Annotated in this window: 48 protein-coding genes, 1 tRNA gene and 1 pseudogene (2 of these 50 only partly in view); 16 read left to right on the top strand and 34 right to left on the bottom strand. The window is 64.6% G+C overall.

Annotated elements, in window-relative coordinates; genetic code table 11:
• Nucleotides 1-895, bottom strand: the 5' portion of a protein-coding gene (locus LFL96_RS10310; RefSeq protein WP_280995157.1) for a DUF3999 domain-containing protein. It extends 647 nt beyond the left edge of the window; only the first 895 of its 1,542 coding nucleotides appear in the window; the start codon lies at nucleotides 893-895; its stop codon lies off the left edge, out of view.
• Between the two features lie 255 nt (nucleotides 896-1,150).
• Between LFL96_RS10310 and LFL96_RS10315 the strand changes: the two genes are divergently transcribed.
• Nucleotides 1,151-1,438 (top strand): hypothetical protein, encoded by a 288-nt coding sequence (locus LFL96_RS10315; RefSeq protein ID WP_280995158.1) that lies wholly within the window; start codon nucleotides 1,151-1,153, stop codon nucleotides 1,436-1,438.
• An 86-nt stretch (nucleotides 1,439-1,524) separates the two neighbouring features.
• Here LFL96_RS10315 and LFL96_RS10320 read toward each other — a convergent pair.
• Nucleotides 1,525-1,611: transfer RNA gene (locus LFL96_RS10320), tRNA-Leu, on the bottom strand.
• 236 nt (nucleotides 1,612-1,847) lie between these two features.
• On the opposite strand from LFL96_RS10320, the gene LFL96_RS10325 reads away from it, so the two are divergent.
• Nucleotides 1,848-2,672, top strand: coding sequence for a squalene/phytoene synthase family protein (locus LFL96_RS10325; protein WP_280995159.1), 825 nt, complete (start codon nucleotides 1,848-1,850; stop codon nucleotides 2,670-2,672).
• Nucleotides 2,673-2,714: 42 nt separating this feature from the next.
• Here the strand turns inward: LFL96_RS10325 and LFL96_RS10330 are convergent, their stop codons facing one another.
• From LFL96_RS10330 to LFL96_RS10340, 3 genes are all read right to left on the bottom strand, one after another.
• On the bottom strand, nucleotides 2,715-3,959 hold the full coding sequence (locus LFL96_RS10330) for a DUF1501 domain-containing protein (RefSeq protein WP_280995160.1): 1,245 nt from the start codon (nucleotides 3,957-3,959) through the stop codon (nucleotides 2,715-2,717).
• 74 nt (nucleotides 3,960-4,033) lie between these two features.
• Complete coding sequence (locus LFL96_RS10335; protein WP_280995161.1) at nucleotides 4,034-5,773, bottom strand: DUF1800 domain-containing protein; 1,740 nt, start codon at nucleotides 5,771-5,773, stop codon at nucleotides 4,034-4,036.
• 224 nt (nucleotides 5,774-5,997) lie between these two features.
• The gene (locus tag LFL96_RS10340; protein ID WP_281000682.1) at nucleotides 5,998-6,324 is read right to left on the bottom strand and encodes a hypothetical protein; all 327 of its coding nucleotides are present in this window, start codon (nucleotides 6,322-6,324) and stop codon (nucleotides 5,998-6,000) included.
• A 263-nt stretch (nucleotides 6,325-6,587) separates the two neighbouring features.
• Between LFL96_RS10340 and ompR the strand changes: the two genes are divergently transcribed.
• From ompR to LFL96_RS10360, 4 genes are all read left to right on the top strand, one after another.
• Nucleotides 6,588-7,313: a two-component system response regulator OmpR gene (gene ompR, locus LFL96_RS10345; RefSeq protein WP_033379433.1), complete on the top strand. Its 726-nt coding sequence runs from the start codon at nucleotides 6,588-6,590 to the stop codon at nucleotides 7,311-7,313.
• A 44-nt stretch (nucleotides 7,314-7,357) separates the two neighbouring features.
• A complete protein-coding gene (locus LFL96_RS10350; RefSeq protein WP_280995162.1) occupies nucleotides 7,358-8,707 on the top strand; it encodes an ATP-binding protein in 1,350 nt (449 codons plus the stop codon).
• A gap of 208 nt (nucleotides 8,708-8,915) precedes the next feature.
• Nucleotides 8,916-9,464, top strand: a complete 549-nt coding sequence (locus tag LFL96_RS10355) for a peroxiredoxin (protein ID WP_280995163.1) — start codon at nucleotides 8,916-8,918, stop codon at nucleotides 9,462-9,464.
• Between the two features lie 73 nt (nucleotides 9,465-9,537).
• Nucleotides 9,538-10,062: a carboxymuconolactone decarboxylase family protein gene (locus LFL96_RS10360; protein WP_280995164.1), complete on the top strand. Its 525-nt coding sequence runs from the start codon at nucleotides 9,538-9,540 to the stop codon at nucleotides 10,060-10,062.
• Between the two features lie 130 nt (nucleotides 10,063-10,192).
• On the opposite strand, the gene ispF is transcribed toward LFL96_RS10360, so the two are convergent.
• Nucleotides 10,193-10,672, bottom strand: a complete 480-nt coding sequence (ispF, locus tag LFL96_RS10365) for a 2-C-methyl-D-erythritol 2,4-cyclodiphosphate synthase (protein WP_280995165.1) — start codon at nucleotides 10,670-10,672, stop codon at nucleotides 10,193-10,195.
• Nucleotides 10,673-10,773: 101 nt separating this feature from the next.
• Nucleotides 10,774-11,487, bottom strand: a complete 714-nt coding sequence (ispD, locus tag LFL96_RS10370; RefSeq protein WP_280995166.1) for a 2-C-methyl-D-erythritol 4-phosphate cytidylyltransferase — start codon at nucleotides 11,485-11,487, stop codon at nucleotides 10,774-10,776.
• 121 nt (nucleotides 11,488-11,608) lie between these two features.
• Here ispD and mfd point away from each other — a divergent pair, with 121 nt between their 5' ends.
• The 4 genes from mfd (at nucleotide 11,609) to mscL (ending at nucleotide 18,199) form a co-directional block, all read left to right on the top strand.
• Complete coding sequence (gene mfd / locus LFL96_RS10375; RefSeq protein WP_280995167.1) at nucleotides 11,609-15,100, top strand: transcription-repair coupling factor; 3,492 nt, start codon at nucleotides 11,609-11,611, stop codon at nucleotides 15,098-15,100.
• 199 nt (nucleotides 15,101-15,299) lie between these two features.
• Complete coding sequence (argE, locus tag LFL96_RS10380; RefSeq protein ID WP_280995168.1) at nucleotides 15,300-16,535, top strand: acetylornithine deacetylase; 1,236 nt, start codon at nucleotides 15,300-15,302, stop codon at nucleotides 16,533-16,535.
• An 81-nt stretch (nucleotides 16,536-16,616) separates the two neighbouring features.
• On the top strand, nucleotides 16,617-17,663 hold the full coding sequence (locus LFL96_RS10385; RefSeq protein ID WP_280995169.1) for a threonine/serine dehydratase: 1,047 nt from the start codon (nucleotides 16,617-16,619) through the stop codon (nucleotides 17,661-17,663).
• Between the two features lie 89 nt (nucleotides 17,664-17,752).
• The gene (gene mscL, locus LFL96_RS10390; protein WP_280995170.1) at nucleotides 17,753-18,199 is read left to right on the top strand and encodes a large conductance mechanosensitive channel protein MscL; all 447 of its coding nucleotides are present in this window, start codon (nucleotides 17,753-17,755) and stop codon (nucleotides 18,197-18,199) included.
• A 120-nt stretch (nucleotides 18,200-18,319) separates the two neighbouring features.
• Here mscL and LFL96_RS10395 read toward each other — a convergent pair whose 3' ends face one another.
• From LFL96_RS10395 to LFL96_RS10405, 3 genes are all read right to left on the bottom strand, one after another.
• Entirely contained in the window at nucleotides 18,320-20,293 is a 1,974-nt protein-coding gene (locus tag LFL96_RS10395; protein WP_280995171.1) for a response regulator, read from the bottom strand.
• An 89-nt stretch (nucleotides 20,294-20,382) separates the two neighbouring features.
• Complete coding sequence (locus LFL96_RS10400; protein ID WP_280995172.1) at nucleotides 20,383-20,889, bottom strand: response regulator; 507 nt, start codon at nucleotides 20,887-20,889, stop codon at nucleotides 20,383-20,385.
• Between the two features lie 100 nt (nucleotides 20,890-20,989).
• On the bottom strand, nucleotides 20,990-22,600 hold the full coding sequence (locus tag LFL96_RS10405) for an ATP-binding protein (protein ID WP_280995173.1): 1,611 nt from the start codon (nucleotides 22,598-22,600) through the stop codon (nucleotides 20,990-20,992).
• A gap of 462 nt (nucleotides 22,601-23,062) precedes the next feature.
• On the opposite strand from LFL96_RS10405, the gene LFL96_RS10410 reads away from it, so the two are divergent.
• On the top strand, nucleotides 23,063-23,557 hold the full coding sequence (locus LFL96_RS10410) for a hypothetical protein (RefSeq protein WP_280995174.1): 495 nt from the start codon (nucleotides 23,063-23,065) through the stop codon (nucleotides 23,555-23,557).
• A 143-nt stretch (nucleotides 23,558-23,700) separates the two neighbouring features.
• Here the strand turns inward: LFL96_RS10410 and LFL96_RS10415 are convergent, their stop codons facing one another.
• Nucleotides 23,701-23,946 carry a hypothetical protein gene (locus tag LFL96_RS10415; RefSeq protein ID WP_280995175.1) on the bottom strand — a complete coding sequence of 82 codons (246 nt, stop codon included), beginning with the start codon at nucleotides 23,944-23,946 and terminating at the stop codon, nucleotides 23,701-23,703.
• Nucleotides 23,946-26,492, bottom strand: coding sequence for an AsmA family protein (locus tag LFL96_RS10420; protein WP_280995176.1), 2,547 nt, complete (start codon nucleotides 26,490-26,492; stop codon nucleotides 23,946-23,948). Before LFL96_RS10420 ends, LFL96_RS10415 begins: the two co-directional genes overlap by 1 nt.
• Nucleotides 26,493-26,735: 243 nt before the next feature.
• Between LFL96_RS10420 and LFL96_RS10425 the strand changes: the two genes are divergently transcribed.
• Together LFL96_RS10425 and fetB are read left to right on the top strand one after the other, a co-directional pair.
• Nucleotides 26,736-27,509, top strand: coding sequence for an ATP-binding cassette domain-containing protein (locus tag LFL96_RS10425; RefSeq protein WP_280995177.1), 774 nt, complete (start codon nucleotides 26,736-26,738; stop codon nucleotides 27,507-27,509).
• Nucleotides 27,506-28,312, top strand: a complete 807-nt coding sequence (fetB, locus tag LFL96_RS10430; protein WP_280995178.1) for an iron export ABC transporter permease subunit FetB — start codon at nucleotides 27,506-27,508, stop codon at nucleotides 28,310-28,312. Before LFL96_RS10425 ends, fetB begins: the two co-directional genes overlap by 4 nt.
• An 83-nt stretch (nucleotides 28,313-28,395) precedes the next feature.
• Here fetB and LFL96_RS10435 read toward each other — a convergent pair whose 3' ends face one another.
• Together LFL96_RS10435 and LFL96_RS10440 are read right to left on the bottom strand one after the other, a co-directional pair.
• Complete coding sequence (locus LFL96_RS10435; RefSeq protein WP_280995179.1) at nucleotides 28,396-28,944, bottom strand: DUF6013 family protein; 549 nt, start codon at nucleotides 28,942-28,944, stop codon at nucleotides 28,396-28,398.
• Between the two features lie 249 nt (nucleotides 28,945-29,193).
• Complete coding sequence (locus LFL96_RS10440; protein ID WP_280995180.1) at nucleotides 29,194-30,210, bottom strand: zinc-binding alcohol dehydrogenase family protein; 1,017 nt, start codon at nucleotides 30,208-30,210, stop codon at nucleotides 29,194-29,196.
• Between the two features lie 159 nt (nucleotides 30,211-30,369).
• On the opposite strand from LFL96_RS10440, the gene LFL96_RS10445 reads away from it, so the two are divergent.
• Complete coding sequence (locus tag LFL96_RS10445; protein ID WP_280995181.1) at nucleotides 30,370-31,365, top strand: LysR family transcriptional regulator; 996 nt, start codon at nucleotides 30,370-30,372, stop codon at nucleotides 31,363-31,365.
• A 95-nt stretch (nucleotides 31,366-31,460) separates the two neighbouring features.
• On the opposite strand, the gene LFL96_RS10450 is transcribed toward LFL96_RS10445, so the two are convergent.
• From LFL96_RS10450 to LFL96_RS10465, 4 genes are all read right to left on the bottom strand, one after another.
• Nucleotides 31,461-31,784 carry a hypothetical protein gene (locus tag LFL96_RS10450; protein ID WP_280995182.1) on the bottom strand — a complete coding sequence of 108 codons (324 nt, stop codon included), beginning with the start codon at nucleotides 31,782-31,784 and terminating at the stop codon, nucleotides 31,461-31,463.
• A 51-nt stretch (nucleotides 31,785-31,835) separates the two neighbouring features.
• Nucleotides 31,836-34,907: a DNA ligase D gene (gene ligD, locus LFL96_RS10455; RefSeq protein ID WP_280995183.1), complete on the bottom strand. Its 3,072-nt coding sequence runs from the start codon at nucleotides 34,905-34,907 to the stop codon at nucleotides 31,836-31,838.
• A gap of 83 nt (nucleotides 34,908-34,990) precedes the next feature.
• Entirely contained in the window at nucleotides 34,991-36,082 is a 1,092-nt protein-coding gene (locus LFL96_RS10460; protein WP_280995184.1) for a Ku protein, read from the bottom strand.
• A gap of 297 nt (nucleotides 36,083-36,379) precedes the next feature.
• Nucleotides 36,380-37,642, bottom strand: coding sequence for a cytochrome P450 (locus LFL96_RS10465; RefSeq protein ID WP_280995185.1), 1,263 nt, complete (start codon nucleotides 37,640-37,642; stop codon nucleotides 36,380-36,382).
• Between the two features lie 263 nt (nucleotides 37,643-37,905).
• Here LFL96_RS10465 and serB point away from each other — a divergent pair, with 263 nt between their 5' ends.
• Complete coding sequence (gene serB / locus LFL96_RS10470; protein ID WP_280995186.1) at nucleotides 37,906-38,745, top strand: phosphoserine phosphatase SerB; 840 nt, start codon at nucleotides 37,906-37,908, stop codon at nucleotides 38,743-38,745.
• A gap of 103 nt (nucleotides 38,746-38,848) precedes the next feature.
• Here the strand turns inward: serB and LFL96_RS10475 are convergent, their stop codons facing one another.
• The 15 genes and pseudogenes from LFL96_RS10475 to LFL96_RS10545 all read right to left on the bottom strand — a co-directional run.
• Nucleotides 38,849-38,980 carry a hypothetical protein gene (locus LFL96_RS10475; protein WP_280995187.1) on the bottom strand — a complete coding sequence of 44 codons (132 nt, stop codon included), beginning with the start codon at nucleotides 38,978-38,980 and terminating at the stop codon, nucleotides 38,849-38,851.
• Nucleotides 38,981-39,017: 37 nt separating this feature from the next.
• Nucleotides 39,018-39,407, bottom strand: a complete 390-nt coding sequence (locus LFL96_RS10480) for a hypothetical protein (protein WP_280995188.1) — start codon at nucleotides 39,405-39,407, stop codon at nucleotides 39,018-39,020.
• Nucleotides 39,408-39,639: 232 nt separating this feature from the next.
• Complete coding sequence (locus LFL96_RS10485; RefSeq protein ID WP_280995189.1) at nucleotides 39,640-40,824, bottom strand: cystathionine beta-lyase; 1,185 nt, start codon at nucleotides 40,822-40,824, stop codon at nucleotides 39,640-39,642.
• A gap of 160 nt (nucleotides 40,825-40,984) precedes the next feature.
• A complete protein-coding gene (locus LFL96_RS10490; protein WP_280995190.1) occupies nucleotides 40,985-41,689 on the bottom strand; it encodes a hypothetical protein in 705 nt (234 codons plus the stop codon).
• Between the two features lie 57 nt (nucleotides 41,690-41,746).
• The gene (bktB, locus tag LFL96_RS10495) at nucleotides 41,747-42,931 is read right to left on the bottom strand and encodes a beta-ketothiolase BktB (RefSeq protein WP_280995191.1); all 1,185 of its coding nucleotides are present in this window, start codon (nucleotides 42,929-42,931) and stop codon (nucleotides 41,747-41,749) included.
• Between the two features lie 118 nt (nucleotides 42,932-43,049).
• Entirely contained in the window at nucleotides 43,050-44,006 is a 957-nt protein-coding gene (locus tag LFL96_RS10500) for a sugar kinase (protein WP_280995192.1), read from the bottom strand.
• A gap of 3 nt (nucleotides 44,007-44,009) precedes the next feature.
• A complete protein-coding gene (gene rimO / locus LFL96_RS10505) occupies nucleotides 44,010-45,401 on the bottom strand; it encodes a 30S ribosomal protein S12 methylthiotransferase RimO (RefSeq protein WP_280995193.1) in 1,392 nt (463 codons plus the stop codon).
• Between the two features lie 174 nt (nucleotides 45,402-45,575).
• Nucleotides 45,576-46,529 (bottom strand): DUF3800 domain-containing protein, encoded by a 954-nt coding sequence (locus tag LFL96_RS10510; RefSeq protein ID WP_280995194.1) that lies wholly within the window; start codon nucleotides 46,527-46,529, stop codon nucleotides 45,576-45,578.
• Nucleotides 46,530-46,646: 117 nt separating this feature from the next.
• Nucleotides 46,647-47,669 (bottom strand): tRNA-dihydrouridine synthase, encoded by a 1,023-nt coding sequence (locus LFL96_RS10515; protein ID WP_280995195.1) that lies wholly within the window; start codon nucleotides 47,667-47,669, stop codon nucleotides 46,647-46,649.
• Between the two features lie 378 nt (nucleotides 47,670-48,047).
• On the bottom strand, nucleotides 48,048-48,656 hold the full coding sequence (gene phaR / locus LFL96_RS10520) for a polyhydroxyalkanoate synthesis repressor PhaR (protein WP_280995196.1): 609 nt from the start codon (nucleotides 48,654-48,656) through the stop codon (nucleotides 48,048-48,050).
• A gap of 134 nt (nucleotides 48,657-48,790) precedes the next feature.
• On the bottom strand, nucleotides 48,791-49,531 hold the full coding sequence (locus LFL96_RS10525; RefSeq protein ID WP_280995197.1) for a 3-ketoacyl-ACP reductase: 741 nt from the start codon (nucleotides 49,529-49,531) through the stop codon (nucleotides 48,791-48,793).
• Nucleotides 49,532-49,622: 91 nt separating this feature from the next.
• Nucleotides 49,623-50,804: an acetyl-CoA C-acetyltransferase gene (locus LFL96_RS10530; RefSeq protein ID WP_280995198.1), complete on the bottom strand. Its 1,182-nt coding sequence runs from the start codon at nucleotides 50,802-50,804 to the stop codon at nucleotides 49,623-49,625.
• Nucleotides 50,805-50,954: 150 nt separating this feature from the next.
• The gene (phaC, locus tag LFL96_RS10535) at nucleotides 50,955-52,811 is read right to left on the bottom strand and encodes a class I poly(R)-hydroxyalkanoic acid synthase (RefSeq protein ID WP_281000684.1); all 1,857 of its coding nucleotides are present in this window, start codon (nucleotides 52,809-52,811) and stop codon (nucleotides 50,955-50,957) included.
• Nucleotides 52,812-53,372: 561 nt separating this feature from the next.
• Nucleotides 53,373-54,239: a peptidoglycan editing factor PgeF gene (gene pgeF / locus LFL96_RS10540; protein WP_280995199.1), complete on the bottom strand. Its 867-nt coding sequence runs from the start codon at nucleotides 54,237-54,239 to the stop codon at nucleotides 53,373-53,375.
• Between the two features lie 230 nt (nucleotides 54,240-54,469).
• Nucleotides 54,470-55,744 (bottom strand): annotated as a pseudogene (locus tag LFL96_RS10545) (RluA family pseudouridine synthase); the annotation flags it as partial.
• 38 nt (nucleotides 55,745-55,782) lie between these two features.
• Here LFL96_RS10545 and LFL96_RS10550 point away from each other — a divergent pair.
• Complete coding sequence (locus LFL96_RS10550) at nucleotides 55,783-56,643, top strand: outer membrane protein assembly factor BamD (RefSeq protein ID WP_280995200.1); 861 nt, start codon at nucleotides 55,783-55,785, stop codon at nucleotides 56,641-56,643.
• A 172-nt stretch (nucleotides 56,644-56,815) separates the two neighbouring features.
• On the opposite strand, the gene rlmD is transcribed toward LFL96_RS10550, so the two are convergent.
• Nucleotides 56,816-57,671, bottom strand: partial view of a 23S rRNA (uracil(1939)-C(5))-methyltransferase RlmD gene (rlmD, locus tag LFL96_RS10555; RefSeq protein WP_280995201.1) — the 3' portion only. 563 nt of this gene lie beyond the right edge of the window; only the last 856 of its 1,419 coding nucleotides appear in the window; the start codon falls outside the window, past its right edge — the gene reads right to left on this strand; its stop codon occupies nucleotides 56,816-56,818.

Here is a 57,671-nt window from a genome sequence, read left to right on the forward strand (position 1 = left end):
GCGAATAGACGCGCGCCGGCGCAACCGTATCCGGCTGCGGCAGATTCAGACGCAACCGGTCGACTGGATAAGGACCGCCCGTCGAAAAGAAATACTCGCCGGCCCTCGGCCCGAGATGCGCGACGATCCCCTCCCGCCACATCCGCTGGACGGCTTCGCGTTGCGCGGGCGCGGCGCCGGCGCGCGCCTCCATGTCGATCGATTCGACATAGGGCGAACCATCCAGCCAGTGCAGGCGCAGATAGCGCGCACGCGTGCCGTCGAGTTCGATCCGGTCCTGGCTGAGCGTGCTGCCGTTGTCGTTGACCTTGAGCAGTTGCGCGTCGCCGACGGGCTGCCAGTGACGCAGATCGTCGCTGGCATCGACCGATACGCGGCCCTGGTAATTGTCGTCGCGCAGGTGCACGAGCAGCGCGCTCAGGTGGCTCGTGCGCGATGCGCGCCCGACGTCGACGAGATCGGTGTCGTGCTGATCGCGAGACGGCGGCGCGGCGGTCGCGCGCAGCGAGCCGTCGGCGGAAATCGCCAGACCGATGGGCGCGGAAGGCGCGCTCGACGCGCTCGCCAATCCCGTCGTGGTCAGCGGCAACGGAAACCAGTTCACCGCGCGCAATGTCCGTGTGCCGCGCGCGGCTTCGGGCGGGACGTCGAGCGAGTAAGGCACGGCGTCGCCCGCGCCGTTCAGAACCCGCAGGTCGCCGAGATCGCCGCGCCGGCTCGCGGCGTAGACCGGCGCCAGCAACGGCATGCTGTAGTACGCGGCGCCTTCTTCCATCTGCAGCGCAAAGTGCCGGGCGAAGTCGTCGGTCGCCCATGCGGGAGCGGACGTCAGCGCCCATGCCCAGACGGACACCCATGCACCACGCCAACCGGTCAGTTTCAGGACACGCTTCATTGCTCGGTTTCCACGACTGCGATCCATCCAGGAAGGTGATGTCCCGACGCGGCGAACACACCGCCTCCACGATAACGATACTTCGGCCCGTACCGACCTCGACTCCGAAATTTCGCGGCGTTGGTACGGCAGCGCTCATCCGCGACGCGCGGCGATTTTACGGTTTGGGGTTCGGTCCAACCATGTCAAAATTCGCCACCGGCCACCGGGCCCACCCTCCCTCTTCATCTCCCATTTTCATCCAAGGAAGTTTCAGTGGACATCAACAAACAGCTCGCGGCTCTCACCGCTTCGGAACTCCAGACGGCCGGCGCAAGCCAGGCGACGGCGATTGCCGTCAGCGTGCTGCTGCGTCATCTGCGCTCGCCCGAACTGGTGAAGCTGCTGTCGTCGGCCTTTGAAAATCATCAGGCGGTCATGCTGCAAACGCCGTGGCCCGATCAGATGCTGCAGGCGTTCGAATCGACCCGCCGTTTCCTCGAAGGCGCGGCACAGGCCGAACTGCCGGGCACGCCGGCGCAACCCGACGCCCCGGACGCCTGAGCGGGAGCAACGCGCGCGCGCAACGAAAACCCAACAAAAAACCCCGCCAGTCCAGAGACTTGACGGGGTTCTTCGCGACGAATACATGGTGCGAGGGAGGGGACTCGAACCCCTACACCCTTGCGGGCGTCAGGACCTAAACCTGGTGCGTCTACCAATTTCGCCACCCTCGCAGCCGGCTCAGCGCAAGGCGCCGTGCCGATGTCCTGTACACTCGCGGCCGCGCTCAAAACACGCGCCCGAAAGCGTAAGCGCGAGATTCTAACCGATAGATTCGCGCTTGTCTGCATCTGCCTGGCATCTGTCTGGACGACGCCGATGCTACAATTTTTGGTTCGATGCACGACCATCGTGCCCATGCCTCGCCGCCCGTTCCCCACACGCCCATTCCAGTGAATTTCGACGACCAGTGAATTTCGACGACTATTGCCAGCAGAAAGCGGCGCCGCCCGGATCGAGCAGCTACTACGCGCTACGGCAGGCGCCCGCGAAAAGCCAGCCGCTATTGACCGCGTTGTTCGCGCTGCGCCGCGAGTTCGAGGAAACGGTCAAGGAACTGAGCGATCCGGCCATCGGCCGCACCAAGCTCGCGTGGTGGCAAAAGGAACTGGCCGCGCTGGCGTCGGGCTCGCCTTCGCATCCGGTGAGTCAGGCGCTGGCCGCGTATCTGCCCGATGTGCAGGCTGGGTACCCGGCCTTGCAGGCGCTGCTCGCCGGCTTCGAGATGGATCTCGACCAGGCGCGTTATCTCGACTTCCCGAATCTACGGCGCTATGTGCAGAGCGTCGGCGGCACGTTCGCGTCGCTGGTCGCGCGTGCATCGGCGCGCGATACCGCCCACTCGCCCGAGTGGTCCGCGCCGCTGGGCGACGCGCTGCTGCTCGCGCAACTCGTCGTCGAAACGGGCAACGATGCGCGCCACGGCCGCATCTATATTCCGATCGACGAGATGCAACGCTACAACGTGACGGCCGCGGATCTGATCAACCGGAAATACTCCGACGCGTTCACCGAGCTGATGCGCTTCGAAACCTCGCGCGCGCGCGATGCGTTGATTGCCGCGCGCACGGCGATCCCGGCGGCCGAGCGTCGCGCGCAGCGCACGCTGCTCGCGCTGACGGCGCTCGCACTGGCGCTGCTGGAGGAAATCGAACGCGACGGTTATCACGTGCTGCATCAACGCATCGCGCTGACGCCGGTGCGCAAGCTCTGGATCGCGTGGCGCGCGAAATAAACCGGCCGGATTGAAGCGAAGCAACGCGGATCGCGGCCGCCGTCACGCCCGCAACAGCGGCAGCGGCTCGAAGCGCTGCTGCAGAATCGCGGACGAATCAAGTCCCCACCACGGTCCCAGCACCGTCGCATAGATCTGCCGGAAATCCACACCGACCGGCAGATTGCCGTTGCCGTCGAGTCGCGCGAGCACCGGCGGCACGCCGTACAGGCCGCCGCGCACGCGTCCGCCCATCACGAAATGCGGCGCCACCGTGCCGTGATCGGTACCGTTGCTCTGGTTCTCGCGCGGACGCCGCCCGAACTCCGCGTATGTCATCACCAGCGTGTCGTCCCAACGGCCGAGCTCGACGAGCGCCGACTTCAGCGACGCGAACCCTTCCGCCAATTGTTTGAGCAGCGACGCCTGCTGCCCCGGCTGGTTCTGGTGCGTATCGAAACCGTTCAGCGTCAGACGGATCACCGCGACGCCCTGCCCGCGCTTCGGTTTTTCCCGCGGCGGACCGCCCGCGGGCGAAGGCTGCAACGTGTCGCCGGCGGCCAGCACCTGCATCGCGGTCTTGATCGAGCCGCCGAACGCGCCGCCCGGAAACACGGTCTTCAACTGCGCCTGACCTTGCGTGGGACGCAGCCGGTCGGCCGCTTTCACGATGTCGTTCTCGACGTCGAGAATGTGCGCGAGTTCGGGGTTGCGCTCATGCAGCGAGACCGGCGTCACGAGACGCGATGCCTTGACGAACTGCGCCGGATTCACGAGCGCGATGGCGCGTGCGCCGTTCGCGAGCGGCCCCATCTCGGCGCTGCCGATCACCACGCCGTCGGCGGCGAAACCGGACGGCACCGGCGACTGCGCGAAGGCACGCGTGAGCCAGCCTTCGCGCAGATACTGATCGGAGCGCGACGCGGTATCCCAGATCTCGATCGAACGGAAATGCGACAGGTTCGGCTGCGCATAGCTCACGCCTTGCACGATCGCCAGTTGCTGGCTCTGCCACAGCGGCATCAACGCCTGCAACGAGGGATGCAGCGCGGTGCGCTCATCGAGCTGGATAGCCTGCTCGCGCTTGATACCGATGTTCTTGCGCAGCTGATAGTAAACAGGATCGGCGAACGGGATCACGGTGTTCAACCCGTCGTTGCCACCCTTGAGTTCGACGAGGATCAGCAGGTTGTCGTAGCCGCGAGCCGACGTGCCGCCCAACCCTTCCTGCTGCGCGCCGAACGCGCGCGGCAGCCAGAGCGCGGCGCTCGCGGCGGCGCCCATCGAGAGAAAGCTGCGTCGTTTCATCCTGCACCTCGATCGATTGTTTGCGTTGTTCAGACCGTTGCTTCGCGCGACCCGTCGTGATGCGCGCCGGGCGCTCACTTCAATTGATAAGCCGGGTCCATCAGCAGCGCTTCCAGATAGGCGCTCGCGGTCGAATCGGTTTCGATCGCATCGACCGGCGTCAGCGGCAGGACCGCGTGCTGCAGCTGCAGTTCCGCCGACAGGCCCGGCTTCGCGGTCGGCGCGGTGTTATAGCGGGCGAGCCACGTGTCGATATCGAAGCGTACGCCTCCTTGCCCGCCCTGGCCCGTTCGCGCCATCACATGTTGCAACTGCGGTTGTAACGGCGGATTACCGCGCGTGGCGACAGCCGCCGACGCGTTGATCGTCTGACCACCCGGAGCCGTCGAGCCTCGCGCCGCGAGATCGCCGCTCGCCGGACCGGCCGCTGCGCCCTTCCCGTTCACCGGCTTGCTCATCGCACGCGGCCTGCCCGCCTCGGTCGCGCGAAACAACTGCTCGACGAATTGCTTGCGGGCCAGCAGTGTCGAACTATTGATCCACGTCGTGCCGCCCGGCCAGCCCTTCACGTTCGGCGGATAGAACAGGTTCTCGCCAAGCGTGCGGATCTGCGCGGCAAATGGCGTGGTGTTGTCGTAACCGATGTCGAACGCCCGCAGCGTGCCGACCACGAATTCCGCCGGCGATTTCACCAGCACGCCGCGATCGTCGTCGGCCCAGAACGCGTCGCTCATGAAGAGACCTCGCAGCGCGACCTTGATGTCGTAATGGCTCGCGCGAAAGCGCGCGGCGATCGGCGCGATACGCGCCGGGTCCGGCGTATCGGAGACGAACTCGCGCCACAGCTTGTCCGTGACGAAGGTGGCCGTCTCCGGCCGCGCGAGCAGGATGTCGAGCACCTGATCGCCGTCGAACGGACCGGCTTCGCCGAGCACCGTCTTCTCGCCGTCGTCGTGCTGGTTTGCGCGCCATACGTACGCCTGCGTGTCGGGATCGAGACTCCAGCCGGTGTACGCGCGCGCTGCTTCCGACACGTCGCGCTGCGTGTAATGGCCTTCGCCGAGGGTGAACAGCTCCATCACTTCGCGCGCGAAGTTTTCGTTGGGCTTGCCCTTGCGATTGCTTGCGCCGTCCAGGTACTGCAGCATCGCGGGATCTTTCGCGACGTCGTGCAGCATTTCGCCGAAGTTGCCGAGCGCGTCGCGTCGCAGCAGCATGTTCTGCTGCGCCATCTGCTGCGGATAGCCGACCTTGTCCTGTCCCGACGTGAAGTGGTTCGACCAGAACAAGGTCATGCGTTCGGTCAGCGGCGATGGCGTCGCGAGCATTTCGCGCACCCACCATGCGCGTAGCGCTTCGTAACGCTGGCCGCGCAGACGCTGTTCGTCGCGGCGCTGGTCGTCGGTCCAGGCTTTGCGTTCGTCGCGCGTCGGAACCGGTTCGAGCACCCAGTCGGGCAGCGGCGTCGACGCTTCGGTGCGGGTGCCCGCCAGCACTTTATCGACGGCCTGCTCGCGCGTGAGTCCGACGTATTGCGCAAGCTCGGCGCTGTCCGGCGCGAAGCCGACGCGGGTGAGGAAGAAGCGCGCGTCGTCGGCATCCAGCAACGCGGCCTGCCCGCTCTCCGGGCTAGCGGTCACGTCGGATGCCGCGGTGGCCGCGGCGGCCGCGCGATGCTTGACGTGCGGACCGTGAGGAACACCCGGCTGATCGGCCCAGGCCGGCCAGGCGTACGCCGCGGCAAGCAGGGTGGCCGATGCGGCTAGCGCACAAACGCGATAGCCGCGATTACCACGTGCTGGCAATTTCATCATGGGTCATCCGGGTCGGCCCTACGTTATGAAAGGCGTTCGCGCATCCTGCCGAAAGATCGGCCAACGACAGCCAGCGCTCCGCTCTGACGACTCAACGGCAGACTGGACGGGAAAGTTGACGGGGGAAGTGCAACGAAATTTTTCAGCGCGGAGGGCGCGCAGCGGACAAAACGGACAGGCAAGGGATGAGCAAGACAGCGGCCCACGGCCGGGCACGAAAATGGCTACCGCTTATAGAGTTCGCGGACGGCGTCTTCGATATGCTGACGTAACAGACGCCGTTCGTCGGGCGTCATATGACCATCACGGCGGCGTTGATCGAGATCGGGGGGGACGGCGGTGCGCAACATCACATCGGATGCGGGACGTTCGACAGGCAGGTTGTGGCGATTCGACCTACCGTTGCCTTGCCTGGGCGCGCGCTCGCTCGCGGCTCTGTCGGCGGAAGGCTGGGCATGGGCGAGCGTCGGTCCCAGTGAGCCTGCAAGCGTTCCGGCAACTGCCAGTGCAACAACGCTCAAGCGCACATTCGGCCAAACCCCTCCCATCATCTTGTTCCCTTCGTGGCGCGGCAAACGGCTACCTCAAATGCGTATACAGACCCCAGCAACGAACCGGGTGCAAAGCCCGGGAATAAGCCGGGTGCGAGAGTGTTTAGTCGAGTGAAGTATCCACCGAACAGCCGCATTCAGTAAAGCAGTCTACCTGCCCGTCCTTTACGTCGTGCCACAGTGCGGGTAAATTTTGTAACTGACTGTAACCCGTTAAATGAAGCAAACGCGCACCACTTTCTAATCGCGCTAAGATGCCGACCATGGAAACTAAAAACCCTTCGAAAATCCTCGTCGTCGACGACGATCCACGCCTGCGCGATCTGCTGCGCCGCTACCTCGGTGAACAAGGCTTCAATGTCTATGTCGCCGAAAACGCGCCGTCCATGAACAAGCTGTGGGTACGTGAGCGTTTCGATCTGCTCGTGCTTGATCTGATGCTGCCCGGCGAGGACGGCCTGTCCATCTGCCGCCGTCTGCGCGGCAGCAACGACCGCACGCCGATCATCATGCTGACGGCCAAGGGTGAAGACGTCGACCGCATCGTCGGCCTGGAAATGGGCGCCGACGACTATCTGCCCAAGCCGTTCAACCCGCGCGAACTGGTCGCGCGCATCCACGCGGTGCTGCGTCGCCAGTCGCCGTCGGAACTGCCGGGCGCGCCGTCGGAAACCACCGAGGTGTTCGAGTTCGGCGAGTTCGCGTTGAACCTCGCCACCCGCACGCTCACCAAGGCCGGCCAGGAAATCCCGTTGACCACGGGCGAGTTCTCGGTGCTCAAGGTGTTCGCGCGTCATCCGCGTCAACCGCTGTCGCGTGAAAAGCTGATGGAGCTCGCGCGCGGCCGCGAATACGAAGTGTTCGACCGTAGTCTCGACGTGCAGATCTCGCGTCTGCGCAAGCTGATCGAGCCGGACCCGGGCAGCCCGCGCTTCATTCAAACCGTCTGGGGTCTCGGCTATGTGTTCATCCCCGACGGTGCAGCCTGAGTTTGCTCTCGCCTCCTGTTTTTGATCTCAGATAAGAAGGGCCCATGCGGATCGACCGGCGCCTCCTGACGCTCGCGTTCGGCGGCCTTTTCTGGCGGACCTTTCTGTTGATCGCGCTGTTGATCGCAGTGAGTCTCGCCGCGTGGTTCCAGAGCTTCCGGGTGATCGAACGCGAGCCGCGCGCGCAGCGCGTGGCCCTGCAACTGGTCGCGATCGTGAAGCTCACGCGCACCGCCCTCCTTTATTCCGATCCCGACCTGCGGCGCGCCCTGCTGCAGGATCTGGAGAGCAATGAAGGCGTGCGCGTGTATCCGCGCGAAACCTCCGACAAGTACAAGCTCCAGCCCGACGAGTCGCTGAACCGGCTGATCGAACACGACATTCGCGGCCGGCTCGGCGACGACACCGTGATCGCGCAGAGCGTGAACGACATCCCCGGCGTGTGGATCAGCTTCAAGATCGACGACGACGACTACTGGGTCGCGCTCGACCGCGATCAACTCGATAACGCGACCGGTCTGCAATGGGCTGGCTGGGGCGTGTTCGCGCTGGCGCTGTCGCTGTTCGGCGCGGCCTTCATCACGAGTCTGGTGAACCGGCCGTTCGCACGTCTTGCGATGGCCGCGCGCAAGGTCGGCTCGGGCCAGTCGCCCGAACCGTTGCCCGAGCGCGGCATGGGTGTGGCCGCCGAAACCAATCGCAGTTTCAACCAGATGGTGCAGGATCTCGAACAGCTCGAAGCCGATCGCGCGCTGATGCTCGCGGGCATCTCGCACGATCTGCGCACGCCACTCGCGCGGCTGCGGCTCGAAACCGAAATGAGCCCGTCCGATCAGAGCACGAAGGACGCGATGGTCGACGACATCGAGCAGATGGACATGATCATCGGCCGCTTCCTCGATTACGCGCGGCCGGTGCAGCGCGTGCCGGAACCCGTCGACCTGTCGGTGATCGCCGGCGAACTCGCCGCGCGCATGCAGAGCGAGGACAGCATGCGGCTGATCACGCGGCTGGCGCCGTCGGCGGTGATCGAGGCCGACGAGACCGACATGCGTCGCGTGGTCGGCAATCTGCTGGAGAACGCGCGCAAGTATGGCCTGAGCGACGGCGACGGCATCCCGCACGTGATTCTGGAGACGCGCGTGTCGCACTCGCGCGTCGAGCTTTCGGTGGTCGACGAAGGCCCCGGCATTCCGGAAGATCAACTCGCGCTCGTCACGCGGCCGTTCTATCGTGTGAATTCGGCGCGCACCCAGGCGAACGGCACGGGCCTGGGCATGGCAATTGTGCAGCGGCTCGTCGGCCGTTATCGCGGCGCGCTGCGTCTGCGCAATCGCACGCCAGGCCCGGGACTCGAAGTCACGATCGAGTTCCCGCTCGCCAAGGGCGCTTGAGTTCCAATGCGCGTCTGGAAGCAATCACTGCTTCCAGATAGCCGCCGCGGCCATCGGCCGCGTTGAATAATAACTATCCGGGTGGTTAGTCAAAAACTATTGAACGGATAGGTCAATAGAACTATAGTGATCAACGTGTAACGCGCTCGTTATGACGAGCCAGTAGCCTCAGACATGCTGTTTTTCCAACTCACGAAGGAGCACTCGCATGAAAACCGTTGGCGATAAAGTCGAAGCGTTCACCATCACCGCCGCCAAGCCCGGCTTCAACAATCACGAGGAAAACGGTGTCTCCGCGTTCGAGGAGATCACCGAGCAGTCGTTTCCGGGCAAGTGGAAGATCATCTATTTCTATCCGAAGGACTTCACCTTCGTGTGCCCGACCGAAATCGTCGAGTTCGGCAAGCTGGCCAAGGATTTCGAGGAACGCGACGCGGTGCTGCTCGGCGGCAGCGTCGACAACGAGTTCGTGAAGCTCGCCTGGCGCCGCGAGCACAAGGATCTCGACAAGCTGAACCACTATGCGTTCGGCGACGTGAAGGGCGAACTGATCGATCAACTCGGCGTGCGCGACAAGGAAGCCGGCGTCGCGCTGCGCGCCACCTTCATCGTCGATCCGGACAATACGATCCAGCACGTGTCGGTGAACAATCTGAATGTCGGCCGCAATCCGGAAGAAGTGCTGCGTATTCTCGACGGCCTGCAGACGGACGAACTGTGTCCGTGTAACCGCGCGGTCGGCGGCGCAACGCTTTAAGCCGTGTCACCGAAAGCCCGCTGCGCTTGAAAAAGCCGCGGGCTTTTTTATCGACCACCGATAGGAGAGCTCGATGGAATTCCTGGCTTCGATCAAGGCCCTCGTGCCGGACTACGCGAAAGACATCCGTCTGAATCTGGACGGCACGATCGCGCGCTCGTCGCTCGAGGGAAACGATGCGGTCGGCGTCGCGCTGGCCGCGGCCTTCGCCGCGAAAAGCACGCTGATCGTCACCGCGATTCGGGAAGCGGGCGTGCTGTCGGCGGAGGAAACCAACGGCGCGCTGACCGCCGCCGCGTTGATGGGCATGAACAACGTCTGGTATCCGTACGTCGAGATGACGGGCAGCGCGGATCTGAAGTCGCAACCCGCGCAGTTGCGGATGAATGCTTATGCGTCGCACGGCGGCGTGGATAAGCGGCGCTTCGAGATGTATGCGCTGGCGGCGTCGATCATCGGCAAGTGTCACTTCTGCGTGAAGTCGCACTTCGATACGCTGGTCGCGGAAGGTATGAGTTCGACGCAATTGCGCGATGTCGGTCGCATCGCGGCGGTGATCAATGCCACCGCGCAGTGTATTGCCGCCGAGGGGAAATAGCGGTTGAACACGGTTGAGCGCGCTTGATGCGCTCGATGCGCGACGCGATGTGAAGCGTGAATCATCGCGTCGCGCGGTGCTTTAAAACGATGCTTCCACCGCGCACGCGACGACGCGCACGCCCTTCTCCTCAGTGCTTCACCAGCAACACCGCCGCCTGCGCCTCGATCCCCTCGCCTCGTCCGAGATAGCCGAGCTTCTCGTTGGTCTTCGCCTTCACGTTGACCCGTTCGAGCGGCAGACCGAGATCGGCGGCGATATTCGCGCGCATCCCGTCGATATGCGGCGCGAGCTTCGGCGCCTGCGCGATCACGCTGCTATCCACGTTGCCGATCGAAAAGCCCGCCGCCTTCACGCGCGCGACACATTCGCGCAGCAGCACGCGGCTGTCGGCGCCGGCGAACTTCGCATCCGTATCCGAGAAATGACGGCCGATGTCGCCCAGCGCGGCGGCGCCGAACAGCGCGTCGGTGATCGCGTGCAGCAGCACGTCAGCGTCCGAATGCCCGAGCAAGCCGCGCTCGTACGGAATCGTCACGCCGCCGATGATCAACGGACGCCCCGGCACCAGCGCGTGCACGTCGTAGCCTTGCCCAATTCTGAAATCCATGTGCGTCAAGTCCTCAAGTCCGCGGGTTCATTGAAACTATGATGTCGCCGAGTCCGGCAACCGGCCGCGATGCCACCATGGCATCGCCGCGATCAGGCCGCTCAAGCGGCTGACGCCCGGCTCAGAATCGCCTCGGCCAGATCGAAATCTTCCGGATAAGTGACCTTGAAATTGCGCAGGCTGCCTTGCACGAGTTTCGGCGCCAGCCCGAGCCATTCGATCGCGCTCGCCTCGTCGGTCAGGTCGTGACCGTCGGCCTGGGCACGCAGAATCGCGTCGCGCAGCGTGCCGATGCGGAACATCTGCGGCGTTTGCGCCTGCCACAAACCGTCGCGCGCCTCGGTGCGGGCGATGCGGTTGTCCGTGGAGGCCGGGTCGATCCGCTTCAAGGTATCCGCCACCGGCAAGGCCATGATGCCGCCGACCGCATCGTCCTTCAGCGCGGCGACCAGCGCGCGGATCAGCGCGGGCGTGATGCCGGGACGGGCCGCGTCGTGCACCAGCACCCAGTCGTCGTCGTGCGCGCCGAATTCGGCGAGCGCATGCAGGCCATTGAGCACCGACGCCTGGCGCGACGCCCCGCCGCAACGGCGCACCGCGAAGCGCAAGCCGCCGAAGCGGCGGCCGTCGAAGTGCTGGTCGTCAGGCGCGATCACCAGCAGGGTCTGCGCGAATTCGCTGCAGGCGTCGAACGCGGCGAGCGAGTAATGCAGCATGTCGCGGCCAGCGACGGTGCGGTATTGCTTGGGCATCGCGGCGCCGGAACGGCTGCCGGTACCGGCGGAGGGAATCAGGGCAAAAAGGCGGGAAGTCACGAGGGCGGCAGCCGCGAAGTCAAAGTAAAGGACGGATTTTATAATAGGTCCTTCGCATCCACGCCCCGACACGCGTAAACTTGCCGCTCACGTGTGAGCCCGAGGCCGCCTTTTCTCTTCTATGCCAGACATCGCCGCATCATCGCAGTCCACTTCGCCCGTCGCGCTCGTCAAGGCCGGCCAGCGTTTCGCCTTCGACGGCACGCACGGCTCGGCCGATGCGCTGCTGATCGCCCGCTACCATCTCGCGTATCGCGACCGGGTGCCGCTGCTGGCGGTCGTCTGCGAAAGCGCGGTCGACGCGCAGCGTCTGTCGCAGGAAATCGGCTTCTTCGCGCCCGAAGCGAAGGTACGCCTGCTGCCCGACTGGGAAACGCTGCCTTACGACACCTTTTCGCCGCACCAGGATCTGGTCTCGGAGCGGCTCGCCACCTTGCACGATCTCGGCGAGGCGCGCTGCGACATCCTGCTGGTGCCGGCCACCACCGCGCTGTATCGCATGCCGCCGGCCTCGTTTCTCGCCGCGTATACGTTCTCGTTCTCGCAGGGCGAGCGTCTCGACGAAGCGAAACTCAAGGCGCAGCTGACGCTGGCCGGCTACGAGCACGTGAGCCAGGTGGTGCGTCCCGGCGAATACTGCGTGCGCGGCTCGCTGCTCGACCTGTTTCCGATGGGCTCGCCCTTGCCATACCGGATCGACCTGTTCGACGATCAGGTCGATTCGATCCGCGCGTTCGATCCCGATACGCAGCGCAGCCTGTACCCGGTGAAGGACGTGCGCCTGCTGCCGGGCCGCGAATTCCCGTTCGACGAAGCCGCGCGCACCGCGTTTCGCAGCCGCTGGCGCGAGACCTTCGAGGGCGATCCGAGCCGCGCGTCGATTTATAAGGACATCGGCAACGGCGTGCCGTCGGCGGGCATCGAATACTATCTGCCGCTGTTCTTCGACGACACCGCGACGCTGTTCCACTATCTGCCCGAGGGCGCGCAACTGGCGTTCGTCGGCGATCTGGATGCGGCGATCCGGCGCTTTACCAACGACACGAAGCAGCGCTACAACTTCCTGTCGCACGACCGCGACCGGCCGATCCTCGAACCGCAGCGGCTGTTCCTGTCGGACGAAGATTTCTACGCGTTCGCCAGGCCGTTCGCGCGCCTCGCGCTGCCCGCCAACGCGGGCGGCGGCTGGTCCACGCCGTTGCCCAATCTGGCGATCGACCGCCATGCGGACGACCCGGTCGCCGCACTGCGCGCGTATCTTGCCACCACGCCGAACCGCGTGCTGTTCGCCGCCGAATCGGCGGGCCGCCGCGAAACGCTGCTGCAACTGCTCGCCGACAATCAGCTGCGCCCCGCGTCGAGCGACAGTTTCCAGGCGTGGCTGCAGGGCGACGCGCGGTTTTCGCTAGGCGTCGCGCCGCTCGCCAACGGTTTCGCGGTGCCGATCGACGGTATCGCGGTCATCACCGAAACGGAGCTGTACGGACCGCTCGCGCGCCGCGCGGGACGCCGCCGCCAGGAACAGGCGAGCAACGTCGATTCGATGGTGCGCGATCTGTCCGAGTTGAAGGTCGGCGATCCGGTCGTGCATTCGCAGCACGGCATCGGCCGCTATATGGGACTCGTGACGATGGATCTCGGCGAAGGCGAGACCGAGTTCCTGCACCTCGAATACGCGGGCGACAGCAAGCTCTACGTGCCGGTCGCGCTGTTGCACGTAATTTCCCGCTATAGCGGCGCGGACCCGGAAAGCGCGCCGCTGCATTCGCTCGGCTCCGGCCAGTGGGAAAAAGCCAAGCGCAAGGCCGCCCAGCAGATTCGCGATACCGCCGCCGAACTGCTGAATCTGTACGCGCGCCGCGCCGCGCGCCAGGGCCACGCGTTCCCGCTCGAACCGAAGGATTACGTGAAGTTCGCCGAGAGCTTCGGCTTCGAGGAAACGCCCGACCAGGCCGCCGCGATCGCCGCCGTGATCGGCGACATGACAAGCGGCAAGCCGATGGACCGGCTGGTATGCGGCGACGTCGGCTTCGGCAAGACCGAGGTCGCCTTGCGCGCGGCCTTCATCGCGGTGATGGGCGGCAAGCAGGTCGCGCTGCTCTCGCCCACCACGCTGCTCGCCGAACAGCACACGCAGACCTTCAGCGACCGCTTTTCCGACTGGCCGGTGCGGATCGCGGAACTGTCGCGCTTCAAGTCGACGAAGGAAGTCAACGCGGCGATCCAGCAGATCAACGAGGGCAGCGTCGATATCGTGATCGGCACGCACAAGCTGCTGTCGTCCGATGTGCAGTTCAAGCGCCTCGGGCTCGTGATCATCGACGAGGAACACCGCTTCGGCGTGCGCCAGAAGGAAGCGCTCAAGGCGCTGCGCGCGGAGGTCGACGTGCTTACGCTGACCGCCACGCCGATCCCGCGGACGCTCGGCATGGCGCTCGAAGGTCTGCGCGATTTTTCGGTGATCGCCACCGCGCCGCAGAAACGTCTCGCGATCAAGACCTTCGTGCGCCGCGAGGAAGACGGCGTGATTCGCGAGGCGATGCTGCGCGAACTGAAGCGCGGCGGCCAGGTGTACTTCCTGCACAACGAAGTCGAGACCATCGAGAACCGCCGGCAGATGCTCGAGGCCCTCGTGCCCGAAGCGCGGATCGCGGTCGCGCACGGCCAGATGCACGAGCGCGAACTCGAACGCGTGATGCGGGACTTCGTCGCGCAGCGCGCCAACGTGCTGTTGTGCACGACGATTATCGAAACCGGTATCGACGTGCCGAGCGCCAACACGATCCTGATCCATCGCGCGGACAAGTTCGGTCTCGCGCAATTGCATCAGTTGCGTGGCCGCGTGGGCCGCTCGCATCACCAGGCGTATTCGTATCTGCTGGTGCACGATCCGCAAGGCCTCACCAAGCAGGCGCAGCGTCGCCTCGAAGCGATCCAGCAGATGGAGGAACTCGGTTCGGGCTTCTATCTGGCCATGCACGATCTGGAAATCCGCGGTACCGGCGAGGTGCTCGGCGACAAGCAGTCGGGCGAGATTCACGAGATCGGCTTCCAGCTCTACACGGACATGCTCAACGACGCGGTGAAGGCGCTCAAGGAAGGCAAGGAACCCGACCTCACCGCGCCGCTCGCCGCGACCACCGAGATCAACCTGCACGCACCGGCGATTCTGCCCGCCGACTATTGCGGCGACGTGCAGGAGCGTCTGTCGCTGTACAAGCGCCTCGCCAATTGCGAGCACAACGATTCGATCGACGGCATCCAGGAAGAACTGATCGACCGCTTCGGCAAGTTGCCGCCGCAGGCGCATGCGCTGGTGGAGACGCATCGGCTGAGGCTCGCGGCGAAACCGCTCGGCATTTCGAAGATCGATGCCGGCGAAGCGGTGATCGGTTTGCAGTTCATCCCCAATCCGCCGATCGACGCGATGCGGATCATCGAGATGGTGCAGAAGCACAAGCACATCAAGCTCGCGGGCCAGGACAAGCTGCGCATCGAAACGCGCAGCCCCGACCTCGCGGTGCGGGTGGCGACGGTCAAGGAAACCTTGCGTGCGCTTGGCGCGCCGGCCCGTGGCAATCCAGGCAATGCGGGCGCCGCTGCTACGCGATAGGTTTGTCCGCTATCGCATGGATCGGCATGGATCGGCATGGATCGGCGTGGGTCGGCTTGAATGGAATACGTGCCGTCGCTGGAAAACGCGGCACGTATAGCGTTTTTCCGCTCATGCTGCGCTGCGCAAACACGCGGCGCGGCATACGGGGGGTTATTTTTTGGGTATGATCGAAAGACTCAAATGCCGGAGTCCTGTCATGTCTCACGTCGCTGATACAGCGCAGTCGTCAACGCCCGCTTCCGCTTCTTCCGCTTCCTCTCCCGTTTCGCTCCCCTGGGTCACCCGCCTCGTGTCGATGGACACGGTCAGCCGCAATCCCAATCTCGGCCTGATCGAAACCGTGCGCGACGAACTGCGCGCGGCCGGCGTGCAAGCCACGCTCACGCATGACCCAAGCGGCAAATGGGCGAACCTGTTCGCGACGATCCCCGCGCACGACGGCGAGACCAACGGCGGCGTGGTGCTGTCCGGTCATACGGACGTGGTGCCGGTGGACGGCCAGCAGTGGGACAGCGATCCGTTCAAGCCCGAGATTCGCGACGACAAGCTGTACGGCCGCGGCACCTGCGACATGAAGGGGTTCATCGGCGCGGCGCTCGCGCTCGTGCCCGACATGCAGCGCGTGAAGCTCGCGAAGCCGATTCACTTCGCGCTCTCGTTCGACGAAGAAGTGGGCTGCGCCGGCGCGCCGCTGATGATCGCCGACCTGATGAAGCGCGGCGTGAAGCCGGACGGCTGCATCGTCGGCGAACCGACCAGCATGCGCCCGATCGTCGCGCACAAGGGCATCAACGCGTATCAGTGCTGCGTGCGCGGCCAGGCCGCGCATTCGTCGCTCACGCCGAAGGGCTTGAACGCGATCGAATACGCGGCGCGTCTGATCTGCTATATCCGCGACATGGCCGATCAGTTCCGCGAGCAAGGCCCGTTCGACGAACTGTACGACGTGCCCTTCACCACCGCGCAGACCAGCACGATCACCGGCGGCAACGCGATCAATACCGTGCCGGCCGAATGCAGATTCCAGTTCGAATTCCGCAATCTGCCCACCCTGGACCCGGAGCCGATCTTCGCGCGCATCGATCAATACGCGCGTGAAACGCTGTTGCCGAAAATGTTGCGCGAACATCCATCGGCGGCGATCGAGATCACGAAGATCGCCGCGGCGCCCGGGCTCGATTCGTCTGAACAAGCGGCCATCACGCAACTCGTGCGCGCGCTGACCGCCGATCAGGACAAGCGCAAGGTGGCCTACGGCACCGAAGCGGGGCTGTTCTCGCTGGCCGGCATTCCGAGCATCGTGTGCGGGCCCGGCGATATCCAGCAGGCTCACAAGGCCAATGAATTCGTCGCGCTGGAGCAGTTGGTGGCGTGCGAACGCTTCCTGCAAAAATTCATTCACAGCATGACGGTCGACGCGCACGCGCACTGATGAATCCTGGCGCACGCAAGCGAAACTGAGCGGCACGAAAAAAGTCCTATACATATCGACACACCACGAGCCGCCCACGCCATGTCAACCGCCACGCCGCAACATACGGACCACACGATCGACGGCGAGCCGATCCCCACGCTCGACGACATCGCCACCCAGCACTTCGCGTTGACGCCGTGGGTCACGCGAACGCCGGTATTCGACCGGATGGATTTCGCGTCGCTGGAAGGCACGGTGGTCAACTTCAAGTTCGAGTTGTTGCAGGTGAGCGGCAGTTTCAAGGCGCGCGGCGCGTTCACCAATCTGCTCGCGCTGGACGAAACCCAGCGCAGCGCAGGCGTGACCTGCGTGTCGGGCGGCAATCATGCGGTGGCGGTCGCGTACGCGGCCATGCGGCTTGGCGTCAGCGCGAAGGTGGTGCTGTTTCGCGCGGCCAACCCGGCGCGCGTCGCGCTGTGCCGGCAGTATCGCGCGGACATCGTGTTCGCCGAGAACATCGCCGAGGCGTTCGAACTCGTGCGCCGCATCGAAGCGGAGGAAGGCCGCTATTTCGTGCACCCGTTCAACGGTTATCGCACGGTGCTCGGTTCGGCCACGCTCGGCTACGAATGGGCGACGCAGACGCCCGACCTCGAAGCGGTCGTGCTGCCGATCGGCGGCGGCGGTCTCGCGGCCGGCGTGTCCACCGCGATGCGGCTCGCGAATCCGCGCATCCACGTGTATGGCGTGGAACCCGAGGGCGCGGACGTGATGGGCCGCAGCTTCGCGGCCAATCACACCATCAAGATGGGCTCCATGCACGGCATCGCCGATTCGCTGATGTCCCCGCATACCGAGGAGTACAGCTACGAGTTGTGCCGCCGTCATATCGACGAGCTCGTCACCGTATCCGACGACGACCTGCGCGCCGCCATGCTGACCTTGTTCGGACAACTGAAGCTCGCGGTCGAACCGGCCTGCGCGGCCGCGACGGCCGCCTTGCTCGGACCGCTGCGCGAACGTCTGCAAGGCAAGCGCGTGGGCGTGCTGCTGTGCGGCACCAATACCGACCCGGTCAGTTTTGCCGCGCATATCGAACGCGCGCGCCAGCATGCGTCAGAGTTTCCCGCGCAATCAGCGCAATAAACATTGCGCTTCGGCTTTCCTTGTCAAGGGACTAGCCTATCCTTCTCAGGTTGGTATCATTCGTTAATCGATATCCGGGAGGAACACCTATGAGCATGGTCAAGGAATTCAAGGAATTTGCCCTCAAGGGCAACGTGATGGATCTTGCGGTCGGTGTGATTATCGGCGGCGCCTTCTCCACCATCGTCAATTCGATTGTTAAAGACCTGATCATGCCGGTTGTCGGGCTTGCCACCGGCGGCCTCGATTTCTCCAACAAATTCATCCGCCTCGGCGAGATTCCGCCCACCTTCAAGGGTAGCCCGGAGTCGTACAAGGATTTGCAGACGGCCGGCGTGGCGGTGTTTGGCTACGGCTCGTTCATCACCGTGCTGATCAACTTCATCATCCTGGCGTTCATCATTTTCCTGATGGTCAAATTCATCAACAATCTGCGCAAGCCGGCCGAAGCCGCGCCGGCCGCACCGCCGCCCACGCCGGAAGACGTGCTGCTGCTGCGTGAGATCCGCGATTCGCTGAAGAATTCGCCGCGATAAGACTCGTTAGACCGCCTGGATTCTGGCGGCTGGGTTCTTGAACAAAAAAGCCTGTTGCGATGTAAATCGCAACAGGCTTTTTTAATGGCAATGACGGTAGCGAACGGATAAGCGGATGCCTTAAGCGTCCTTCTTCTCTTTCCGGCTGACCGCGCTGTCGATCATCGCCTCGAGCTGGCCGAAATTGACAGGCTTCGTCAGATGCGAAGTGAAGCCGGCGCTCACGCAGCGGCGCACGTCCTCGTCGGTGCCGAAGCCGGTCAACGCGACCGCCGGCGCATCCGAATGCTCGCGGAACGCCTTGATGAAGTCGAGCCCGGTGCCGTCCGGCAGACCCACGTCGCTGACGATCAGGTCGAAAGTCTGCAACTGCGTGGCGGCGAGCGCATCGTCGACGCGCCCCACCACGGTCACGTCGTGACCGAGACTGCGGATCAGTTGCGCCATGACCTCGGCGGTATCCACGTGGTCCTCGATCAGCAGAATGGTCAGCAATCCGCCCGAGCGCGCTTCGCTCGGCACCACCACCGGTTCCACCGCAGCGGGGGCGGCCGCGGTGGGCAGCGTGATCGTGAAGGTCGCGCCGCAGTGCGCGCCGGGGCTTTGCGCAATGACCGTGCCGCCGTGCACGTCGGTCAAGGCCTTGGTGATCGCGAGGCCGAGACCGAGGCCGCCGAACTGCCGCGTCATGTTCTGGTCGCCCTGCTCGAACGCGTTGAAGAGCTTGCCGATCTGCTCCGGCTCGATCCCGATGCCGGTATCCTCGACCGAGATCTGCACATGCATGCGTTCGTCGCGCGTGCGCAGATAGATGTGGCCGCCGTCCGGCGTGAACTTGGCGGCGTTGCGGATCAGGTTCCACAGCATCTGCTGCAGCCGCGCGCGGTCGGCCAGCACATAGTGATGCCGCGCCAGCTTGTGCACGTGCACGTCCTGCTGCTTCACCTGGATTTCGCTGCGGAACAGTTCGAGCACGCTGTCCATCACTTCGTGCACATCGACGGTCTCCAGCGACAAACGCAGCTTGCCGTTCGCGACCCGCGTGAGGTCGAGCAGATCGTCGATCAACCGCGCTTCCAGTTCCACGTTGCGGCGAATCATCCGCACGCTCGCGCGCGCCTGCTCGGGCAGATCGGGAATCATCTCCAGCACGCTCGCGCCGGCCAGCACCGGCGTGAGCGGCGTGCGCAATTCGTGCGACAGCATCGCGAGAAAGCGGTCCTTCGCGCGGTTCGCGTCCTCGGCGATCTGCCGCGCGGCCTGTTCGGACGCGAGCAGCCGCTCGCGCTCCTCGATCGCCTCGCGCTGCGAATGAATGTCCGTGCAACTGCCGAACCACTTGCTGACGTTGCCGTCGGCGTCGCGCATCGCCACCACGCGCGCGTCGAACCAGCGGTATTCGCCGTCGTGACGGCGAATCCGCAGTTCGTGCCGGTAATCGCCGGCGCGGCTCGCGACCGCCTTGAGCCACGTCCGGCGGATTTCCTCGCGATCGTCCGGATGCACCGCGTCGAGCCACGCGAGGCCGTACGAACTGCTTTCGGCGAGGCCCGTGTAGTCGTACCACTGCTTCGACAGAAAATCGCAATCGCCCTCGGCATTGCAGGTCAGCACGAGATGCGGCAAGGCTTCCGACAACGTACGGTAGTGCTGCTCGCGATCGCGCAACAACAACGCTTCGTCCGACGCGCGTTGCAGGCGCACCTGCGACAACACGCGCTCGACGGCTTCCGGCAGGTAATCGAGGTAGTCGCCCGATTTCGGCACCACGTCCGATACGCCCGCGCGCAACGCTTCGATCACGCGCGATTCGTCGGTGAAGCCCGTCACCAGGATCGCGGGAATCCGCACGCCTTCCGAACGCAGACGGCGAAAGAAGTCGAGTCCGGTCTCCGGTCCGCTCAACTGATAGTCGAGCACCAGCAGATCGGGCGTGGCGTCCGCGAGCCGCGTGCGCGCCGACTCGACGCCGGCGCAGATCGCGACCCGGCAGCCGGCGCGTTCGAGCGACTTGCGCGCGAGCCGCAGGATGCCTTCGTCGTCGTCGACGACCAGCACGTATGCGGCTTGCTGCGTGGACACTTCTTCGGTCATGCGGAATCTTCTTTGACGGGTTCGGGTGGATTATCCTGTCACGCGCGGCTTTCGGGCAGCTTCACGAACGCGGCACATGCTCAGGGCTGTCATGGCGCCGCGAGCCGATGGCCCGGCGGCAGCTTGACCACCTGCAGGAAAAAACCGAGGCGGCGCACCGCTTCGATGAAGGCGTCGTATTCGACCGGCTTGGTGATGTACACGTTGCAGCCGAGCTCGTAGCAGCGCGAGATTTCGCGCGGGTCGTCGGTGGTGGTCAGCACGATTACCGGCACCGCGGCGGTCTGCGGCGATTCCTTCAGACGGCGCAGCACCTCGAAGCCGTCGACGCGCGGCATCTTCAGGTCGAGCAGGACGACGAAATTCGTCAGATTTTCACGCGCGGGGATCGGGTTGGCGGAATCGGCCGAAGCCGAGGCCGAGGCCGAAGCCGGCTGAGGCGCCGGGCCGAAGAAATAATCGAGCGCCTGCTGCCCGTCGCGAAAGCGCACGAAGCCGTTCGAAATACCGGCACGGCGAAGATTACGCTCCACGAGCGTGGCATGGCCGTCGTCGTCTTCGATCAGCACGATGCTGACCGTTTCCCCGTGACTCATAGGCTCTCCGTGCGAACAGATGGTTGATGCACGTATTGTAAACGGCGCGCCCGGCCGCTGGCGCAACGCTGCTCGACGGTCAATGCAGGTCAACGCCCCGTCAAAGCCGCGCCGGCTGTTCCGGCAGCACGACGAAGAACGTCGATCCCGCGCCCTCCGCCGATTCGACCCACACGCGCCCGCCATGCCGCTCCACCGTGCGCCGCACGACCGCGAGGCCGATACCGTCGCCGCTCGCCACGTCGCCATGCAGACGCTGGAACGCGCGAAACACCTTCGACATATAAGCCGCCGGAATCCCCAGCCCGTTGTCGCGCACGTAATAGGTACGCGTGCGCAATGCGCGCGGCTCGGTTTCGTCCACGGGATCGGGCTCCAGCGCCCCGACCTCGATGCGCCCGCGCCGCGCCGGGTCGAGATAATTCAGCGCATTGCCGATCAGGTTGCTGAAGATCTGTTCGATCGCGCCAGGGTCGCCCCACGCGGGCGGCAACTCGCGCACCGTGACCACCGCCGCATGTTGCGCGATCACGCCTTGCAGCGCATCGACGACCCGGCTCACCGTGCGGCCGACGCTGACCCGCTGCCATTGGTATTCGAGCCGGCCGGCGCGTGAAATCCGCAACAACGCGTCGATGATCGAGGCCGCGCGCGTCACCGCGGTGCGTAGATATTGCAGCGACTCGCGCACGTCGCCATCGAGAATATGCGTCATGCGTCGATGCTCGGCCGGCGGCAGACCCGCCTTCTCGACGATGCCGTCCAGCTCGTCGCACGAGACCTGCAGTTCCTTCGAAAACCCTTGCAGATTCACCAGCGGCGAGCGCAGATCGTGCGACACGCTGTAGATGAACATTTCGTTATCTTGCGTCTCCTGACGCAACTCTTCATTGACGCCCGCCAACTCCTGCGCGCGCGCTTCGAGGCGCGTCTTCAGCGTGGCCTGCTCGGCTTCGGCGGCACGCAGACGCGCACCGGTCTGATGCAGCACGGCGTCGAGCGCGGCGATTTCGTCGTCGCCCGACAGCGGCGGTGCGAGCGTCCGTCCGTTGCCGAGGCGCTCGGCATTGTCGGTCAGCGTTTCCAGCCGGCGCCCGATGCTGCGCGCGAACACCACGGCGGTGCCAGCCCAGATCAACATGGAGCCGAGCACGGCGGCGATCAGCGCGTACTGCTGACGTTCGCGGCGACGCGCGAGCGCCGCGCCGCGTTCGGCATCGAGCCGCGACGCTTCTTCGCCGAACGCGGCCAGTTCGTCGCGAAAGATCGCGATCTGTTGCGGCAGCGCTTCGGTTTCGAGCGCGCTGAAGGTGGTCGGGTTGCGCCCCTCGTGCAATGCGCGGGAGATCTCGACGGTCTGCGCGCGATACGCGTCGATAGCCTGCTGCATCCTGTGCACGCGCGCGACCTGCTGCGGCGTGCCGGCGACGAGGCGGTCGAGATTGCCCAGCCGGTCGCCGAGATCGACCCACACCGTATGCCGGTCGATGAACGACGGATCGCCGACGGCCATACCGGTGCGCACGCGCGCGGCCTGACGCAGCAGCGGGTCGACGATCGCCGACGATTGGTAAAGGATCTGCTTGCTGTTGTTCACCCATTGGGCGGCTTGCGCTGTCTGCTCCTGGGTATCGAAGACGACGCCAAGAAGCGCCAGCTCGACCACGCTCGGCACGGCAATCAGCAGCAGACCCTTGGTGAATAATTTCATGTTCGCCCGAAGGGTCGAAGGGACGAAGGCGCATTCGAGCCGCATTCAGGCCGCGGCGGCTCGCGAAGGCGCTTCGCGGATTCGTATCGTGCCGCCCGGACGGAGGTTCCGGCGCGGCGCCGGCAGGCACCGCGCGGTGCCACCGGACGGGCCATTATCGACGTGATTCGCAGATATTTCAATGCAGCGGGGAGCGCCTGGCAAGCGATCTGCAAGCGGCTCGGCAAGCAGCGTCAGCCCACATAAAAATGACTTTTTTATTGATGCGACTTGTTTATTCCGCGCGTCGTGCGTCTATCATGGAGGCAGATGTGATGGGAAGGGAAAGCGCGCGGCGAGGCGGTTCGGCATGATTCGTGCGGGAAGCGGTAGGGGCGGCGTAGTCGTCGAATCACCGTGAATCCGGCCTTGTCGTATGCTATAAAAGATCGACGTGCGGCGCGCGAAGCCGGGAGTGGTCGCATGAGGACGCTGCGTTTCTTGCAATTCTTTTTCAGGCGAATTTTTATGTCCTTCCCGAAAAAGCGTAGGCGCGCGAAGGTGGACGGCGACGAGTCGTTCCTCGCGGTACTACGGCATTTCAAGCCGTTCGGTCAGCTCGACACCAAGATTGCGCGCGCTCGCGCGCAGGACGAGCCGGTTCTCTATGCACATGTCCTGCCCGGCCTCGATGTACTTCTGTGCAGCGTGCGCGGCGCACAACCGCCCTACCCGGTAGTCGCCGAATTGCGCCGCCGCTGTGTCGAATCCATTACGAATGCATTGGAACAACCGCTCGACGGTCTGGAGAACGGCGGTTACTGGTATGAAGCGGATGGCTTCGGCTTCCTCGTCTTCGCGAGCCGTGCGCGCGGCAAGATTCTCGCGGAGTTCGGCGCGACGCGCGTGGGCGGTGCCCGCCGCGGCGTGCGTCGGCAGGATGCGGCGGGCGATGCCACGCCGCGCTCGCTTCGTTAGCGTGTAGCGAGCGTAGCCAGCCGGCGACGCGTGTCGCTTAACGGCGTCGCTACACCGATACGCTCCGCCAGGCTTCCGCACTATTTCGCCACAGCCGTCGGCAACGCGTTTAACACCAGGCGCACCCAGTCACGCCGCCCGCATCAACGGGCGGCGTTTCGTTTTGTCCTGCCGCTTTGCGCTGCGTATCGATGCGCGGCCGCTCTCGCGCGATGTCCGTCGTGACGACGTAATCGCACCACCTCGCGATGCGGCGACATCGTCCGGCCTGGCTCATCCGGCGTGCCGGCGCCACGTAGCGACGGCACGCTGATCAGCCACAGAAACACGAACGACAGTCCGCCGCCGACACTCCAGCTCAGCCAGCCCGCGGGTAATAAAGTCGACATCAGCTCCCCTTGTATTCGGCCGCGCTTGCCGGCGACAACGTCGCGGGCTTGCGATTCGCCGCCGGCGGCGCCGACTTCGAACCGTTCGAGCCGCCGTTCGACGAACTACCCGACGCCCCACCCGACGATTTGTTGACCGGCGCGCCATCCAGCGAGATCGCCGCCTTCGGCTGCTGCTTGACGCCCGGCGGCGGCGCCGTCGGCGCCTGCCTAACCTGGGCGAGCAGTTGCGCGCACGGCAGCGGCTTGTTGTTGCTCGGCGCGAGCAGCGGAATCAGCGCCGCGAACGGATTGATCAAGCCGAGCCCGACCGCCGCGCCGCCGCGCAACGCGAGCGCCGCCGCATTCACGCCGACGTGCGGATCCTTGAACGTGCCCTTCACGTACAGCGGCGAGCGCAGCGAGAAGACCCGGAAGCCCTTCGTATGCGGATGCACGCCGAGGTCCATGGATTCGTCGCGCAGATTCACGTTGCCGTCGATGTCGATCACCGCGTCGTCGGTATCGAGCGCGAAGACGCGCGAATCGAGCACGCCGTTGGTCGCGACGAAATCGGCGGCCGCGCAGTTGATCTTCACGTCGCGCTGGCCGAACAGTTTTTCGTACACGACGTTCGCGACGTTCAGCCCGGCCGCTTCCATCAGCAGCCGGCTGACCGTGCCGTCGGTGACGAGCGCCTTCACCTCGCCGTTCGATGTCGCCGCCAGGGCCGCGGGCGAATTGCCGGTCGCCGTCAACGCGGCGTCGCCGTTGATTTCGCCGAGCGCGTTCTGCATCGTCTTGAAGTTCGGGAACAGTTGCTTGAGCTTCAGATGCCGCGCCGACGTCGAGAAGCGTCCCTTCAGCGGCGTCGTGCTGCCGTCCAGATGAATGTTCGATGCGAGCGAGCCGCCGGCCACGCCGAATTTCAACGGCTCGAGCGACAGCACGCCGTCGGTCATGATCACGTGCGTGTAGAGATCCGTGATCGGCAGATCGGCGTTCTTGACGATGCGACGGCCGGTGAACTTCACGTCGGCGTCGATCGCCTTCCAGCGGTCGGTGCGGAACTCCTCGACCGGCAGCACCTTGCTGGACGGCTGCGCGGTCGCATCGCCGCGCTTCGCCTTGCTCGCGTTCGAATCGGCGCCGATCACCGGCGCGAGATCGGAGAATTGCAGCAGATGCGACACCAGTTCGCCCTGCAGCAACGGCCGCGGTTCACGCGCGGTATAGGTCAACGAACCGTTCAGATCGCTGCCGCCCACCCGGCCTGTAAAATTTTCATACTTGAAAACGTTGCCGCTGGATTTGAACTGACCGACCAGCCGCCCTTCGGTCGCGTACGGCGGCGTGTCCGGCAACGTGACGCCCGTCAGCGCGTAGAGCCGCGCCATGCTATTGCCTTGCAGCCAGAGGCGCAGATCGACCGCCGCCAGATGCGCGGGGTCGGTGATCGTGCCGACGAGACCCACGTGCAGGTCGCCGGCCTTCACGTCGGCCTGCACCGGGAACGGACGGTCCGCGTCCTGCAGCGCGAGTACGCCGCCGACCTTGCCGCTGCCCGATACCGGCGTCTTGTTGTACGTGCCCTTGATGGTCCAGCCGATCGCATACGGCGGAATCTCACGTTTCGCGGTACCGGCGTTGGCCATGGTCCCGCTCCCACCCTCGGCGGCGCTTGCGCCGGAAGCCGATGCCATGGTCGATGCCGTCGAGCCCGAGACGGCGCCGCTCGCGCCCTCGCTGGCTCCGCCCGCGATCAGCGCGCCCGATGCGCCCGTGGCCGGCGTCACGCCCGACGCATTGATATCCGTCGCCGACGCACCCAACGCGGCCGCCGCCGACGCCGCCGCGGCTTCCGACGCCGCCTGCGCATTCGCCTGCGCGGTCAGCTTGCTGGCGCCCGCGCGGCCCACCGCCTCCGCCGACGCCTTACGCGATGCCTCTTCCTGCTGCTTCATCGCCTCGCCGATCGGAATCGGCTGGCCGAGCGTATCGACGACCATCTGCAGTTCGACCTTCTTCTGCTGATCGGACAGCGCGATGTTGCCCTTCGAGAACGCAATGTCGTGCAGATCGAGCTTCCATTCGGACGGTCCGCTCGACGACGCCAGCTTGAACGTCCAGTTGTCGCGTCCGTCGAGCAGACGCTCCAGATCGACGGAAGGGTTCACGAGATTGATGGCCGGGATCACGATGTCGTGCGCGAGCAGCGGCAGGACTTTCACTTCGAAGTCGATTTCGTCGAGCGTGGCGAATTGCGGGCGTTGGGTCCAGTCCGGGTTGCCCACCGTGATGTTGGCCGCCGAGAAGCGCGGCCAGGGCACCCAGGCGCGCCAGCCGGTTTCGCCCACCGGATGCCGCCAGCCGACCTTCAGATCGCCGTTGATCGCGAACGGCCGGCCGATCGCCTGCGTGACCTTGTCGTCGATGTACGGCCGGGCGCGGTTCCAGTCGAACGTCAGTATGAAGATGACCAGCGCGGCAATCAGAATGACGATGATCGCCAGGAGCCACGCGATGATTTTTCCGATCCGCCGTCCGACTGTGCTCGACCCTGCCATTGATAAGCTCCGCTTTAGTGCCACGTTGCGTACCGGTCAGCACGTATCGTGCCCAGATGCCGGTCGATGCGGCGTGGTCACGTGGCGGCTTTATCATGCGGTACGAAGCGGCGCCGATGTGGTTCGGCAGCGTCTTTGAAGCGGCCTCGATGCGCGGATGTTGAGCGGCGTCATGAGACCGCCGGCGTATCGCCCCGGACAACACAACTAAAGACCATTTCCCCCCATCCCTACCAAGCACCCATGACCGACGTTCCCCTCGTCCTCGCCGACGGCATCGTCCGCCGCGACAAGCCCGGTGGCCAGACGCTGCTGCAGCCGACCCGCTTCGAGCTGCACGCGGGCCAGCGCGTCGCGGTCACCGGGCCGTCCGGCTCCGGCAAGAGCGTGTTCCTGCGCGCGCTCGCGCTGCTCGATCCGCTCGATGCAGGACGCATCTTGTGGCACGGCAAGCCGATCGAACGCAGCGCGATTCCGCGATACCGGCGCCACGTCGCGTATCTGCGTCAACGGCCCGCGCTCCTCGACGGCAGCGTCGAAGACAATCTGCGCTATCCGTTCGAATTGCGCGCGTATCGCGACGTGCGCTTCGATCGCGAGCGCGCGGCGCGGCTCGCCGTTCAGGCCGGACGTGGCGCCGATTTTCTCGACAAACGCGCCAGCGAACTGTCCGGCGGCGAAGCGCAGATCACCGCGTTGATTCGCGTGCTGCAACTCGCGCCCGAGGTCTTGCTGCTGGATGAACCGACCGCGTCGCTCGACCCGGAGTCGTCGCATGCGATCGAGGGATTGGTGCGCGCGTGGTTCGATGCCGAACCGGGCCGTCACGCGTCGATGTGGGTGTCGCACGATCCGGCGCAGGCCGCGCGCATGAGCGAGCGTCGCCTGACGATGCGCGCCGGCGTGCTCGACGAAGGCGTGACCGGTCTTCAGACACGCACCGGCATGCAGACACGAGAAACGCGGCAGAACATCACTCAAGTCCCATCGCAACCCAACCACGAGCCACGTCCATGACCCTGCAAAACCTGAGTCTCTGGGACGTGGCGATCGCCGCGCTGCTGATCGTCGTGAACGGCGCAATCTCGGTCGCGCTGAAGCTCGATCTCGAACGCCAGCTCGCGTGGGCCGCGGTGCGCACCGTCGTGCAGTTGCTCGCGATCGGCTACGTGCTCGGCTGGGTGTTCCACTACGACCGCTGGTACGTCGTGCTGCCGCTGATGATCGTGATGACGCTGATCGCCGGATTCGCCGGCGCGCAACGCGGCACCTTCGGCTACGCCGGACAGCGCGCGGACAGCGTGATGTCGATCTGGGTCAGTTCGTGGCTGGTGGGCGCGGTCGGGCTGTTCGTCGTGATCCGCATTCATCCGTGGTACGAGCCGCAATACGCGATTCCGATTCTCGGGATGATCCTCGGCAATACGCTGACCGGCGTGTCGCTCGGCATCGAACGGATGACGGAGGAATTGACCGCGCGGCGCGATCGCGTCGACATGGCGCTCGCGCTCGGCGCGACGCGTTGGGAGGCGGCACAGGCGCCGGCTCGCCAGGCGGTGCGCGCGGGCATGATGCCGACGCTCAATCAGATGGCGGTGGTCGGCGTGGTGAGTTTGCCCGGCATGATGACCGGCCAGGTGCTGGCCGGGCAGTCGCCGTTGCAGGCCGTGCGCTATCAGATCGTGATCATGTTTCTGATCGCCGCGTCGTCAGCGTTGGGGACCGTGGGCGCGGTGCTGCTCACCTACCGGCGGCTGTTCTCGGCGGAGCACCGCTTTCTGGCCGGGCGGCTGGTGGAGCGTGCGGCAGCGAGACGCTGAAACGCTGAAACGCTGAGACCTTGATGCAGTGACATGCCGTGGCCTCACCGGCCGGCCGCCGCGCGCCGCGCGCACCGCGCCGGTCAACGCTTCGCGGTGATCGCCACTTCCGTGCCGTCGCTCAGCGTCAGCGTCTTCGTGCTGCCGTTGACCGGCATCGTGAAACGCAGAATCTGGCTGACGGTGACGTCGTTCGGACACTTGAGCGTTTTGCCGTTGGCCGTCACCGTCTTCACGCCGTGCGGCGTCTGCGCCTGAAAGCTCAACTGCACGCTCGCCGTGCCATCGGCAGCGACGACCGGGGCGAAACGGATCTGCGTCTGGCGGATCATCGCGCCGTTGGTGTCGATGGGCAGCGACGCATAGTTCGGGCACGCGTCGGTCGCGGCGACCGCGCCGCCCGGCGGCACGGTTTTCCACGTGAAGTCGTCGGATTCGCCGGAGCGGATCGTGCGGGTTTCCTGGGCGTTGCCGAACTGCTTCGACGTGACGCGCACGGTGTAGCGGATCGGACCGTCGAGTGCGGATTGGGATGTGACCGTGATCGGCGTGGCGGCGTGCGCGGCCGGCACGAGCGCGCAGGCGAGAGTAGCGACAACGGACACGGCGGAGAGTTTGAAGCTGGAGCTCATACTGTCACCTCGTTGTTGTGCCGCTGCGCGCCCGCTTCGGCGCTACTGCCCGCTAATGCCGCTATTGCCGCCCATGCCTCCTGGTACCGGCACGGCACGCGATTGAAACCGCGTAGCGGAGCGTGTCGATCCATCAAGGCCAGGCGGGCCGCGAGACGCGCAACTGTTCCAGGCATGATGCCTTGCCAGTCTAACGCCAAGCGGCCCCGCGCGGGCTTCACGCGAATCGGGTGTTAACCCGCTTGCGTTTTAGAAACCCGTCAGCACCAGTTTGCCGATCGCGCGCCCTCCTTCGAGCAGCCGATGCGCGCGGCGCAGATTTTCCGCATTGATCGTGCCGAGATCCTCGCCGACGGTGGTGCGCAATTCGCCCGCGTCGATGAGTCGCGCGACCTCGGTCAACAGCTTGTGCTGTTCGATCATGTCGGGCGTGCCGAACATCGAGCGGGTGAACATGAACTCCCAATGGAACGCGCCGCTTTTCGCCTTCAACAATTCCACCGGCAGCGGCTTGCCGTTCTCGACGATCGTGCTGATGCCGCCCTGCGGTTTGAGCACCTGCGCGGCGACCGGGAAATTCTTGTCGGTGTCGTTGAAGATCAGCACGTAGTCCACCTCGTCGATGCCGATCTCCTTCAGTTGCGCGGCGACATCGCCGAAATGGTCGATGACGTGATCCGCCCCCAGATCCTTCGCCCACTTCGCCGATTCGGGACGCGACGCGGTCGCGATCACCTTCAGCTTCGCCAGCTTTTTGGCGAGTTGAATACCGATCGAGCCGACCCCGCCCACACCGCCGAAAATCAGCACCGAGCGGTCTTCATGCGCGCCTTGCGGCGATACGCCGAGGCGGTCGAACAACGCTTCCCACGCGGTGATCGCGGTCAGCGGCAGCGCGGCCGCGTGCGTGAAATCCAGCGATGCCGGCTTGTGCCCGACGATCCGCTCGTCGACCAGATGGAACTCGCTATTGGCGCCCGGACGCGTAATGCTGCCCGCATAGAAAACCGGATCGCCGACCTTGAACAGCGTCACCTCCGGTCCGACTGCGACGACCGTGCCCGCGGCATCCCAGCCGAGAATGCGCGGCGCCTGCTCCACGGTGTCCTTCGGGGCGCGCACCTTGTAGTCGACCGGGTTGACCGAGATGGCTTCGACCTTCACCAGCAGATCGCGGCCGGTGGCTTCGGGTTTGGGGATATCGACATCGACCAGGGCTTCGGCGTGATCGATCGGCAGGTAACGGTAGAGTCCGACAGCTTTCATGAATGTGCTCCTGTGCGTTTTTCAGGTGATCCGGATGAAGGAGAGGATCGGCGGCGACGGCTGGTAACGTCCGTCGATCCCACTGGCGTCATCCTATGACGGTTCTTATTCGCGTAAAACCGTCATAATGGCTGAAACATCTTTTTGAATTTCAGAATAATGGCGCGCTCCCGATCCGCTGCTTCGACCCATTCGTCCCCCGACGCTCCGCGCGCCGCTTCCCGGGAGCGTGAGCGTGGGCGGGACCGGGAACGGCTCGATCTGCTCGACGTCGCGCTGTTCGTGCGCGCCGCACTGCTCGCGAACGTGTCGGCGGCCGGCCGCGAATTCGGGCTCTCGGCGGCGGTGGCCAGTTCGCGTATCGCGCAACTGGAAAAACTGCTCGGCGCCCGCCTGCTGCACCGGACCACCCGCCGCATCAGCCTCACGCAGGACGGTGAAGTCTTCATGACGCGCGCCGAGACGCTGCTCGACGCCGCCGACGCGGCCCGCGCGGCGGTGGGCTGCGGGCAGGCGGCGCCGCAAGGCCGCTTGCGGGTGTCGATGCCGTCGTCGTTCGGCCGACAGCACGTGTCGCCGGTCATCAGCGAGTTTCTGCGGCGCCATCCCGGCGTCAGCGTCGACCTGCGGTTGACCGATCAACTGGTCGATCTGGTCGATGCGGGCATCGACGTGGCGATCCGGGTCGGCGTGCTGAAAGACTCGTCGCTGGTCGCGCGGCGGCTCGCGGTGAATCGCCGCGTGCTGTGCGCGTCGCCGGCCTATCTGGCGGAACGCGGCACGCCGCGCCATCCGTCGGAGCTGACGGAGCATGAATGCATCATCCTGTCGGATCAGCGCGACTGGGGGTTCGTCACCCCCACCGGGCCCATCGACGTGCGCGTGCGCGGCCGGCTCGTCACCGATAACGGCGAAGTGATCCGCGATGCATTGCTCGACGGTTTCGGCATCGCGCTCAAATCGACGTGGGACGTCGCGCCGTATCTGCGCAGCGGCGCGCTGGTCAGCGTGCTCGATTCGTATCCGCTCGCCGAAACCGTCGCGATCTGGGCGGTGTATCCGAGCCGCGCGTTCGTGCCGCCGAAGACGCTCGCATTCATCGACTTTCTCGCCGCGCATTTCGGCGATCCGCCGTATTGGGATGAGGTGGAGTGAGGCGCGGCCTCATGCGCGCTGTCTCTCGCGCTGTCTCTCGCGTTGCCTCACGCATTTCATCACGCATTTCATCACGCGTCGCCTCACGCTTTTGCTCACGCCTTGCCGCCGCCCCCGCCGTCTTTGTCGTCGGAGTTGACGTCCGTGTGCGCGTCGTTCTGGGTTTTCTGCTGATACTCGTCGCCGCCGCGGCGGTCGGTGTCCTTCAGGCCGCGCTCGAGGTCGCGATGCGCCTGCTTGCCGACGTGGCGCGGGCCACCTTCGTGCTGCGACTCCGGGCTCTGATCGGCTTCATGCGGCAACGGCGCGGACGCCTCCTGCATCGGACGGGCATGCTTGCCGGCGTGCGGATCGGGCTGCTTGCCGTCGTCCGGTGCGTCGTCCGATGCGCCGTCCGACGATTGGGTTGAGGTTTTCATCTTCGACTCCTTGCTGGGTTGGTCGAGCGGAATGGAACGACCGGAACGCGCCTAACGCGCCTGGTCCAGACGTTTTCGCATGGCTGCGGTGAGGCGTTGACGGGTTGTCGCGTACGCGGCCCACGGATCGGTTTTGAGGTCCGCGAGCCGTTCGTGCAGATTGGCGATCGTCCATTGATCGCCGGCCGTCGTCGCGGCGACTTCGTCCCACGACAGCGGCACGGACACGCCAAGCCCCGGCCGCGCCCGCGCCGAGAAGGCCGCCACGGTGCTCGACCCGCGGTTGTTGCGCAGATAGTCGACGAAGATCTTCCCCTTGCGGTTCTGCGCGCCCATCTTCGCGCTGAAGTGCTCGGGCAAGGTGGTCGCCATGTGCTGCGCGACGGCCTGCGAGAAGGCCTTCACGTCGTCCCAGCCGGCCTGCTTCGCGAGCGGCACCACAATGTGCAGCCCCTTGCCGCCGCTGGTCTTGCAGAACGACGTCAGACCGAGTTCGTCGAGCAGCGACCGGGTCAGTTGCGCGGCGTCGATCATGCGTTGCCAGTCGAGCTTCGCGTCGGGGTCGAGGTCGAACACCATGCGGTCCGGCTTTTCCATGTTCGATACGACGGCATTCCATGTGTGGAATTCGACCGTGCCCATTTGCGCGGCGCCGACCAGCGCGTCGAGTGCATCGACGGTGATCAGCGGCGGATGACCGGGGTCGAGGCCGGCGTGCTGCGTGACGTGGGGAATCGATAGCTTCTGGCTGTGCTTCTGGAAGAACAGCTCGCCGCCGATGCCCTCGGGCGCACGCACCAGCGACACCGGCCGGTCGCGCAGATGCGGCAGCATCCAGTCGGCGACGGATTCGTAGTAGCGCACGAGGTCGAGCTTGCGTGTGCCGGTGCTTTTGTCGATCACGCGGTCGGGATGGGAGATGCGGACGCCGGCGATTTCGGCGGCCGATGCGGGTGATCGGGTGGTGGACGGTTTGGGGGTGGGTTGCGATGCGGCGCGCTTTGATGGTGTGGTTTTTGGGGCGGTGGTTTTTGCGGCTGCGCTTTTTGCGGCTGTGCTCTTCGCGGCTGTGCTCTTCGCGGTTGTGCTCTTCGCGGTTGTGCTCTTCGCGGTTGTGCTCTTCGCGGTTGTGCTCTTTTCAGCGGCGCGCTCCGCAGCGGCGTTTTTCTTCCCCGCGCGTTTTTTCGGCGCGGTGCCGGACGCGTTTTCCATCGAGTGTTCCTGTTGCACGTCGCCTCCTTGACGGGGTGCTTCCTTGACGATCTGGCGCGCCGGTTTGTCGTTGCGCAGACTCAAGAACGACGCCTGCCGCACGATACCGTCACCGGTCCATTCCGCGAAATTGCACTCGGCGACCAGCACCGGCTTCACCCAATGCACCGGCGTGCGGCTACGCTCGCGCGGTGCGGTGGCAAACGGCATGCGCGAGGTCGCGTGCGCGTCGAGTTGCTGCTTCACCGAGCGCAGCAACGCGGCGTCGAAACCCGTGCCGACGCGCCCGGCGTAACGCAGCTTGCCGTCGCCGTCATACACGCCGAGCAGCAGCGCGCCGAACGCCGCGCGGCTGCCCGACGGCTCCGAGTAGCCGCCGATCACGAACTCCTGGCGGCGCCGGCATTTCAGCTTGATCCACGCCGACGAGCGTCCGGATTGATAGCCGCTGTCGCGCCGCTTGCCGATGATGCCTTCGAGCGCCATATCGCACGCGCTTTTCAGGAGGTCGTCGGCGCTGAAGTCGAAATCGTTGGAGAAGCGCAGCACCGTGTCGTCGACGGTCTCGAGCAGCGCGCGCAACAACGCGCGGCGCTGTTCGAGCGGCACGCCGCGCAAGTCGTAGCCGTTCAGGAACGGCAGATCGAACAGATAGATGACGATGTCCTGCGGACGATCGGCATCGAATGCGTTTTGCAGCGCCTGGAAATTCGGCACGCCGCGCTCGTCGAGCACGACCGCTTCACCATCGAGCCAGCCGCTGTGGACGCCGAGCCGTTCGAACGCACTCACCTGTTTGCTGAATTTCGCGGTCCAGTCGTTGCCGGCGCGGGTGAAGATTTTTACGGCGGGGTTGGCTTTGTTTTGAGTTTTGTTTTGAGTTCTGCTTCGCGCTTTGTCTTTGTCTTTGTCTTTGTCTTCGCCTTCATCTTTGTCTTTGCCTGCGTTTTTTTCCATCGCATCGATGCGGACCAACACGCGATACCCATCGAACTTGATTTCATACGACCACTCGCCGCCCGCCGGCGCGCTGTCGACGAGCGTCGCCAGTTGCGGCTTGAACGCGGCGGGCAGATGGGCCTCGCGCGCACCTTCGATCGACGGCGCCTGCGCCAGCTCACGCAGCGACGGCGCGCTGCGCGTCGCGACAATGTCCGGGCGTTTCGGATTTTTCGCGTTTTGCGTGTTTTGTGCGTTCTCGCCGTTCTTCGCGTTCCCCGGATCGGCGTGGGATCGCTTTGAGGCGGTGGTTCGTCGCGACGCGGTCTTGGCCTCGCTTCGTTTCTCGACGGACGACGCAGTGTCCCCCGCCAGCACGCTGCCCGGGCGCGCCGCCAGCACGTCGTAGTCGCTTTCGTCGCGCGCTTCGTCGTCGCGCTCCTTGATCAGCAACCACTGCTCCTTGTCGCCGCTGCCGCGCATATGGCTGCGCACCAGCGTCCAGCCGCCGTGCAGTTTGTCGCCGTGGAGCCGGAACTTGAGTTTGCCCGCTTCGTACGCGCGCTGCGCCTCCTTCGCACCGTCGACGGGTTCCCACGTGCCGCGATCCCACACGATCACGGTGCCCGCGCCGTAGTTGCCCGGCGGAATTTCTCCCTCGAACGAACCGTATTCGACCGGGTGATCCTCGACGTGCACCGCCAGCCGCTTCACCGATGGGTCGAGGCTCGGCCCTTTCGGCACCGCCCACGACAGCAATGCGCCGTTCAATTCCAGCCGGAAGTCGTAATGCAGGCGCCGCGCGTGGTGTTCCTGGATCACGTAGGAAAGCGAGGCATTTGTATTGCGCGACGAGGCGGATTGGCGCGCTGCCTTGCCCTTTGCCTGACCACCGCCAGCACGCGCGCCCGACGGCTCCGGCGTTTCGTCGAAACGACGCTTGCGGGTGTAGTGGGCGAGTCGGTCGGTCATGGCTTTGGGCGTTGGGCGTTGGGATCGGCGCCGGCTCAAGTGAATTTCAACAAAAGCGAGACCAGCATGCGCAGCATCGGCTATCAAGCGGCAGCGCGGCGCTTACGCGCTGCCGAGGCGGACGCCGCCGTGCTCTTGGCAGCGACCCGTTTTCGGCCGTTCGCACCGCTCGACGTGCCACCGCCGCTTTTGCCTGCCGCGCCGCCACTTCGACCACGCGACGCCCCCGCTGCGCCCGCCTTCGATGCCGTCGCCGCGCTCCGGGCCTTCTTACGTGCCGGCGCCGACGTTTCGGCCGAGGCATCGTCCTGCTCATCGTCGTCTTCGACATCCTCATCATCACCGGCACGCTTGCGGCCACTGCCCGCCGGCTTTCCCTTGCCGCGCCCCAAACTCCGCTTGAGCAGATCCGACAGATCGAGAATGTCCGCCGAGCGGCGCGCTTCGCGCGGCGTCTCGACATCGGCGATCTCCTCGGTTTTTCCCGCGCGGATCTTGCGGTCGACCAGCGCCATGATGTCGTCGCGGAACGTGTCGTGATAATTCGACGGGTCCCACGCGTCGCTCATGTCGTCGATCAGTTTTTTCGCCATGTCGAGTTCGCGCGCGGTCACGCCAGCCGCTTTCATGCCCTCGGGCGGCACCTTGAAGTCGCCGATGTCGCGCACTTCGGCGGCCCAGCGCAAGGTGTTCAGCGCCAGCATCGGTCCGAGCGGAATCAGCGCGGCCAGATGCTGCTTGTTGTGCAGCACCACGTTTGCCACGCCGATCTTGCCGCTCGCCTTCATCGCTTCGCGCAGCAATGCGTAGACTTTTTCGCCCTTGCGATCCGGCGTCAGAAAATACGGCGTGTCGAGATAAAGAAACGAGATATCGGGCGCATCGACGAAGCCGAGGATATCGACTGTCTGCGTCGATTCGGGATTCGCCGAGCGGATTTCATCGTCGGACAGCACGACGTACTTTTCCTTCTCGTACTCGAACCCCCGCACGATGTTCTCGCGCGTCACGTCCTTGCCCGTGCGTTTGTTGATCTGCTTGTAGCCGATCGGGTCGATCGTGCGTTTGTCGAGCAGATTGAAGCCGACTTTCTCGGACTGCGTCGCCGGATAAAGCTGCACCGGGACGTGGACGAGGCCGAAACTGATTGCGCCCTTCCAGATCATGTGTGCCATCGTCCGCTCCGTTGGCTGAAAGCCTGTGAGAGCTTAGGTGAAGCAGACGGCGTGCCACGGGGCGCAACGGGCCGGCGTGGACGTGGAATGGGGCCGATCGCGCGTTGAAAAACGCTGAAGACTCGGCTTAAGGACCAGGTTTGCGGACCATCGTTGGCGGCGCCGGCGCACGGAAATCCGTCAAAGAGCCTGCCGACGTCGCAACGCGGAGGCACGCGCACCGCACGGGCACCGCACGGGCAAATGCGAATCCAGCAAGTCACCCCCGCAGTAACTCTTGCGTCGGACGAGAAAAAGCTACGGCGCCACGTCTTCCACCGTTTCCAGCGCCACCGGCACTTCGGCGAAACCCCGGAAGCGCACGCGTCCACCGCGAACCGGCTCGCCGTCCAGCCGGTAGTCAGGAAATCGCCGCACAAAACGGCCGATGGCCACGCGCGCTTCCAGCCGCGCGAGCGACAGCCCCGCGCACTGGTGAATGCCGAAACCGAACGCGAGATGCCGGTTAGGCGTACGACGAATATCGAAACGATCCGGCTCCGCGAACTGCTCCGGGTCGCGATTGGCCGCGCCGATGCACAGCGTGATGGGCGTGCCGCGTGCCACGGCGACGCCGCCGATCTCGGTATCGACCGTCGCCATGCGGTTGCCCAACTGGTTCGAGCTTTCGAAACGCAGGCACTCCTCGACCGTCGACTCGATCAATTCCGGCTCGCGCAGCAACGCACTCCGTGCGTCGGGCCATTCGGTCAACGTCACGAGCCCGTTGCCGATCAGGTTCGTGGTGGTCTCGTGACCGGCGTTCAGAATGAAAATGCAGTTTTGCAGCAACTCCATTTCCGAAAGTTGCTCGCCGCCCTCACCACCTTCTTCACCCTGAATCAATCGCGTCAGGACATCGTGCTGCGGATCGCCTGGTGCATGCCGGCGACGCGCGACCAGATCGCGCAAATACGCGACGAATTCGCTCACCGCCCGGTTTCCCCGCTCGCGTTGCGCGTCGGTCAGCGACGGTTCGAGCGCGCCGAGAATCGCAAGCGACCAGTCGCGCAGCGGCGCACGCTCGTCATGCGGCACGTCCAGCAGATTGCCGATGATCTCGACCGGAATCGCCGACGCGAACTCGCCGATCAGATCGATGCGGCCGCGGCCGGCGGCGGCATCGAGCAAACCGTCGACGAGACGGACAAGCCCCGGCTCCATCGCCGCGATCGCCCGTGCCGTCAACGCACCGGCAATCAGCTTGCGCACGCGTGTATGACGCGGCGGATCGTTGAAAACCAGACTCGTGGTGTGATGCGTGTAGAGCGGCGAGTCGCCGTACTTCGGCTTGAACTCGACCGTCTTGTCGGAACTGAAGGTTTTCGGGTCGCGATAGACCGCCTGAACGTCGCGGAATCGCGTCAGGAATAGCGAACCGTCCGGCATGCGCCGGATCGGTTCATGCGTGCGCAGCGCGTGGTAGACCGGATACGGGTTCGCGTAGAACGCGGGACTCAAGTGGCGCAGATCGAAGTCGTGCGCGAGACGGGAGGAATCGTCGACGGTCGCTACGGGCATGCGTTGTCTCCATGGTGGGATGCGTCTCTTTATGTTGGACCGGGTACGTTGCGCGGCACCTCGACCTGCGAGTTACGCTTACCACTCACCAGCGGGTGCGGAAAAGTCCAGAGACGTCGTCGGTTGCGCCAGTATGAACCGGGCGCCGCGGGATTGCACGGCGGCCAGCAAGGCCAGCCCGGGCCCCGTTTGCCGACCCGCTACAATAGCGGGATTTTCCACGCGCGTTGCGTCCCGTCCTCTTCTGCGTCACTGCGTCGTCCATGAACCTCGTCATTCAAAGTCCTGCTCCCCTTTCCGCCGACCACCACAAGACGTTGATCGCGCTCGCGCGTGGTTCGCGCGCCACCCCGATCGACGAGAACGCGCTTCGCGTTGCCGACGCCAACGTCGAACAGCGCGCCGACCTCGAGGTCTATTGCAGCACCCACCGCCTGGACTACGCGTTCGTCGAACCCGGCCGTGAACTGCGCGACTTCGGTCTGGTCGCCATGGACATGGATTCGACGCTGATCACGATCGAATGCATCGACGAGATCGCCGACTTCTGCGGCCTGAAGGCCGAAGTCGCCGCGATCACCGAAGCTTCGATGCGCGGCGAAATCAAGGACTTCAACGAAAGCCTGGCACGTCGCGTCGCGTTGCTTGCCGGCCTCGACGCCAGCGCCCTCGAACGCGTCTACGAAGAACGCCTGCAACTCTCGCCGGGCGCGGAACAGATGCTGGCGGGCGTGAAGGCCGCGGGAATGAAAACGCTGCTCGTGTCGGGCGGCTTCACCTTCTTTACCGAGAAACTGAAGCAACGTCTCGGGCTCGATTTCATCCGCGCCAACACGCTCGAAATCGTCGACGGAAAATTGACCGGCAAGGTGATCGGCGAAATCGTCAACGCGGAAGTGAAGGCTCGCACGCTGCGCGAAATCTGCGCGCAACTCGGTATCAAACCGAGCCGCGCCATTGCGATGGGCGACGGCTCGAACGACCTGAAGATGATGGCCGAAGCGGGATTGTCCGTCGCATTCCGTGCGAAGCCCGTGGTACGCGAAGCGGCCAGCGTGGCGTTCAATTACGTTGGACTGGACGGGCTGCTGCGGTTGTTTTGATCGAGATCGCTGGCCGGCGTTGTCAGTCACACTGACGAATCACGCCGGCTCATCACGCCGGCCGGTCACCCTTGCCGGCCCCGCCAGTTGATCACAGCCCTGCTCATCGAGTCAGTTGGCCGATGATCAGGATCGTCATGGTGACGGTCCAGTTGAAGATCATGACCGCGCCCACCCACTTCACGGCGCGCTCGTTGTTTTCCTTGTTTGCCAGGTAGATAAACAGCCTGTTCATCGAAGCCTCCTTGAAAGCAATCAGTATAAGTGCTCCACTATCCAGGAAAACCCAAATTCAGGTATCCATGTAGGAATGCCAGGAGAATGGCGGCGAGCGTGACCGCGAAAATCGACACACGTATCGCGCCGCGAGAAAAACTGTCCGTCTGCTGATCATTCATGTCGAGCAGTCCGATCATCACCGTGACGGAACAGGCGAAGCCGAGCAGACACGAACCCGTCATGCTGACCGCCAGCATCGGCAGATTTGTGCTGCCCCGCTCCAGCGCTGTCAGGCCTTCATAGATCGCGGATGCGCACAGACCCGTCGCACACCAGAACAGTTGGCCGTTTTTCACCGATGCGGCTATCAGAACGTTCGCGGCGCGCCAATCGCGCGCGAGTGCGACGAGCCCGAGCGTGAAGATCGGGCCGATGATCGGCACGCCAAGATTCAACAACGTCCAGAAGAAGAGATTCATCGAAGCTCACCATGATGTCGCCACCGTCGAGTAGGAATGCACATCATCGTAGCCGCGCGCCACTGCGCTGAACATTCGCCGAATGGCCAGGCCGACCGGCTAGCTTGACAAACTAAAAAGCCCATCGGGAATGACTCCCGATGGGCTCGACTACCCGCTATCCATACTCAGGCATTCAGACGATCATGCGCTCCGCTCAAGCCAGCGCCGTCAGACACTGTTCGATATCCGCACGCAAATCCGCTTCTTCTTCCAGGCCGATGTAGAAGCGCACCAGCGTGCCGCGATGCGGCCACTGCGCCGCGGTGCGCATCGACGCGACGTCGTACGGCATGACGAGACTTTGCGCGCCGCCCCAACTCCAGCCGATCGAGAAAAGTTCGAGCGACTCGCAAAACGTATCGATCTGCGCCGGACTGTAGCGATCGTCGAACACCACGGAAAACAGGCCGCCCGCGCCCGTGAAATCGCGCTTGAAAAACTCGTGGCCCGGACAATCGGCGAGCGCCGGATGCAGCACCGCGCTGATCTCCGGCCGCGCCTTCAGCCACGTCGCCAACCCGAGCGCCGCGCGGTCGTGCTGAGCAAAACGCAATTGCATGCTCGGCAGGCTGCGCAGAATCAGCGAACAGTCGTCCGACGACACGCCGATACCCATCCGCATGCGCGCCGATTTCAGCTTCAGATGCAACTCTCGATCGACCGTGATCGTCGCGCCCATCAGCACGTCGCCGCCGCCCGACTGGTACTTGGTCAGCGCCTGCACCGAAATGTCCACGCCGTGGTCGAACGGCCGGAATCCGAGCCCCGCCGACCATGTGTTGTCGATCGCCGTGACGACATTGCGCGCGCGGGCGGCTGCGGTGATCGCGGGAATGTCGGCCACTTCCATCGTCACCGAACCGGGCGCCTCGAGCCAGATCAGCCGCGTGTTCGGCTGGATCAGCGCGGCAATGCCCGAGCCGATCATCGGATCGTAATAGCGCACCGTCACGCCGAAATCGCGCGCGAGCCAGTCGCCGTGATCGCGGTTCGGCGAGTACACGTTATCGGGGATCAGCACGTCGTCGCCGGCCTTGACGATGCCGAAATACACATTCGAAATCGACGACAAACCCGACGGCTGCAGCAACGCGTGATGACCGCCCTCGATCGTCGCCAGACGCTGCGCCAGCACCAGCGAGGTCGGCGTCGCGTGCAGGCCGTAGCGCCACTGCGCGTCGTTCTGCCAGTCGAGGGCGCGCATGGTCGCGAGGTCGGGGAACACGACCGTCGAGGCGCGCGTGACCGGCATCGAAAACGATTCGAAACCCGGCGTGAGCTGGTCCTCGGCGCGCACGATACGGGTTTGCAGGCCGCGTTTGAGTTTGGATTGGGTCATGATGGAATTCGGTGAAGGACTGACAGGGACGACGGGGACGCGGATTCGGGGCGCGCGCCGCCGATGGCGTTATGTTGAAGCGGAAGCGGCCACGCGGCACATGATGTACGCCGCGAGCCGAACCGCGCACGCGGACTGTCGGGTCCGCGTGCGGCCGGCATCATTCGCCGGTTTGCAGATTGCTGACGCCGCCGACGGCGTGGCCGCCGCTCGCGGTGGGCGCCGAGGCTGGCGCGGCCTTGGCCGTGCCGGTGCCGCCAGCAGTACCAGCAACCGGACCAGCAACTGCACCAGCAATCGCACCGCCTGCCGCGCCATTCGCGCCGATGGCCGCGCCGCTGCTCGCCGGCGCTCCCGGCGGCGGCACCGCCTGCCCGGCAGCCAGCGGCTTCAGATCGAACGGCTGCGGATCGGAATCGTCGACGTTCATCCGGTCGCCCGCCACCGAGCCGTCCGCCGCGAACTTGCCGACCCAATTCCCGGTGATGTGCGTGCCGTCGTTCGATTCCTCGACTTCGAGCGTATCGCCATCACGGTCGCCGGCGATCAGGATCACCTCGCCGTTGTCCGTGTACTGATACTCGCCGTGCACGCCGGACGGATCGTCGGTTTTCGCGCCCAGACGCAGCACGATCTGACGCGAGCCCAGCATGCCGGCATAGCGCGGGAATTTAGCGAACTCGGGACTGGGTTTGAGCGGTAGCTGGATCGGCGGCGGTGCGGCGAGCTCCTTGACCGCATCGCTTTCCGCCCACGCAGGCGCGGACATCGTTGCCGCCGCACCGGCGCATAGCAACGCCGCCACGCTCATCACCACCGACGCGCGCCGCCGCATCGCTCCATTGTTCGCTTTCGATTCCCGCATTCGTTCCTTCCTGTTGCGTATTGCTTTGTTACCTGCCGCGTATTGCCGGTCCGCGCGTCAGATGCGCTCGAAGATCGCCGCGATACCCTGCCCGCCGCCGATGCACATCGTCACCAGCGCATAGCGGCCGCCGGTGCGTTGCAACTCGTACAGCGCCTTCACGGTGATCAACGCGCCGGTCGCGCCGATCGGATGGCCGAGCGAAATGCCCGAGCCGTTCGGATTGACCTTGGCCGGATCGAAGCCGAGTTCCTTGCTGACCGCGCAGGCCTGCGCGGCGAACGCTTCGTTGGCCTCGATCACGTCGAGGTCGGCAACGCTCAAGCCCGCGCGTTCCAGCGCCTTGCGCGTGGCCGGCACCGGGCCGATGCCCATGTACGCGGGATCGACACCGGCATGCGCGTACGACACCAGCCGTGCAAGCGGCTTGATGCCGCGTTGCTCGGCGACGCCGCGCTCCATCAGCACCACGGCCGCCGCGGCGTCGTTGATGCCCGACGCGTTGCCCGCCGTCACCGTGCCGTTTTCCTTCGCGAACACCGGCTTGAGCTTCGAAAAATCTTCCGCCGATGCGTTCAGACGCGCGTGCTCGTCCGTATCGAACACGACATCGCCCTTCTTCGACGGAATCGTGATCGGCAGGATCTGGTCCTTGAAGTAACCGTTGGCGATCGCGTTGGCCGCGCGACGATGCGATTCGAGCGCGAGCGCGTCCTGCGCTTCACGGGAAATGTCGTATTGGCGCGCGACGTTCTCGGCGGTCACGCCCATGTGGATCGACTGGAACGGGTCGTTCAGCGCGCCGACCATCATGTCGACGAGGCGGGCGTCGCCCATGCGCTGGCCGAAGCGCGCGGCGGGCATCGAATAAGGCGCGCGGCTCATGTTTTCGGCGCCGCCGCCGATCGCGATGTCGGCATCGCCGAGCAGCACGCTTTGCGCGGCCGACACGATGGCCTGCAGGCCGGAGCCGCACAGACGGTTCACGGTCAGCGCGGGCGCGTGCTGCGCGACGCCGCCGTTGATCGCGGCGACACGCGCCAGGTACATGTCTTTCGGCTCGGTATGCACGACGTTGCCGAACACCACGTGACCGACTTCGTCGCCCGACACGCCGGCACGCGCCAGCGCTTCACGCACGACGCGCGCGCCGAGATCGGTCGGCGGAAAATCCTTCAGACTGCCGCCGAATCCGCCGATTGCCGTACGCACACCGCTTACCACCACTACGTCCCGTTGCATCGCTCGCTCCTCTTCTAGTCTCTCAAGATAATCGTTTTCGGGTTGAAGCCACGTTGCCCGCTATTCAATGCGTGATCGGCTTTTCTGCCTGCATGACGATTGCGAGCGGCGCGCGGCTTCAACCCGCCAATCGTTGTTCGACGGCCGCGCGCAAGGGAATCGGCGCTACCGCGCCGTAACCCTCGGTGGACAGCGCCGCGGCGACATTCGCGTAACCCGCCGCCGCGAACGGATCGTCTCCCGCCACCAGCCGCGCGATGAATGCGCCGCCGAAGCAGTCGCCCGCGCCGGTGGCGTCGATGGCCTGAACCGCGTGGCCCGGCACGACGCGCCGCTCGTCCGGCGTTGCAATGTATGAACCTTCCTTGCCCAGCTTCAGCGCGACCACGCGCGGCCCCTGCGCGAGCAGGAAATCGACGATCTCGTCGCGGCCAGTCAAGCCGGTGAGTTCGGTGACGTCGTCCCAGCTGGGCAGGCAGATATCGGTCTGGCGGATCGCCTCGAGCATCACCGCACGCGCCCGCGCGAGCGGCCACAGCTTGAGCCGCAGATTGGTGTCGAAACTCACGCGCACACCGTTGGCGCGGGCGTGGGCGATCGCCTCGAGCGCCGCATCGCAGGCGCTCAGACTGATCGCGAGGCTGATTCCGGAAAGATGGACGACTTTGGCCGCCGCGATCACGTCGAGCGGCAGATCGTGCGGCGCGTAGCGGCTCGCGGCGGAGCCGGCGCGCAGATAGTCGAACGCGTGCCCTTGCGGGCCGTGCGACACGAAATAGACCCCCGTGGAAGCGCGCGGATCGACCTTCACCTGCGCCGTATCCACCTGCTCACGCTCCCACAGATCGATCAGCAGGCGCCCGAAATGGTCCGCGCCGACCGCCGACACGAAGCCGGTGCGCGCGCCTTGCCGCGCGGCCGCGATGCAGAAGTTCGACGTGTCGCCGCCGAAGCCCTGCAGATAGTTCGGCTGATCCCGCGCCGACTGGTTGAATTCGATCATCGCCTCGCCGAGCGCGAGGATCTCGGGAGTACGCGCCGGTACTGACTGAGCGGCGCCTGCGCTAACCGTCATCGTTCAGACCTCGCCCCAGAGGTCGTGGCCGTCGGCGCCGGTGATCTTCACCGACACGAAATCGCCGACCTTGTAGCGTTTGGACGCCTTGACCGCCGGCGCGACATACACGACGCCGTCGATTTCCGGCGCATCGGCAGCCGTACGGCCGATGCCGCCATCGGCATTGACCTCGTCGATCAGCACCTTCAGCGTCTTGCCGACTTTCTTCGCGATACGTTTTGCCGACACTTCCTCGGCGACTTCCATGAAGCGCGCGCGACGTTCCTCACGGACCTCGTCGGGCAATGCACCGTCCAGTTCGTTGGCCGTGGCGCCTTCCACGGGCGAGTACGCGAAGCAACCCACGCGATCCAGCTCGGCCTCGCGGATGAAATCGAGCAGCGTCTCGAACTGCTCCTCGGTCTCGCCCGGGAAACCGGCGATGAAGGTGCTGCGGATCGTCAGATCCGGGCACATTTCGCGCCATTTCTTCACGCGCTCCATCACCTTCTCGGCGTTGGCCGGACGCTTCATGCGCTTGAGCACTTCCGGGTGCGCGTGCTGGAACGGCACGTCGAGATACGGCAGCACGTGACCCTTGTACGGGCCTTCGGCCATCATCGGAATGACTTCATCGACGCTCGGGTACGGGTAGACGTAATGCAGTCGCACCCACGCGCCGTATTGCGCGGCGAGTTCGCCGAGCGCGCCGACCAGATCGGTCATGCGCGTCTTGATCGGCTTGCCGTTCCAGAAACCCGTGCGGTATTTGACGTCGACGCCGTACGCGCTGGTGTCCTGCGAAATCACCAGCAATTCCTTGACGCCCGACTTGAAGAGGTTTTCCGCTTCGAGCATCACGTCGGCGACCGGTCGCGACACGAGGTCGCCGCGCATGGACGGGATGATGCAGAACGTGCAACGATGGTTGCAGCCTTCGGAAATCTTCAGGTACGCGTAGTGGCGCGGCGTGAGCTTGACGCCGGCAGCGGGCACCAGATCGACGAACGGATCGTGCGGCTTCGGCAGATGGGTATGCACGTGCTGCATCACCTCGCCGAGCGCATGCGGACCGGTCACGGCCAGCACCTTCGGATGCACTTCCTCGATCAGACCGGAGCCGCTCGCGCTCTTCTTCGCGCCGAGACAGCCGGTGACGATCACCTTGCCGTTTTCATGCAGCGCTTCGCCGATCGCGTCGAGACTTTCCTGCACCGCCTCGTCGATGAAACCGCAGGTGTTGACGACCACGAGATCCGCGCCGTTGTAGGTGCCGGAGATTTCGTAACCTTCGGCGCGCAGTTGCGTGATGATCTGTTCGGAATCGACGAGAGCCTTCGGGCAGCCGAGGCTGACGAATCCGACCTTCGGTGGCGAAGCTGTCGGCGCGGCGGGGGAAGTAGTCTGCGACATAGATGGTCCGGCGTAATGCGGTGACTGTAACGACAAATGGGGACGGTGCCGGACGGCTCGATAGACCCCCGAGGCGACGACCCAGCCCCGGGCGAACGCCCGCACACGCAACCTCGCATTGTACCGTGCCGATGGCCGGGCGGCCGTGCGCTTCGCGCGGAGCGGCTTGAACGGCTATTCGGTTCGGGCCAGCGCGGGTTCGACGGCGATTTGAGGGGGGTTGTCCGGGACGATGCGCTGTGCATTGGCGATGGCTGCCAACGCGAGGTCAAGCTCGCCCCTATCGTCCCGCGCCTGCAGGCAAACCGGCGGCACGACAAACAGTTCCGCCGACGAGCGCCGCTGATGCCGGTCGGATACGCAAACGCTCCACCCCGTGCCGACTCGAAACTGAAGCCTCTTCAGACGCCGACTGTAACGACGACGCGCGACCAGATCACGCCCATTCACATGGACGCCCGATACATGCCCGAAACAATAAACCGACGACGCCATCGGAAAAAGCAACGCGCTGCACAGGACATCGGTGATCTGCAACCCAACGTGATTGTTGCTGACACCGAACGTGGGCAATTCGATGACGCGGTCGAACGGATCGCCTTTCGCCCGATACTTTTGCGTGAAGATGGAATGTGCGACCTGGTCGTTCAGCTGCGTGGTTCTAAAATCGGCCACCATGAAACCCTGCGCGTCTTTTTCCTTAAGAAACGACTGGAACGCCTTACACGCGTACTGGACCGATTGTGTGTAGGTTTCGCGCGGCTTGAAAGGAGCGCCGATACCCTTGATCCAGATCGTCGCGAGAATCCGGCACTTGTAATGTTCGAGCAGATCCAGCGTACCGTCGATGAATCTCAGTTGCGTGCCCGCTTTGTGCCCTTTTCTGCGGATGGCGCCGCGTAGTTCGGCGCCCTTGATTTCTTCCCGCACGTCGTCGAGCGGGTGGGGCGAAGTGAACAAGCCGGGGAAGAATTTACGCTTGAGCGAGAGAAACTCGCGAGTCAGGAAGGGAAGCGCCTCTTGTCGAACCACCAGACCAGCGATCACGAGCAAAGGTTGAATATCGGTCTTTCTGACGGGTAACGCTGCGCTACACCCGGCCTCGTCGATATAGCAGATATACGACACTGCGTTTGCACCTCCATCTGGATATGAAAACAGCCGCTAAAGCGGCTGTTTGGCGGTCCAGGACCGTATTTGTCGCCGAGTTTCCCCGTTCGACGGCCAATTAGGTATTCCTAATCGTTATGAGATCGTAAGCAGTTCGCTCGCCCTTGTCAATGACTCGTCTGAGGAATGTTTTTGCGCCATCTCGTGCTGCGCCAAAGCACCCTCGACCACACCGAGAATTTCGCGCGACTCATGAACGCGCCGGATCGCTTCATGCAATGCCGCAGCTTGCGGCCACGTCCGCTTCAGATAGCTGAGCCACATCTTCACGCGGCCATGCTCGTGGCGATGCGTCGCGCGAGACTGCAGTTTGCGCAGATAACCGGCGATGTACCCCAACACGAGGCGCCACTCGTCGCCGCAAGGCGTTCTTTCCATCTGCCCGCGTACGCGCAGTGCCAGAAACGGGTCGGACACCGCGCCGCGTCCGATCATCACGTCGTCGCAGCCACTCACCGCACGGCAGCGTTCCCAATCGGCGACCGTCCACACCTCGCCGTTGGCGATCACGGGTACATCGACGGCCGCGACGATCGCCGCGATCCATTCCCAGTGAGCCGGCGGCCGGTAGCCATCGTCGCGTGTTCTGGCGTGTACGACGAGGGATGCCGCGCCACCGTCCGCCAGCGCCGTCGCGCAATCGATCGCGCGCGACGTATCGGACACGCCCAAACGCATTTTCGCGGTCACGGGAATGTTCGCCGGCACCGCGGCGCGCACGGCGGACACGATCCGGTTCAGTTGCTCGGGATCGTCGAGCAGCATCGCGCCGCCGCCATGTTGATTGACGATCTTCGCCGGGCAGCCGAAATTCAGGTCCACACCATGCGGCGACAACCTGGCCGCACGCGCGGCGTTCCGGCCCATCCACCCGGGATCGCTGCCGAGCAATTGAATCGCCACCGGCGTGCCGCTCCGCGTGCGGCCACCATGCTGCACCTCGGGCGCTTCGCGCTGATACACGCGGTCGGGCAGCAGCGACCCCGTCACGCGGATGAACTCGGACACACAGCCATCGAACCCGCCGATGCCGGTCAGCACGTCGCGCAGCACGTAGTCGGCGACACCTTCCATCGGCGCGAGAAACAGTTTGCTCATGCGACGGCCCACGTCACGTCGACACGGCGCGCGAACGGGAAACAGTGGAAAGGGCTGCGACTACAGGGCATGAGATAAGTGGTCGGACGGAAGATGGGCATCGGGATGGCGTTGGCGGACAGAACGCATCTCATCGAGAAAGACGCCCCACGCACGCAGCCCGCGATTGTACCGCGCCGCCCCGTTCGTCCAGCTGCATGCCCCAACCCACATCCATGCCCCAACTCAGCCGCCTAAACGCAAAACGCCGCGCACTAAGCGCGGCGTTTGCGAATGACGCGAAAGCAGAACAGCGCATCGACCTGCGATCACGGCTCCCCGGCCCAGACCCAACACCGGAAAAACCGCGGCACCGCCCCGCCGACGCCCATCACCGCCCTACTTCTTCTCCGGCTCCGGATTACCCTGCGGACTTCCCGGCGGCGTGCCGGCATTGACCGCGCCGCCCGGCGTAAACGGGAACGTCGCGAACATCGACTTCGCCTGGTTCTGCATCTGCTCCTGCATCTGCACGAACATGTTCTTCGACTGCTCGATGTAGCTGGTCATCATGCCCTGCATCATCGGCGCCTGCATGTTCATGAACTGCGACCAGACTTCCGGGTTCATCGCCTTGCCTTCATAGAGATTCTTCGACTGGTCGGCGAGCTTCGCCTGAATGTCGATGAAGGCCTGAATGTTCTTCTCCAGATACGTGCCCATCATGCCTTGCATCGCATGACCGTAGAAACGGATGATCTGCGACAGCATCGACGACGAGAACATCGGCAAGCCGCCGCTCTCCTCTTCGAGAATGATCTGCAACAGAATGGCGCGCGTCAGATCCTCGTTGCTCTTCGCATCGATGACCTTGAAATCCTCCTGATCCAGCACGAGCTGCTTGACGTCGGTCAGCGTGATGTACGTGCTTGTCTCGGTATCGTAGAGCCGACGATTCGGGTATTTCTTGATCAGTCGTTCGGCTGTTTTCTTTGTAGTAGTAGTCATGTAACGCCTTTGAGCGCGAGTTGAGCGCGGAAACGGCGTGATGCCGGCTGCGCAATCGGGCGGTTGCGCAATCGGGACGCCGCCGGAACCATCCGAGTCATGGCGCGCCGCCTTGTGAGCGGCGCGCCGGTGACTCAGCCCATATGCAAACCACCGTTCAGCGAGAAATCAGCGCCCGTGGAGAAGCCCGATTCTTCCGAAGCGAGCCACGCGACGATCGAACCGATTTCCTGCGGCTGACCCAGACGGCGCACCGGAATCGTCGCGACGATTTTCTCCAGCACGTCCGGACGGATCGACTTGACCATGTCGGTGCCGATGTAGCCCGGCGACACGGTGTTGACCGTCACGCCCTTGGTGGCCACTTCCTGCGCCAACGCCATCGTGAAGCCGTGAATGCCGGCCTTCGCGGTGGAGTAGTTGGTCTGGCCGAACTGGCCCTTCTGACCGTTCACCGACGAGATATTGATGATGCGGCCGAAGCCCCGCTCCACCATGCCGTCGATCACCTGCTTGGTGACGTTGAAGAGGCTCGTCAGGTTGGTGTCGATCACCGCGGTCCAGTCTTCGTGCGTCATCTTGCGGAACACGACGTCGCGCGTGATGCCGGCGTTGTTCACCAGAATGTCGATCTCGCCGACTTCCGCCTTGACCTTGTCGAAAGCGGCCTTGGTCGATTCCCAGTCGCCGACGTTGCCCTCGGACGCGACGAAGTCGTAGCCGAGCGCCTTCTGCTCCTCGAGCCACTTCACGCGGCGCGGCGAATTCGGGCCGCAGCCCGCGACCACCTTGAGACCTTCCTTGTGCAGCCGCTGGCAAATGCTCGTGCCGATGCCACCCATGCCGCCCGTTACGTACGCAATTCGCTGTGTCATACACTACACTCCGTTATCGTTTTCGAGGCGCCGGCCGGCAGCCTCTTTCCTCGCCTGATACTGATCGGTGACCGCCTATCGTCGATCGCGCTCAATCGCGCTCGACCGCCAGCGCCACGCCCATGCCACCGCCGATACACAGCGACGCCAGCCCCTTCTTCGCATCGCGCTTCTGCATTTCGTGCAGCAGCGTGACGAGAATCCGGCAGCCGGACGCGCCGATCGGATGGCCGATCGCGATCGCGCCGCCGTTCACGTTGATCTTCGACGTGTCCCAGCCCATCTGCTGATTGACGGCGCAGGCTTGCGCGGCGAATGCCTCGTTGATTTCCATCAGGTCCAGATCGGCCGGCGTCCAGCCCGCGCGTTCGAGACAGCGGCGCGAAGCCGGCACCGGGCCCATGCCCATCACCTTCGGATCCAGACCCGAGGTCGCGTAAGCCTTGATGCGCGCGAGCGGCTTCAGACCGAGCGCTTCGGCCTTCTTCGCCGACATCACCAGCACCGCCGCCGCGCCGTCGTTCAGACCCGACGCGTTGGCCGCCGTGACCGAGCCTTCCTTCGAGAAGGCGGGCTTCAGACCCGCCAGCGATTCCGCCGACACGCCATGACGCACGAATTCGTCGGTGGCGAAACGCAGCGGCTCGCCCTTGCGCTGCGGGATCTCGACCGGCACGATTTCGTCGTCGAAACGGCCGGCCTTCTGCGCGGCTTCCGCCTTGTTCTGCGACAGCGCCGCGAACGCGTCCTGCTGCTCGCGCGTAATGCCGTATTCCTTCGCGACGTTTTCCGCCGTCACGCCCATGTGGTACTGGTTGTAGACGTCCCACAAGCCGTCGACGATCATCGAGTCGACCAGCTTCGCGTCGCCCATGCGGAAACCGTCGCGCGAACCCGGCAGCACGTGCGGCGCGGCGCTCATGTTTTCCTGACCGCCGGCGATCACGATGTCGGCATCGCCCGCGATGATCGCGTTGGCCGCCAGCATCACCGATTTCAGACCCGAGCCGCACACCACGTTGATCGTCATGCCGGGCACGGCATTGGGCAGGCCGGCCTTGATCACCGCCTGACGCGCCGGATTCTGGCCCGACCCCGCGGTCAGCACCTGACCCAGAATCACTTCGCTCACCTGTTCGGGCTTCAGACCGGCCCGCTCCAGCACCGCCTTGATCACCGTGGCGCCAAGCTCGGGCGCCGGAACCTTCGACAGCGATCCACCGAATTTGCCAACTGCCGTACGGGCGGCCGATACGATCACAACATCAGTCATTTGCTTATCCTCCGGGCAAGCCGGCCAACTACGCCGCAGCCCGTCAAGTTAAAAAAATCTCGTTGCCCAAACCCGCAGTTTCCACGCGCATCGCCTGCTCCCGACGCGCATTCGCTTCGCACGACACCGCGCTTTCCAGCGCGTGCCGACCTACTCCCGTTGCCGCACGTAACGGCCCGGCGCCGGTTCGATCACCGGGAAGTCGTCCGAGCCGGCCGCCGCGCGCGGCTTGACCTTCTTGCCGCTGTACTGGTCGAGCCACGTGGTCCATTCGGGCCACCAGCTGCCGGGTACTTCGACCGCAGCGTCGAACCAGTCGTCCGCGGTTTCCGGCAGCGTTTTCGGGTCACCCTCCAGCGTCCAGAAATTGCGCTTCTTCTTGGCAGGCGGATTGATCACGCCCGCGATGTGTCCCGATGCGCCGAGCACGAACTTCAGCGGCCCGGTCAGCAGCGGCACGGACGCGTACGCGGTTTGCCACGGCACGATATGGTCTTCGCGTGAACCGTAGATGAAGGTCGGCACGTCGATCTTCGACAGATCGATCGGCTCGCCGCACACGGTCAACGCGTTCGGTTCGCGCAGACGGTTCTCAAGATACGTATTGCGCAGATACCAGACGTACATCGGTCCCGGCAGGCTGGTCGAATCGCTGTTCCAGTACAGCAGATCGAACGGCACCGGCGTGCGTCCCTTGAGGTAATTGTCGACGACGTAGTTCCACACCAGATCGTTCGGCCGCAGGAACGAGAACGTGTTGGCGAACTCGATGCCGCGCATCAGTCCCGGCGCGCCATTCTTGCCGCCGATGGTCTGCTCGCGCATCTGCACGTGCGCCTCGTCGACGAACACGTCGAGCACACCGGTGTCGGTGAAGTCGAGCATCGCGGTGAGCAGCGTCATCGACGCGGCCGGATGTTCGCCGCGCGCCGCGGCCACGGCCAGCGCGGTGGCGAGCATCGTACCGCCGACGCAGAAGCCGAGCGTGTTGATCTGCTCGCGCCCGCTGATCTTGCCGACGGTCTCGATGGCCGCAAGCACGCCGTCGCCGATGTAGTCGTCCCAGGTCTTGTGCGCGATCGATTGATCCGCATTGCGCCACGAAATCAGGAACACCTGATGACCCGAATCGAGCCCGTGCGCGACCAGCGAATTCTCGGGTTGCAGATCGAGGATGTAGAACTTGTTGATGCAAGGCGGCACGATCAGCAACGGCCGTTCGCGCACGGTGGCGGTTCGCGGCTTGTACTGAATGAGCTGCATCAGCTCGTTTTCGAAGACGACCGAGCCTTCGGTATTCGCGAGATTTTCGCCGACCACGAAACGCGACTCGTCGGTTTGCGAGATCTTGCCGCGCTGCAGATCGCCGAGCAGATTCATCACACCCTGCCGCAGGCTCTCGCCCTTGCTGTCCAGCAGGGTTTTCTGCGCTTCCGGATTCAATGCGAAGAAGTTGCTCGGCGAGGCCGCCGCGGTCCATTGCTGGACGGCGAAGCGCACGCGCTCGCGCACCTTCGGCTCGGTGTCGAGCGCGTCGACCATTTCCTGCAGATAGCGCGCGTTCAGCAGATACCAGGCGGCCGTAAACGCATAGGCCGGCGCGGCGCTCCAGGCTTCCGCGCTGAAGCGGCGATCCTTGAGTTCGGGCGCCTTGACGGCCGACGAGCTGGCCTGCTGGATCAGCTCCAATGCCTCGCGCGAATAATCGGCCTGCAGTTTCTGCAGGCGGTCGGCGGGAATCGCGGCGCTGGGAATATTCAGACCGGCAAACGACGGCAGCGACGGCATGGCGCCGGCGGCCAGCTTGCTGAAATCGGGCATGCCGGGGAACGACGGCATCTGCGGCAAACCGAAGCCGGCCATGGACGGCATGCCCACCGGCGGCATACCTGGCATGTTGAACATCTGGGGAGGCATCTGCGGCATGGTGAACGGTGCGCCGCTGGCGCCCGGCGGCGTGCCGAGCGAACGCCATGCATTCATCCACACGTCGAAAAATTGCTGCATGCCAGCGGCCGGCGTTGCACCGCTCGTACCGGCCTGCTGCGTCTGCTCCTTGGCGGAGTCCGTGCTGGGGGAAGCTGAGGAATGAGATGCTGCCATGCCTGCTTTTGACCGGTAAGTCCTTGCGGACGGGTTGAGAGGCAGGTTCGTGCGCAAGTGGGCGATTGCTCGCGACCTCGTCACGCCCTGTCCCTGTACGAGGAGCCGTGAGGAACATTCTTGCTCCCCATCCCAAGGCATGTCAATGCTTGTTCCCGATTTTGCCGCAGTGCGATAGTTTTTTAATTATCGTTTTCCCTGTGTAGCAGATCGCGCTTTTGCGGCATGAATCGGCGAGCGCTGGATGAGCGAAAAAAAGCGCTCATCCAGCATAGGTTTATCTGCGTTTATCCATTCGCTCAAGAACGCTTTTCGCGGTGGATTTGCGCTATCGCACAAAATTCTGGCAGCGCAGCAAAACAGCCTGCCGCGCCTCCGAATAAACCCGCATAGGGGAAGTGCCGGGAATGCATCGCGCGGCTGTTACGTCGATACGAATCGCCGGCCGGCACCGGTACGCGCAACTCAATCCGCGATGGTCTGCGCGCGGTCGTCGATCCAGATCAGCGCGGCCATGCGTCCGGTCTCGCGATCGCGTCGATACGAATAAAAACGCTCGCGCAAGGTGACCGTGCAGAGATCGCCGCCGGTCACGCGCGTCACGCCGAGACGCTGCAAACGCAGGCGCGCGAGTGCCGGCAGATCGGCGAGATATTTGCCCTCGTTGTCCGGATGGCCCACGAAGGCGCGCGCCGTCGCGTCGCGTTGTGCGTCGTCCACGTTGCCTGCGTCGTTCATGAAGGCGTCACGCACGTCTGCACCGACTTCGAATGCCGTCGGACCGATCGACGGGCCGAGGTACGCATGCAATTCGCACGGCTCGACACCTGCGAGCCCAGCAACCCGCTGCGCGGTGCGTTCGACGATGCCTGCCGCCAGCCCGCGCCATCCAGCATGCGCCGCGCCGACCGCGCGGCCCGCCGCATCGCAGAACAGCACCGGCATGCAATCGGCGACCATCACCACGCAGACGACACCGGGACGATCGGCGATGCTCGCGTCGGCGCTCGTGGGCGCGCCGGTCGCGTGCAATTGCGCCAGCACGTCCTCGGCACGCACGATGCCCGCGCCGTGAATCTGTTCGAGCCACGCGGCTTCCTCGACGCCGGCGACGTTCAGCAGTCGTGCGCGATTGGCGGCGACCGCGGCCGGATCGTCGCCGGCTTTCATGCCGAGGTTGAGGCCACCAGGCAAGTCGGCATCGTCGCGCCAGCGGCCGAACGGCGGCAGGCTGACGCCGCCGTCGCGGGTGGTGACGAGGGCGCGCACGCGCGGCGAGACGTTCCACGCGGGTTGCACGACGTCAGCGATGCTCAGGTCGGGCAGGTTCATGCGCGATCGTCCCTGGCGGAGCGGCGGGTTGTTTTGCGCGGGGCTTTGGGTTTGGGCGCGGCGGGATCGGCATTGTCGCGAGCGGTGTCGCGAACGGTGTCGGTCGCGGTGTCGTTCCCGGCGGCTGCATCGTCAGCGGGATTCGCTTCGTCGTGGTCGACTTCGTCGGCCGCTTCGTCATCGCCTTCTTCGACGCCGGCTTCGTCGTGCCCTTCTTCGTCTTGCCCTTCTTCGTCGTGCTCGTCGTGCTCGTCGTGCCCGTCGTCGTGCCCGGATGCGCCGTCTTCGCCCACGTCCGCACCCTCGTCCTCATCGAGCGACGCCTCGTAATCGTCTTCCTCGTAGTACGTCTCGTCGAACTCGCCCGCGTCATCGCGGCCGAGACCGAGCGCCGCCGACAGCGCCTCCATGTCTTCCGGCACATCGGCGCGCCAGTTCATCGTGCGGCCGGTGCGGGGATGGACCAGGCCGAGCCGCCAGGCATGCAGCGCCTGACGCGCGAAGCCCCCAGGCAGCGGCGTGACCGAACGCTTGCCGCGCGCGCGCCCATACACCGGATCGCCGAGCAGCGGATGCCCGGTATGCGCGCAATGCACGCGAATCTGATGCGTGCGGCCGGTTTCCAGATCGCAGGTGATCGCCGTCACCGGCTGACGTTCCCAGATCGTCGTCTCGACTCGGCGGAAATGCGTGCGCGCCGGTTTGCCCGACGCGCCCGTCACCACCGCCATGCGGGTACGTTCGCGCGGATCGCGGCCGATCGGCGCGTCGATCGTGCCTTCCTCGGGCATGTTGCCCCACACCAGCGCGAGATAGCGGCGCTTCACCGTGCGCGCCTGCAACTGGCGCACCAGATCGGTCTGCGCCTCGAGCGTGCGCGCCACCACCATCAGCCCGGACGTCTCCTTGTCCAGCCGATGCACGATGCCCGCGCGCGGCAGTCCCGCGGCGGCCTCGCCGTAGCGGTAGAGCAACCCGTTGAGCACCGTGCCGCTCCAGTTGCCGGCCGCCGGATGCACGACCATGCCGGCGGGCTTGTTGATCACCACCAGCGTGTCGTCCTCGTAGACGATCTCGAGCGGCACCGGTTCGGGCGTAAACGCGAGTTGTTCGGGCAGCAGATCCGGCACGAGTTCGATGCTCGCGCCGAGCGGCACCGGCTGGCGGATCTTTGCCGGCTTGCCGTCGATGCGCACGCGCTGCGCCTCGATCCAGCTTTGCAGGCGGTTGCGCGAGAACTCGGGAAATACCCTCGCCAGCACCTTGTCGAGCCGTTCGCCGGCCAGTTCGTCGGGCACGACAATGTTACGCGGGGTCTCGTCGGTCACCCGGTTCGCGACCGTCGGCACAAGGCTTTGCGGGTCGACGGCGGCGAGCGCGTCGGCGCCGAGATCGTCGTCTAGGGAATCGACGCCCAACGCGTCGGAGGGGTCGGCGCTTACGCTATAATCTTCGTTGCTATTCCCGGCACCGGTAGCGGTACCTGGAGTATTTGAGCGGGTCATTGAGTCTGGGTCACCTGGACGTAAAGCTAGACTGGAAAATGCGAGCCTTGAACACCATCACTAAAGCGGCGATCAATTTGGCGGCCATCAAGAAGGCGGCCCGGAAAGTGGCCGGATACTTTGCGTGTGCCGCGGCCGTCGCCGTTGTCGCGGCTTGCCACGGCCTGCCGGAAAAGACCGACGAAACGGCAACGTGGAACAACAACAAATTATATACGGAGGCGAACGATGCCTTGACCGGTGGTGACTTCGGCAAGTGCGCGAAATACTTCGAACTGCTCGAAGGCCGCGACCCGTTCGGCCACTTCGCGCAACAGGCACAGATCAACGTCGCTTACTGCAACTGGAAAGACAACGAGAACGCCGCCGCCGACCAGGCGATCGACCGCTTCATCCAGCTGCACCCGGATCATCCGGACATCGCTTACGCGTACTACCTGAAGGGCATGATCCACTTCAACGACGACCTCGGTCTGTTCGGCCGCTTCTCCGGCCAGGACATGAGCGAGCGCGATCCGAAGTCGCTGCGCGAGTCGTATGACGCGTTCAAGGTGGTGGTCGACAAGTATCCGAACAGCAAGTACGCACCGGACGCCGCGCAACGCATGCGCTACATCGTGAACGCACTGGCGTCGCACGAAGTCCACGCGGCGGATTATTACTATCGCCGTGGCGCGTATGTCGCCGCGATCAACCGCGCGCAGCTGGCGCTGACGCAATACAAGAACGCACCGGCAATCGAAGACGCGCTGCACATCATGATGCTGTCGTACCAGAAGCTGAACCAGCCGCAACTGGCCGACGACACCAAGCGCGTGCTGGCCGGCACCTTCCCGGACAGCCCATACATCACGGGTCACGCGCGTCCGGGCAAGGAAAAGTCGTGGTGGCAATTCTAAGCCGCGATCCACTGAAGCTGAGCTGAATCTGCCCTGAACCCGACCTGAGCGTTAAGCCGACCACGCTGACGTTCAGGGTTCAAAACAAAAACGCCACGATTTCACAATCGTGGCGTTTTTGTTTGTGCGAGGCGGTCAACCACCCCGTCCGGATCGATTCAATCGAGCAAACTCAATCCCGCTCGAACAAGGCAATCGACTCCACGTGCGATGTATGCGGGAACATGTTCACCACGCCCGCGCCAACCAGCCGGTAGCCGGCCTCGTGCACCAGCAGACCGGCATCGCGCGCGAGCGTCGCCGGCGCGCAGGACACGTAGACGATACGCTTAGGCAACGGCCCGTTACCGCTTTGCGCGATCTCCGCGAGCGCCTTGGCGACGGCGAGCGCGCCTTCGCGCGGCGGATCGATCAGGAACTTGTCAAAGTGGCCGAGCGCGCGGAGGTCGTCGGCGGTGACTTCGAACAGGTTGCGGCACGCGAACGACGTGTGCGCCGCCACGCCGTTCAATTCGGCATTGGCAAGCGCGCGCGAAGTCAGCACCTCGCTGCCTTCGATCCCCACCACTTCCCGCGAAATCCGCGCGAGCGGCAGCGTGAAATTGCCGATCCCGCAGAACAGATCCAGCACCCGGTCGGTCCGCGCCGGCGCCAGCAGCCGCAGCGCGCGGCTGACCAGCACGCGGTTGATCGCGTGATTCACCTGGGTGAAATCGGTCGGCTTGAACGGCATGCGGATGTCGTATTCCGGCAGCGTGTAGTCGAGCTGCTGATCAAGCGGGTAAAACGGCGTCACCGTATCGGGGCCACCCGGCTGCAGCCACCACTGCACCTTGTGCTGATCGGCGAAGTCGCGCAGCACCTGCTCGTCGGCCTCGGTGATCGGCTCGAGATTGCGCAGCACCAGCGCCGTGACGGACGAACCGACCGCCAGTTCGATCTGCGGCATGCGGTCGTGAATCGACAGCTTGCGGACCATGAAGCGCAGCGGCATCAGCATGGCCGACACGTGCGGCGGCAAGACCTCG

It is taken from the genome of Paraburkholderia sp. D15 (assembly GCF_029910215.1).
Taxonomy (GTDB): domain Bacteria; phylum Pseudomonadota; class Gammaproteobacteria; order Burkholderiales; family Burkholderiaceae; genus Paraburkholderia.

Bases quoted from the DNA above. Each gene is read 5' to 3' on its own strand.
- LFL96_RS10330 (WP_280995160.1), bottom strand. From the start codon at position 3,959: ATGAAACGACGCAGCTTTCTCTCGATGGGCGCCGCCGCGAGCGCCGCG.
- LFL96_RS10335 (WP_280995161.1), bottom strand. From the start codon at position 5,773: ATGATGAAATTGCCAGCACGTGGTAATCGCGGCTATCGCGTTTGTGCG.
- LFL96_RS10340 (WP_281000682.1), bottom strand. From the start codon at position 6,324: ATGATGGGAGGGGTTTGGCCGAATGTGCGCTTGAGCGTTGTTGCACTG.
- ompR (WP_033379433.1), top strand. From the start codon at position 6,588: ATGGAAACTAAAAACCCTTCGAAAATCCTCGTCGTCGACGACGATCCA.
- LFL96_RS10350 (WP_280995162.1), top strand. From the start codon at position 7,358: ATGCGGATCGACCGGCGCCTCCTGACGCTCGCGTTCGGCGGCCTTTTC.
- LFL96_RS10355 (WP_280995163.1), top strand. From the start codon at position 8,916: ATGAAAACCGTTGGCGATAAAGTCGAAGCGTTCACCATCACCGCCGCC.
- LFL96_RS10360 (WP_280995164.1), top strand. From the start codon at position 9,538: ATGGAATTCCTGGCTTCGATCAAGGCCCTCGTGCCGGACTACGCGAAA.
- ispF (WP_280995165.1), bottom strand. From the start codon at position 10,672: ATGGATTTCAGAATTGGGCAAGGCTACGACGTGCACGCGCTGGTGCCG.
- mfd (WP_280995167.1), top strand. From the start codon at position 11,609: ATGCCAGACATCGCCGCATCATCGCAGTCCACTTCGCCCGTCGCGCTC.
- argE (WP_280995168.1), top strand. From the start codon at position 15,300: ATGTCTCACGTCGCTGATACAGCGCAGTCGTCAACGCCCGCTTCCGCT.
- LFL96_RS10385 (WP_280995169.1), top strand. From the start codon at position 16,617: ATGTCAACCGCCACGCCGCAACATACGGACCACACGATCGACGGCGAG.
- mscL (WP_280995170.1), top strand. From the start codon at position 17,753: ATGAGCATGGTCAAGGAATTCAAGGAATTTGCCCTCAAGGGCAACGTG.
- LFL96_RS10395 (WP_280995171.1), bottom strand. From the start codon at position 20,293: ATGACCGAAGAAGTGTCCACGCAGCAAGCCGCATACGTGCTGGTCGTC.
- LFL96_RS10400 (WP_280995172.1), bottom strand. From the start codon at position 20,889: ATGAGTCACGGGGAAACGGTCAGCATCGTGCTGATCGAAGACGACGAC.
- LFL96_RS10405 (WP_280995173.1), bottom strand. From the start codon at position 22,600: ATGAAATTATTCACCAAGGGTCTGCTGCTGATTGCCGTGCCGAGCGTG.
- LFL96_RS10410 (WP_280995174.1), top strand. From the start codon at position 23,063: ATGAGGACGCTGCGTTTCTTGCAATTCTTTTTCAGGCGAATTTTTATG.
- LFL96_RS10415 (WP_280995175.1), bottom strand. From the start codon at position 23,946: ATGTCGACTTTATTACCCGCGGGCTGGCTGAGCTGGAGTGTCGGCGGC.
- LFL96_RS10420 (WP_280995176.1), bottom strand. From the start codon at position 26,492: ATGGCAGGGTCGAGCACAGTCGGACGGCGGATCGGAAAAATCATCGCG.
- LFL96_RS10425 (WP_280995177.1), top strand. From the start codon at position 26,736: ATGACCGACGTTCCCCTCGTCCTCGCCGACGGCATCGTCCGCCGCGAC.
- fetB (WP_280995178.1), top strand. From the start codon at position 27,506: ATGACCCTGCAAAACCTGAGTCTCTGGGACGTGGCGATCGCCGCGCTG.
- LFL96_RS10435 (WP_280995179.1), bottom strand. From the start codon at position 28,944: ATGAGCTCCAGCTTCAAACTCTCCGCCGTGTCCGTTGTCGCTACTCTC.
- LFL96_RS10440 (WP_280995180.1), bottom strand. From the start codon at position 30,210: ATGAAAGCTGTCGGACTCTACCGTTACCTGCCGATCGATCACGCCGAA.
- LFL96_RS10445 (WP_280995181.1), top strand. From the start codon at position 30,370: ATGGCGCGCTCCCGATCCGCTGCTTCGACCCATTCGTCCCCCGACGCT.
- LFL96_RS10450 (WP_280995182.1), bottom strand. From the start codon at position 31,784: ATGAAAACCTCAACCCAATCGTCGGACGGCGCATCGGACGACGCACCG.
- ligD (WP_280995183.1), bottom strand. From the start codon at position 34,907: ATGACCGACCGACTCGCCCACTACACCCGCAAGCGTCGTTTCGACGAA.
- LFL96_RS10460 (WP_280995184.1), bottom strand. From the start codon at position 36,082: ATGGCACACATGATCTGGAAGGGCGCAATCAGTTTCGGCCTCGTCCAC.
- LFL96_RS10465 (WP_280995185.1), bottom strand. From the start codon at position 37,642: ATGCCCGTAGCGACCGTCGACGATTCCTCCCGTCTCGCGCACGACTTC.
- serB (WP_280995186.1), top strand. From the start codon at position 37,906: ATGAACCTCGTCATTCAAAGTCCTGCTCCCCTTTCCGCCGACCACCAC.
- LFL96_RS10475 (WP_280995187.1), bottom strand. From the start codon at position 38,980: ATGAACAGGCTGTTTATCTACCTGGCAAACAAGGAAAACAACGAGCGC.
- LFL96_RS10485 (WP_280995189.1), bottom strand. From the start codon at position 40,824: ATGACCCAATCCAAACTCAAACGCGGCCTGCAAACCCGTATCGTGCGC.
- LFL96_RS10490 (WP_280995190.1), bottom strand. From the start codon at position 41,689: ATGCGGGAATCGAAAGCGAACAATGGAGCGATGCGGCGGCGCGCGTCG.
- bktB (WP_280995191.1), bottom strand. From the start codon at position 42,931: ATGCAACGGGACGTAGTGGTGGTAAGCGGTGTGCGTACGGCAATCGGC.
- LFL96_RS10500 (WP_280995192.1), bottom strand. From the start codon at position 44,006: ATGACGGTTAGCGCAGGCGCCGCTCAGTCAGTACCGGCGCGTACTCCC.
- rimO (WP_280995193.1), bottom strand. From the start codon at position 45,401: ATGTCGCAGACTACTTCCCCCGCCGCGCCGACAGCTTCGCCACCGAAG.
- LFL96_RS10515 (WP_280995195.1), bottom strand. From the start codon at position 47,669: ATGAGCAAACTGTTTCTCGCGCCGATGGAAGGTGTCGCCGACTACGTG.
- phaR (WP_280995196.1), bottom strand. From the start codon at position 48,656: ATGACTACTACTACAAAGAAAACAGCCGAACGACTGATCAAGAAATAC.
- LFL96_RS10525 (WP_280995197.1), bottom strand. From the start codon at position 49,531: ATGACACAGCGAATTGCGTACGTAACGGGCGGCATGGGTGGCATCGGC.
- LFL96_RS10530 (WP_280995198.1), bottom strand. From the start codon at position 50,804: ATGACTGATGTTGTGATCGTATCGGCCGCCCGTACGGCAGTTGGCAAA.
- phaC (WP_281000684.1), bottom strand. From the start codon at position 52,811: ATGCAGCAATTTTTCGACGTGTGGATGAATGCATGGCGTTCGCTCGGC.
- pgeF (WP_280995199.1), bottom strand. From the start codon at position 54,239: ATGAACCTGCCCGACCTGAGCATCGCTGACGTCGTGCAACCCGCGTGG.
- LFL96_RS10550 (WP_280995200.1), top strand. From the start codon at position 55,783: ATGCGAGCCTTGAACACCATCACTAAAGCGGCGATCAATTTGGCGGCC.